This window comes from Variovorax beijingensis, assembly GCF_003951285.1.
Lineage (GTDB): Bacteria > Pseudomonadota > Gammaproteobacteria > Burkholderiales > Burkholderiaceae_C > Variovorax > Variovorax beijingensis.
Genome location: NZ_RXFQ01000001.1, coordinates 334113 through 391338, shown reverse-complemented (window position 1 = coordinate 391338; position 57226 = coordinate 334113). Strand labels below are relative to the sequence as shown.

Here is a 57226-nt window from a genome sequence, read left to right as displayed (position 1 = left end):
GTCGAACACCAGGCACTTGAACATGCTGTTGCCGAACACGAGCTTCAGGCCGCCCGGCTGCTTGTTGCCCAGCGGTGCGGCCTGGTAGAGCCGCGAGAGTTCGTCCCAGTCGAGGCCTTCGAGCGAATCGCGCCATTCGAGTGTCATGAGCCTGCCTTGTCGTTGCCGTGAATGTGCCCGCTACCCTGCGGCGTTCAACCGAAGGATGGCCTCCGCCACCGCGTCGATGCCTGCGTCCGTCAGGTCGGGCGCCGCCACCTGCTGGCGCAGCGGCCATTTCTCGAAATGGCGCGCCTGCGAGCGTTCGTAGTGCGGATCGTAGTGAAGCGCCATCAGTTCGGCAAAGAGCTGCGGCAGGTTGCCCGCGAGCGCCCATTCCTGCCAGCGCTGCACCACCGCCTTGCCCTGCATTTCCTTGAGCCTGTCGAGCTGGCCCGCCAGCGCGGCGCGGTCGTCGCCCAGGTAGGCGTAGTCGCGCAGAAGGTAGTCGAGCCGCGCGGGCGCATCGGCCTGCACCTCGATGCAGTCGGCGCCGCGCATGTGCGCGACCAGCGGAATGGGCACCGAGAGCCGGCCGATGCGCGCGCTTTCGCCTTCCACGTAGAGCGTGCGCGACGTATCGAGCGCATCGAAGCAAGTGGCAATGCGCGTCTCGAACTGCTTTTGCGAGGGCTGCGGCACGCCGGGCAGCGCGCCCAGCAGCGAACCCTTGTGGCTGGCGCAATGCTCCAGGTCGAGCACCTGTTCGCCACGCGCGGCCAGCGCCTGCAGGATGCGCGTCTTGGCGCTGCCGGTGGCGCCGCAGATCACCTTGAGCCGGAGCTTGGGCACGGTGGCCTCGATCTGCGCCAGCACGTGGTGGCGAAAACTCTTGTAGCCGCCGGCAAGCTGCTGCGCGTCCCAGCCGACCAGGCGCAGCCAGGTCACCATCGAGCCGCTGCGCAAGCCCCCGCGCCAGCAATACACGAGCGGGCGCCAGCTGGCGGGCTGCTCGGCAAAGCGTTCGCGCAGGTGCCGCGCGAGGTTGGCCGCCACCATGGCGCCGCCCACGCGCCGCGCCTCGAAGGCGCCGGTCTGCTTGTAGATGGTGCCGACGATGCGGCGCTCCTCGTCGTCGAGCACCGGACAGTTGATGGCGCCGGGAATATGGTCGAGCGCGAACTCGGAGGGCGAGCGCGCGTCGATCACGGTGTCGAAGCGGTGCAGGTCGGCCACGCGCGTGGGCTGGTGGCGCGGGTTGTCGTGTTCACGCATGGGCCTGCCCCTGGTGGCGCCGCAGCCGGCCGCTTGCCGGGCCGGCACCGGCCGCCAGGGCGAACATTGCAATCGATACGGTCATGGCCTGGTGCGGTTGGAGGAAGGAGCGGACAACCGTCGATTGTAGAAACCCGGCCAGAATGCAGGGCAGGGGAGACACTGTCGTCTTCGGCTGCCAACGGCGGAGGTCGCATGATGCGCACATCGGTTCTGTTCATTCCGGTTTTCTTCCTCGGCGCGGCCGCCGCGGCCGTGGGCGCGCAGGCGGCCGAAGTGGTGCGCTGCATCGATGCGAGCGGAGGCATCTCCTACACCGACGGCCCTTGCCCCGCCGGCAGCCGGCTCTCGCGCCAGGTGCCCATCACCGAACCGCTGACGGTGACCCCGCCCGCTTCGCCCGAAGAAGCGCGCCGGCCGGCATATACGCCGCCGCCCCCGATCAGCACCGCGCCGCAGGGCCCGGCCATCATTCCGCGCCACGTCGACGAGCCGCAGCGCCCCGCGCCCGAATCGCCGCCGGTCTATACCTGGGGGCCGGACCCGTACTACGACGCCGGCCGCCCGATGGTTCGTCCCCCACGGCCTCCCCGCCCGCAGGATCCGGGACCGCCTCCGGGCCAGCGGCCCTGCCAGAATCTTGCGGGCATCAAGCGCAGCAACTGCTGAATCGACGGAGCCGATGCAACTTCGCCCCTGGACCGTGTATTGCGATGGCAGCGCGATGCCGAACCCCGGCCGCATGGGCGCCGGCGCGGTCATCACCGAGCCCGACGGCACCCGCCACACCCTGTCGCTGGCCGGCCATGCCATTGGCTGCAACAACGAAGCCGAGCTGAGGGCGCTCACCCTCGCGCTCGAGGAACTGAAGGCCAGGGGCGCGACCGCGGTGCGGGCCTATACCGACAACAGCATCCTCGTCGAGCAGCTCGCCACGCCCGGCGCCAGGCCGATCGCGCGCATGGCCGGGTTGTTCGACGATGCCCGCGCACTGCTCGGCTCGTTCGAGGAGGCGAGCCTGCGCTGGGTGCCACGGCACCGCAACCACGAGGCCGATGCGCTCGCGCGCGCCTCGCTGGGCTTTGGGCCGAAGCCGGCGGCCCGGACGGCGAAGAAGAAGCGGCGCTAGGACGTGCGCCGGCCGGGGCTTTGGAGAGAGGCCATATCATCCGCGTCATGACCGAAGCCAATCCTCTGCCTCCTCTTCCCCCTCTTCCCGACCACCTGTCCACCGACCCGCGCAGCCCCCACCACGTGGCGGCTGTCTTCGAGCACGACATCGGCATCCGCTTCAACGACAAGGAACGCCTCGACGTGGAGGAATATTGCATCAGCGAAGGCTGGATCAAGGTGCCCGCGGGCAAGACGGTGGACCGCAAGGGCAAGCCGCTGCTGATCAAGCTGAAGGGCAGGGTCGAGGCGTTCTACCGCTAGGAAAAGCGTGACCACGAGGCTCGCGCATCCATCGTCCGTCCTGGCGCTGGCGTTTCTCGCGGTCATCGGCATCGGCACGGGGCTGCTGATGCTGCCCATGTCCCATGCGGCGGGCGAGGGCGCGCCCTGGCTGGCGGCGCTCTTCACCGCCACCTCGGCCGTGTGCGTGACCGGGCTCGTCGTGGTCGATACCGGAACCTACTGGTCCGGCTTCGGGCAGGCCGTCATCTTGGGCCTGTTCCAGCTCGGGGGCTTCGGCATGATGACCTCCGCCACGCTGCTCGGGCTGCTCGTCAATCGGCAGATGCGCCTGCGGTCGAAATTGCTGCTGCAGGCGGAAACCCACTCGCTCGGGATGGGCGACGTCAGGAGCGTCGCGAAACTGGTCCTGATCGTGACCTTCGCGGTGGAAGCGGTTGCCGCGCTGCTGCTCGGTGCCCGGTTCGCCTTCGGCTACGGCATGGACTGGGGGGAAGCGCTGTGGCAGGGCGTCTTCCACGCCGTGTCGGCTTTCAACAATGCCGGGTTTTCGACCTGGAGCGACAGCGTGGTGCGGTTCGTGCACGACGCCTGGGTGCTGGGGCCGCTGATGCTGGCCATCGTCATCGGCGGGCTCGGCTTTCCGGTGCTGCACGAGCTCATCGGCCTGCGCCGGCGCCGGCAGGTCCAATCGATACACACGGTGCTCACCGTATGGGGCACGATCTTCCTGATCATCGCAGGCACGTTCACGCTGCTGCTGGCCGAGTCCGGCAACAGGGCAACCCTCGGCGCGCTGGACTGGCCCACGCGCGTGCTTGCGGCGGCCTTCACCTCGATCTCGGCGCGCACGGCCGGTTTCAATGCCGTCGACATCGGCGCGCTCTCCGTGGAATCGCTCAACCTGCACTACCTGCTGATGTTCATCGGCGGTGGCAGCGCCGGGACCGCGGGCGGCGTCAAGGTGACGACCTTCTTCGTGCTGCTGCTGGTGGTCTGGAACGAGATCCGCGGGCACCAGGACGTCGAGTTCCAGGGGCGGCGTATTTCCACCACCGTTCAGCGCCAGGCGCTGGCCATCCTGGTGCTCAGCGCGGGTGCCATCGTGCTGGCCACCTTGACCCTGGTGCCCATGACATCGCTGCCTTACGAGAAGGTGTTGTTCGAGGTCATTTCCGCCTTTGCCACCGTCGGGCTGTCGACCGGCATCACCGCCGAATTGCCGCCGGCGGGGCAGTTCGTCCTGGTCCTGCTGATGTTCGCAGGGCGCGTCGGCGTCGTCACCCTGGCCGCCGCCATGGCCGTGAACCACACGCGGCGCGGCTACCGTTTTCCTGAGGAGAAGCCAATTGTTGGGTAGTAGAAACAATGCAGACAGCGTGGTCGTGATCGGCCTGGGCAGGTTCGGCTCCGGCGTGGCGCGCGCGCTGGCGGAACTGGGGCACGACGTGCTGGCCATCGACACCGACGCCGAGGCGGTGCAGGCACATGCCGGCGTGCTCGGCCACGTGGTGCAGGCCGATGCCACGGACCTGGAGTCGCTCAAGCAGCTCGGCGTGAACGAATTCCAGCATGCGGTGGTCAGCATCGGCCAGAACCTCGAAGCCAGCGTGCTGACCATCCTGAACCTGAGCCAGATGGGCAACAAGGACATCTGGGCCAAGGCCAACAGCCAGCAGCACGGACGCATCGCCGAGCGGGTGGGTGCCCATCATGTGGTGTACCCGGAGGCAGACATGGGGCGGCGCGTCGCGCACCTGGTGACGGGCAAGATGATCGATTTCATCGAGTTCGAAGACGGCTTTGCCATTGCCAAGACGCGGGCACCGAGCGAGACCCATGGCAAGCCGCTGTCCGGATCGGCGGTGCGCACGCGGCACGGCGTCACGGTGGTGGGCATCAAGCGCCGCCACGAGGATTTCATCTATGCCAAGGAAGACACCGTCGTCAAACCCGGCGACCTCCTGATCGTGGCCGGGCCGACGGAGGCTGTGGAGCGGTTTGCCGCGCGGGTCTGAGCGGCCAGTGCGCGGCCGGGCCATACACCCGGCCGTACAAACGATCGAGCCCTGCGTCAAGAAGGAGCAGCCCCAGGCGATCACGGTCGCGAGCTTCGTCGCCAACATGGGCAAGCTGATTGCATTCACCGCGCCGGTCGTCTAATCTGCCCTGAACAGGCCCTGGATCATGCAGAAAGCGCTTCGTGCCATTCGCGGCGACATCACCACGCTGCAGGTCGATGCCATCGTCAATGCGGCCAATTCGTCGCTGCTCGGCGGCGGCGGTGTCGATGGCGCCATCCACCGCGCCGCGGGGCCCGAGCTCCTGCATGAATGCCGCCTGCTGTCGGGCTGCAAGACCGGCGACGCCAAGCTGACCCGGGGCTACCGGCTGCCGGCGCGCTTCGTCATCCACACCGTCGGGCCGGTCTGGCGCGGCGGTGCGAGCGGCGAGCCGGAACTGCTGGCCTCGTGCTACCGGAAGTCGATGGAAATCGCCGGGCAGCATGGCGTTCGCAGCATCGCGTTCCCCTCGATCAGCACGGGCATCTACGGTTACCCGGTCGACCTCGCGGCGCCCATCGCGGTGGCCACGGTCCGCGCGGCGCTGGCTGCGAGTGCCAGCGTGCAGGAGGCGACGTTCTGCTGCTTCTCGGACGCGGACCTCGCGGTGTACGAAGCGGCGCTTGCAGCGGCGGGGCCCGCATAGGGCAGGCCCCGCCCGCGCCTTACTTCGCCGCCTCCACCTTCACGCGCGCATTCGGCGTCTCGCCGAACATCTCGGGCGCGTACATCGCCTCGACGCGGCTCGGCGGCAGCGCGAAGTCGCCCACGTTGTTGAGGCGCACGGTGTATTCGATCTTCACGACGCCCTTGGGGAGGTACTCGTAGTAGCTGCGGAAGGCCTCGAAGCTGCGCTCCTCGAAGGCCAGCCAGCCGGCGCCCGACTTGCGCTCGCCCTGCGTGGCGATCTGCGAGTCGCGGCCAAGACCCGTGCCCAGGATGGTGGCGCCGCCCGGGATCGGGTCGCTCACCACGACCCAGGTCATGTCGGTGCTGGCGTTCACCTCGACGGTCACGCGCAGCACGTCGCCGCGCGTGTACTTGCCCGCGGTGGCCTGCTCGACCGGCGTGATGGTCTTCTTGATGGCATAGCCGGCGGCGAACGGCGCCTTCAATTGCACCGCGGCAATCGACTGCATCGTGAGCCAGGGCTTGCCGCTGCCCTGCTGCGTGACCAGCAGCGTGTCGCGCACCGGCGCGCCGGCAGGCGAGGCGGCCCAGGGCAGGAACATGGTGTTGTTCTTCAGGTTGCCCGGCGACGCGGGCGCGCCGAAGAAGGTGCTCTGGTTGGGCGCGCCGGCCGCGTCGGTGGTCTTCACGCGCTCGACGCTGCGCCAGTCGACCTGCGCCTTCACGGCGCCGAGCGTGGCGGCCGTGACGCCGGCCACCGGCGTGCTTTCGAACACCTTCGAGAACTTCTCGAGCGCGAGCCCGCCCCACAGGTTGGCGGTGGTGGTGTGCCAGGCGCCGTTCTGCTGGCGGCCGATGAAGCCGTTGGCGAGTTTGCCGATGTCGTCCTTCCAGGCCGGGTCGTCCATCACGCTGAGCAGGAGGCGCGCGGTGTTGACGTCGCCGTTGGTCATGAGCCACCACCAGTAGTCGTCCTGCTCGGTGCTGAAGACCAGCTTGGTGCCCTGGTAGGACAGGCGCGCCTTGAGCACGTTGTTGGCTTCATCGAGCCGCTGCTGGCGCTGCGGCACGTCCTGCACGCGTTTCAGGATGTTGAGCCAGTCGATCACGGCGCTGGTGGGCCACTGGTTCGGCGCGATGGTGATGCTGCCGAGCATGCTGCCCTTGGCCGCGCCGTAGCGCGACAGGGCCTCGAGCGCGGCGAGCTTGCGCACGTCCAGGTCCTTGCGCGGGCTCCAGAACTCGCGCTGGATGCGGCCTTCGACAAAGGCGATGAGGCCCGACTCCATCGGCGCGCGCGCCGCGTCGGGCAGCGCAAAGGCGGGGTTCAGCGCCGCCGCCTCGTGCGTGGCTGCCAAGAGGTACGAGGTAAGGATGTCGCTGCCTCGGTTGGACTCGCCGTCGCGCGGCGGAAAGTAACTGGCCAGGCCATCGCTGTCGAGGTAGGTCGGCAACTGGGCCAGCACGCCTTGCCACATCTTCGCGTCGCGCAGGCCGACCGACTTGCTGGTCTTCTGCTCGAGGCAGATGAACGGATAGTTGGCGAACCAGTCGCGCACGCCCGGCAGGCCTTCGGCCAGCCTGGGCTGCAGCGCGAGCTTCAGCCCGCCGCGGCCGGGCAGGGCATCGGCGGGCGGTGCCACGTCGATGGTGAAGGGGCCGTCGAGCTGCACCAGCGTGGCCTGCTGCACCGTGAGCGGCACCGAGGGCACGATGCGCTGGCGCACCTTGAGCGCATCGCGTGCGCCGCCAAGGGTGTCCTTGGCCTCGATCTCCCAGAGGATGGCTTCGGCGCGCGTCTGCGCGAGCTGCGCGGGCGCGGTCACGGTCCATGCGACTTCGCGCGCTTCGCCGGCCGGGATGTCCACCGTCTGCGGCTCGAGCGTGAGCAGCGTGGCGCGCGGCGCAGCCTCCACCTTCATCGGCTTTTGCGTGGTGTTGCGCAGCGTGATCTGGGCGCGGAACTGGTCGTCCTCGCGCACCAGCGGCGGCAGGCCGCTGATGATCTGCAGGTCCTGCGTGGCCTGGATGCTGGCCTGGCCGGTGCCGAACAGGCTGGTGCCCGAATCGGCCACGGCCACGATCCTGAAGGTGGTGAGCGCATCGTTGAGCGGCACCGTCACCACGGCCTGGCCGTTGGCGTCGAGCACCACCTTCGGGTTCCACAGCAGGAGGGTGTCGAGCAGCTCGCGCGTCTGGCCCTTGCCGCCGCCGCCGCCCGCGGGAACGGCCTTGCGCCCGTAGTGGCGCCGGCCGACGATTTCCATCTGCGCGGTGGAGGTGGAAACACCCCAGTTGCGCCGCTGCAGCATCGCGTTGAGCAGGTTCCAGCTGTCGTTGGGCATCAGCTCCAGCAGCGCCTGGTCGACCGCGGCCAGGGCCACTTCGGCGCCGGCCGCGGGCTTGCCGTCGGGCAGCTTGGCGGAGATGGTGATCTGCGCCTTGCTGCGCACCGGGTAGCTGGGCTTGTCGCTGGTGACGGTCACGTCGATCTGGTGCGCGCGCGTGCCGACGCGGATCTCGGCCATGCCCAGTCGGTACGCGGGCTTGCTGAGGTCGACCATCGCGGTGGGCGCGACGTATTCCTTGCCTTCGTACCAGAAGGCGGTCCACCACTCGCGCGGCGCCTTGAAGCCCCAGGTGAAGAAGCTGTACCACGGCACCTCGCGCAGGCGACCGCGCAGCGCAAGCACGCTCACGTAGGCGTTCGGCCCCCATTCGGGCCTGACCTGCAGGCTCACGGTCGGGTCCTTGCCGTCGAGCTGCACCACGTGGGTCTCGATGATGCCTTCGCGTTCCACCGACACCAGCGCGGTGGCAAAGCGGAAGGGGCTGCGCACCTGGAACTTGGCGACTTCGCCGGGCTGGTAGCTCTTTTTCTCGGGCAGCACGTCGATGCGGTCGTTGTCCTCGCCGCCGAACCAGAGTTCGCCCTGCTTGGTCACGTACACCGAGCTGGCGGCGCGGCTGTCGCGGCCTTCGCTGTCGGTGGCGCTGGCCACCAGCTCGACCTCGCCGGCTTCCTTGAGCTCGGACTCGCACAGCAGCAGGCCGCGCGCATCGCTCTTGCCGCTGCAGACGGTGCCGATGTCCTTCGTCTCGGTCTTGTTGTCGTAGGTGTAGAAGCCGCCCACCATGCGCTTGCGGCTGGTGGTGGTGATGCGCGCCACGGCGCGCACGTTGAGCGTGACGCCGGCCTGCGGCTTGCCCGAGAGGTCGAGCGCGAGCGCCTGGTACTTGAGCTTCTGGCTGGTCGAGACCCAGCCCTCGGTCTTGATGCCGGCAATCACCGAGGCCGGCCACAGCGTCTGCGTGCTGCGGATGGTCTGCACCTCGCCGTTCGGATCGGCATAGGTGGCTTCGAGCAACAGCTCGCGCGCGGCCTTGACCTTGGGCACCTTGTCGATCGTGACCTTGCCGGCGCCGTCCTTGTTGAGCGTGAGCGGCAGCTTGTCGGCGATCACGCGGGTGTCGCTGGCGCTGTTGATGTCTTCCTCGCCGCCCGCGGCGTCGGCGGCCGGCGCGGCGGGCGCCTGCGAACCTTCGGCCTGTACGCGCGGCGGGTTGAAGCTGAAGGCCTCGTGGTCGGCAAAGCTCAGGCTCTTGCCGCGCACCATGGCCGACACGCGCACCGGCAGGTTGGCGGCGCCGCCGCCGGCCACGTAGTTGATCTGCACCTCGGCCGGCACCGAGGCCACGCTCACCAGCGGCTTCTTGTCGGTGGGCGCGATGCGGCCTTCGAGCACGGGCAGGCGGAATTCCTCGACACGGAACTGGCCGGTGGAGAAGCTGCGGTTATAGCCGTCGCCGCTTTCGCCTTCTTCTTCGGAGCCGCCGCCGTTCGCGTCCTTGCCCTTGCCGCTGCGCAGCATCACTTCGTACAGGCCGAGCTTGGCGGCCGGCGGAATGGCGAAGCTGTTCTCCGCACTCAGGCCGCCGGTCGGCGTCTTGCGCCAGGCCAGCGGCTGCGTGAAGCGCTGGCCGCTGCCGGTGTGGGTGACGACCAGCGTGTCGGGCCGGTTCTCGGGCAGGCCGAAGCCCTTGCTGGTCTGGGTGCGGATCAGGTGCTTCATCGACACCGTTTCGCCGGCGCGCAGCAGGGTGCGGTCGAAAATGGTGTGGGCCACGCGGTCGGGCTCGGCCTGCAGGCTGGTGGGCACGTTGAAGCGCCAGGGCTCGATGCCGCGCTGCCAGTCGCTCCAGGTGAAGGCCAGGTCCTCCACGCCCTTGTCGTCCTTGGCGCGGGCGCTGACGAACCAGGCACCCGTGTTGTATTCGTCCGGGCCGTTGCAGTTGGGCGCGTCGGGCGCGACGCCCGTGAGGTGGGCGATGCCGTTGGCGTCGGTGGTGCCCGATGCAACGGCAACGCCGCGGCAGTCGGAGACGCGCACCTCGGCGTTCGGCACCACCTTGCCCTTGTCGAGCGTGGTGACCCAGGCCATCGAGTTCTCGCGCCCGAGCTTGAAGTGCACCGCCAGGTTGGTGGCCAGCGCGGTGGTGCGCACGTACATCGTGCGGCTGGCGCCGTAGCGCTCGTCGAGCAGCGCGTCGCCGAGCTTTTGCGACGCGATCTCGAGCACGTGGAAGCCCGGCGTCAGCGGAATGCCGATGACCTCGAAGGGCCGCGGATCGCCGCTCTCGGCCTTGGGCATGTCGAGCGCCTTCACGCCCGGCTGGCCCGCCAGAAGCGACAGCATGCGGCTTTGCACGCGGCTGCGCTCGCTGTTTTCGACGACGGCGGGCAGCGCGCCCTTGATGTCCTTGCGCGCCTGTTCGCGGCTCACGGTGTATTCGTCGTAGCGGCGCACCTTGCGGAACCACGCGATGATCTCGGCGTCGGTCTTCGGGTTCATGTCACTGACCTTGCCGGGCGTCAGCGCCTGCACCATCAGCGCGGGTTCGACGCGCCGCACGGTCACCGGCATCATCGCCGGCGTGCCGGGTTCGGCCAGCCGCTCGACCACGCCGAAGGGCGAGGCGGCGAACTTGGCCAGCGGCGGCATCGCGCCGGTGGCCACCTTCAGTGGAAAGCTGCCCGGCGAGGCCAGCGGCCGGCCCGAGGCGTCCTCGAACTTGGCGGGCAGTTCGATGGTGAACTGGGTGTCTTCGGCGAACGGCGGGCCGAAGCTCGCGGCGCTGACGACGTCGTCTTCGCTCGGCGTGCCGCCGTCGTTCTCGAGCGTGGCGGCGATCGACTTGCCGCCGCCCTTGAGCTGGATCTGCGAAGCCATCTTGCGCGTGACCGGCGCGTTGAACTGCAGTTGCATCGGCCGCAGCGGCAGGCAGGCGGCCTGGGCGTTCTCGCGCTCGCAGCTGAAAGACACCGCGAAAGGTTCGCGCACCTGGAAGCTCAGGCGGCGCTCCACGTTGTTGGCCACGCCCGACGGCGTGGCCACGCCCTTGCCGTAGACGACCTGCACCTTGCTGCCCGGCGTGAGCGTGCGGTTGCATTGCAGTGCAATGAAGCGCAGCGGGTCCTTGGCGGCTTCCTTCTCGCGGCCGAAGGCCTTCAGGAGCCCGGCGCGCTGCTCGCCTTCGAGCAGCCGCACGGGAATGCGCTCGCCGATGCCGTCGGCCGCGCACCAGACGTTCTGGCGCACGCTCTCCACGGTGGCCGCGCCGTTGAGCTCGAGCACGAACATCTGCTGCTCGTCGATCCGGCCATAGCTGCCCGGCATGTAGTTGCGCACGAACGGTCCGCCGCTATTGAATTGATAGCGCTCCGGCCCGGTCAGCTCCCCACCCGAGGCGGGCTTGAAGCCGGCAATCCGCGTCACGGTGCAGCGCACGCCGGGCGGCAGGTCGTTCTCGAAGTCCCAGACCCAGGCCTTCGCATCGGTCCAGCGGCCGGTGCCCTTGGCGGCCTGCGCGTCGGTGCAGCTCACGGCGAGCGGCGCGGGCGCCTTCGGGTTGCCGAAGTTGACGGCCGGCTGGTCGAACTTGGCGACCACCTGGCGAACGCGCGCCACTTCGCCCTGCGGCGTCAGGCTGGTGATCTGGAGGGCAAGGGCCGGGCCGGCGAGCAAGGCGCTGCCGGCCAGAAGCAGCGCTGGAATGATTCTTTTCAATTTTTTCTCCACCTGGAAGCAGCGCGCAGCGTAGCCGATTTGAATGGCGCTCCGGCAGTGCCAGGAGTCATATGCCTCGGCCGCTCTTCATACAATCGGCACTGTCGTGCGTGCGCCGCGCAGACCGCCACCAAGACCTCGCCGCCGACCGATGAAACGCTACTGGGAAATAGACGCCTTGCGCGGGCTGATGCTCGTGCTGATGACCGTCACCCATCTGCCGACCCGCCTGACCGATCCGCTGGGCCAGCCCTTCGGCTTCGTCTCGGCCGCCGAGGGCTTCGTGCTGCTGTCGGCCTTCGTGGCCGGGCTGGTCTACAGCCGCATCGGCTACGTACGCGGCGTCGACCCGATGCGCCAGGCCTTCTGGCGGCGCGTGCTCAAGGTGTACCTGTGCCAGGCGGCGATCCTGCTGTTCCTGTTCACCGTGATTGCCGCGCTCGGGCTGCACATCGACCAGCCCGCGGTGAAGAACCTGATGTCCTACTACCTGGCCGAGCCGCGCGACGGGTTTCTCTTCGGGCTGCTGCTGATCTACGAGCCCGCGCTGCTCGACATCCTGCCGATGTACATCTTCTTCATGCTGATGAGCCCCTGGGTGCTGGCCTTTGCCATGCGCCACGGCTGGACGCTGGTGATGGCCGCCAGCGTCGCCTTGTGGGCGCTCGCGCAGTTCGGCCTCAGCGAATGGATCTACGGGCTGGCGGTGCACTACCTCGGCCTGCCGGTTCCGTTCCACGAAATGGGCGCCTTCAACAGCTACGCCTGGCAGTTCCTGTGGTTTGCGGGCCTGTGCCTCGGCGCCGGCCGCAACCTGCCCGATGCGCGGCCGCTGCGCTTTCCGGCCTGGCTGTGGATGCCCGCGCTGGCCATTGCGCTCTACGGCTTCTGGTGGCGCCACCACGGCATCAACGGACAGGCGCCGTTCGGCGGCGACGTGGAACTGAACCTGCTGTTCGACAAGTGGCAGCTCGGGCCGCTGCGCCTCGTGAATCTGGTGGCGCTGGGCATCCTGGCGGTGCGCTTCGGGCCCGGGCTCATGCGCAGGATTCCGCGACTGCACTGGCTCGAGGCCATGGGCGCAGCCTCGCTGCCGGTGTTCTGCGCGCACCTGGTGGCGGTGCTGCTGGTGCTGGCCTTCTACGGCGACAGCCAGACCGCCCGGCCCTGGTGGGGCGACGGCCTGCTGCTGCTCACGGTGTTCGCGGGCATGTACGCGGTGGCGCGCTTCACGCGCGGGGCCGACCTGCCGCCGCCGGCGGAAGACGTGCCGACGGAGACCGCGCGGGCCTGAGCCAGGCCAGGAGCGCCGCTCAGGGCAGGGCAGACGCCGGCGCCGCGACCGGCACGGGTGCCGGCGCGGCGCCTGGCAGGTAGCCCGCGATGATCGACTGCCAGAGCCGATAGCCCTCGTCGGTCATGTGCAGCCGGTCGCTCCTGAACAGCTCCGGCCGCGGCCGGCCGTCGGCGCCGAGCATCGGCGTGAAGATGTCGATGTATTCGCTGGCGGGCAGCCGGTTGAGGTAGGCCGAGATCACGTTGTTGGTTTCGCGGATCTGCGGCATCAGGTGCTCGCGCGAGGGGCTCGGCTTGATCGAGATGAAGCTGATGCGCGTGTTCGGCAGCTCGGCGCGCACCGCATTGGCAAAGCGCGCAAAGCTCTCGAGCACCTGCAGCGGCGTGCGGCCCTCGGCCAGGTCGTTGTCGCCGGCGTACACCAGCACCTGCCGCGGCCTGTAGCGCACCACCAGGTCGCGCGCGAACAGGCTGCAATCGCCCAGGGTCGAGCCGCCGAAGCCGCGGTTGACGATGCCGGGCACCTGGCGGAAATCCTGCGCGAGGCTTTTCCACATGCGCACGGTGGAACTGCCCACGAACACCACGCCGCCGGGCGCCGGGAACTGCTGCTGGTCGGCCCGGAAGAAGGCGGCCAGCTCGTTGTGCCAGCGCGCCTTGGCCGCGAGGTATTCGGAGGAGGAGGCGGCGGCATCGGCCGCCGTGCTGTCCAGCGACTCGTAGGGCAGGACGGCGTTGTGGTTCTGGGCCTGCGAGGCGAGTGCGGTTGTCAGCAGCAGCGCGGCGGCCAGCGCGGTTTTCATCGAAGGCATCGGAAAGGCGGAACGCTGATCGGATCGTATCCGCGGATTGTGGGGCATGAAGCGTTGGGCCCTGATGCGGCAGTGCCACGCTATCCAGCCCCGCCCGAAGCCCCCCTCAAGAAACATTCCGCAACGTATACTGCCCCGCAAAATCGGAGCGGGGCGCACAGGCGTGCGGGCGGGGAAATGAAGCAAATAGCGATCGTCGTCGCGCTCTGCGTGGGCGCGTGGTACTTTTTCATCGGCGGGCGCAAGCTCGACGAAACCATGGTGCGCAAGTACTACGAGAAAGAGGCGCACGCCATCTACTCGCGCGATGCCGAGCAACTGTGCAAGCAGCTCAGCAAGAAGGCCGTGATCCAGAGCAAGACGATCATGATGGGCCGCACGCAGGAGAGCACCAGCGACCGCGAGCAGGCCTGCGACGGCATCCGCAAGTCTTTCAAGATGTTCGAGTCGGTGGGCGAGCGCATGGGCGGCATCCTCACCATCGAATACGAGTACCACATCGACAGCATCGAAGTGGCGAGCGACCGCAAGAGCGCCACCGTCGAAGGCACCAGCGTGCTGAAGATGGGCGAGGCGGCCATGCAGTTCAAGAGCAGCTTCACCCAGCGGCTGGAGCGCGAACTGGGCCAGATGCGGCTCGTGCGCGGCGACGACGTCACGGTGGTGCGCCTGGGCGGGCGCGGCGCCATGAGCCAGAGCGACTTCTTCAAGTAAGCAGGCACCGCCATCATGCTCGCCAACGACTCGCTCCCCCCTCCGCCGCCTTTCTGGCACCGCCTCAACAGCTTCTTCGCGTTTCCGTTCCAGCTGCGGCCGTTCATGTACGGCCTGGTGCTCGCGTTCTGCAGCCTGCTGTTCGAGGCCATTCCTTTTCTGCATCCCGGCTTGTCGCTGATCGTGATCGAACTGGGCATCGTGCTGGCGGCCAGCCGCTACGGCTTCAAGGTCACGGCGCTCGGTTCGCGCGGCATCTGGCGCTCGGCCGATTTTCCGCGCGAGCTGAATGAAGACTGGGTCAACCTGCCCTGGAAGCTGTTTGCCATCTCGGTGGTGCAGGGCGCCCTGATCGGCTGGCTCGCCTGGTACGAACCGGTGCTGGGCACCGTCGGGGTGTTCGTGGTGTCGTTCACCTTTCCGGCCGCGGTGATCGTGCTGGTGCAGTCGGGCAGCTTCTTCCAGGCCATGAACCCCGGCCACGTGATGGATGCGATGCGCATCATCGGGTGGCCCTATGCGCTGCTGTGCTTCTTCCTGTTCCTGCTGAGCGCGGGCGCGCAGATTGCCATCGGCATGCTGCTGCCGATGATCGACGGCCTGATCGTGCTGCCGATCGCCAATTTCGCGTTCATCTACTTCGGCTGGGTCATGGCGAGCCTGCTGGGCTACGTGATGTACCAGCACCACGACGCCTTCGGCATCGACCTGCTGCCCGGCGGCGGCGTGGACGACGGCGCGCCCGTGGATCGCCGCACGCCCGAGCAGATCGCCGCGCAGCGCACCGACGCCGAGGTGGCGCAACTGGTGACCGAGGGCGACGTGGCCGGCGCACTTGGCGTCGCCTACGAGGCGCAGCGCGTGGCGGCGGCCGACGACCTGGCGGCGCAGCGCCGCTACCACCGCGTGCTGCTGCTCGCCCCCGAGAAGGCGTCCACGCTGCTCGACCATGCGCGCCGCTTCATTCCGCTGCTGCTGCGGCGCGACCTGGCATCCGAGGCGCTCAAGGTCTTCAAGGCCTGCCGCGAAAAAGACAAGACCTTCGCGCTCGATGACGCCCCCACGGTCATGACGCTGGCCAAGGCCGAATGGCGCAACGGCGATGCGCATGCGGCGCTCGCGCTGCTGTCGGGTTTCGACCGGCGCTTTCGCGGCCATGCGGCCATTCCGCAAGCCTACGAACTGGCGGCCCGGGTGCTGGTGCAGGGGCTCGGCCGCGCCGACATGGCGCAGCCGATCCTGACGACGCTCGAATCGCGCTTTCCGGACAGCGAGCAGACGCAGGAAGTGCGCTGGCTGCTGCGGCCCACGGCCTGATTTTCAGCCGCGCTCAGGCGCGCTCGAGGGCGCGCGTCACCATGTCGTTGGGCGCGATCCGCAGCAGGTGCGGCAGCCAGCCGACGGCCATGTCGCGCTCGCCGGCATGCAGCAGGCCGTTGGCGCAGACCGACAGCGTGTCGGCCAGCTCCGGATGGTCGGGCGCGGTCTTCAGCAGCACGCGGCACAGCTTGTCGGCATCCTGGAACTGGCGCACGCGCGTGAAGCGGCGCGCCAGGCGGGCCATGTCGTCGGGCTTCAGGCGCGCGCCGGGCTTGGCCTGGTCGAGGTAGGTGATGTAGCTGGCGTGCTGCAGGGCCAGCGTGTCGGGGTCGGTGGCGGGCAGGCGGAAGATGCGGCGCGCGGCCTGGTGGAAGTCTTCGCCCGCGGGCTGCAGCCGGGCGGTGTTGAACCAGGCGCGCAGCGTGTCGGCGTCGCCGGGGCGCAATGCGGCGGCGGCGCGCCACTCGGCCGTGGCCGCTTCGAACTTCATGGCGGCGCCCAGCCGGCGTGCCGCGGCCACATGGCGGTCGAACTCTTCGTTGCCGTTCGATTGTTCCGACGCCACGGCATCCGGCGTCTTCACGCGGTTCAGCGCCATGGCGCAGGCCATCAGCGCCGCGCCCGTCAAGAGGCCGCCCAGGTGCGCCATGTAGGCAATGCCCTGGCCGCCCACCGCGTGCTGGAGCAATTCGTTGGCAATCCACGCCGGCAGCAGCAGCAGGGCCGGCGCCGTGACGTAGTTGAAATAGAAGAACAGCTGATAGAAGAACCGGATGCGCCGCAGCCGGTACATCACCGCGTACATGCCCATCAGCGCCGACACCGCGCCCGAGGCGCCCAGCCCGTAGCTGCCCTTGCCCGCGTAGGCCCAGTCGGCCAGCAGCGAAGCGCCCACCGCACCCAGGATGTAGAAGCTCAGGTACGTGCCGCGGCCCAGCGCCAGCTCGACCGAAAAGCCGAACAGGAAGAGGAACAGCATGTTGCCCAGCAGGTGCCCCGTGCTGCCGTGCAGGAAGGCGGCGGTGACCCAGGTCCAGGGCTTGGACTCCGCGTCCTTGGTGTAGTCCTGCGCCCAGCGTTCGGTGAACGGCGCGGGCTGCATCGATTCGTACTGCTGGCGGTCGCGCTTCCACTCGGCATACCGCGGGTTGGAGGGCGTGACCACGCCGTCTGCCCGCAGCTTTTGCAGGAACGTCTTTTCCTGCTGCATGCCGTCGAGCAGCGGCCCCGTCTGCTTGCGGGCCAGCAGCCGCTGGGCGGCCTTGGCGCGCGGCGATCGCGTTTCCTCGAGCCAGGCCACGAAGGGCGGCAGCTCCAGTTCGGGCAGCACGCTTTGCGCGTAATAGTGGGCCGCGCGTTCGTCGGCCTTTTCTTCACTGCGCTGCGGCCCCCAGAACACGATCATGTTCACGAGGATCAGCAGCACCGTCATCCACGGTGGATTGCGCCAGCTCGGCTTGTTCTCGAGCGGGATGGCGTAGAACAAGTGTTCCTCGGATCGGGTTGTCAGCCGATTCGAACGGCCGCGGAGCAGGCCATGCCGGTGCACCCGCGGAACCGGCTTTGCCGGGCTGCAGGGTGCGCCCCCCAGTGGGGGGCGGCGCCGCAGGCGCTTCGGGGGGTCATCCCAATCTTGCTCGGTGGCGCGCGATCTGCGCCTTCACTTGCGCCGGCGCGGTGCCGCCGAGGATGTTGCGCGCGTTGAGCGAGCCGCGCAGGCTCAGCACGTCGTACACGTCCTTCTCGATCTTCGGGTTGAACTGCTGCAGTACGGCCAGCGGCAGCTCCGCGAGGTCGACCTTGTGCGAGGTGGCGGCCTTCACCGCGTGGGCCACGGTTTCGTGCGCGTCGCGGAAGGGCAGGCCCTTCTTCACGAGGTAGTCGGCCAGGTCGGTGGCGGTGGCGTAGCCGCGCAGGGCGGCGGCTTCCATGGCCTCGGGCTTCACGGTGATGCCGCCGATCATCTCGGCAAAGATGCGCAGCGTGTCCTTGAGCGTGTCGACGGTGTCGAACAGCGGCTCCTTGTCTTCCTGGTTGTCCTTGTTGTAGGCCAGCGGCTGGCCCTTCATCAAGGTGATGAGCGCCATCAGGTGGCCGACCACGCGGCCGGTCTTGCCGCGCGCCAGCTCGGGCACGTCGGGGTTTTTCTTTTGCGGCATGATCGAAGAGCCGGTCGTGAAGCGGTCGGCAATCTGGATGAAGCCGAAGTTCTGGCTCATCCACAGGATCAGCTCCTCGCTCATGCGGCTGATGTGCACCATGCACAGGCTGGCGGCGGCGGTGAACTCGATGGCAAAGTCGCGGTCGCTCACGGCGTCCAGGCTGTTCTGGCACACACCGTCCATCTTCAGCGTTCTGGCGACGAGCTCGCGGTCGAGCGGGTAGCTGGTGCCGGCCAGCGCGGCGGCGCCCAGCGGCAGGCGGTTGACGCGCTTGCGCACGTCCTGCAGGCGCTCGGCGTCGCGGCTGAACATTTCCACGTAGGCCAGCATGTGGTGGCCAAAGCTCACCGGCTGCGCCACCTGCAGGTGCGTGAAGCCGGGCAGGATGACCTCGACGTTCTTCTCGGCGATGTCCACCAGAGACAGCTGCAGCGCCACCAGCAGCTCGGCGATCAGGTCGATCTCGCCGCGCAGCCACAGGCGCACGTCGGTTGCGACCTGGTCGTTGCGGCTGCGGCCGGTGTGCAGGCGCTTGCCGGCGTCGCCCACGAGCTGGGTCAGCCGGGCCTCGATGTTCAGGTGCACGTCTTCCAGGTCGAGCTTCCACTCGAAGGCGCCCGATTCGATTTCAGCGCGGATCTGCGCCATCCCACGCTCGATCTCGGCATGGTCCTGCTTGCCGATGATTCCCTGGGCGGCCAACATGCCGGCATGCGCCAGGGAGCCTTCGATGTCGGCCTGCCACAGGCGCTTGTCGAAGAAGACGCTCGCGGTGTAGCGCTTCACGAGGTCGCTCATGGGTTCGGAGAACAGGGCCGACCAGGCTTCGGATTTCTTGTCGAGTTGGTTTTGAGTCATGGGAGCCGTGGTAGAGGCAATAATGGGTCGGTTACCCGATGTATCTGTGATGCGCAATCCGGCGATTTTATCGGCCACCTCCACCCCCACGCCTGCGGCCCCGCCGGAAAGAGGGCGTTTGCCCGCGCGCGGCAGCCCCGGGCTGTTCGACGCCTGCCAGATCGGGGTGGTGCTGCGCGCGGTGCTCTTCGTGGAGGCGCTGGTGGCGACTGCCACGCTGTTCGTGTCGTCCTCCCCCGGCGAATGGCTGGTGCAGACCGCCACCGTCACGGGCGGCGCGCTGCCTGCCACGCTGCTGTGGCTGGTGGCGGCCTGCGGGCTCAAGAAGCCGCTCGGGCGGCTGCCGCGCCAGGCGCAGTACGCGGCCGGTGCCGCGCTGGGTGCCGTTTCCTCGCTCTATGGCTGCGGCCTCTTGCGGCTGACCGGCGTGCTGGGCACGGCGCCGTGGCTCGCCAGCGCCGTGGCGGGTGCCTTCATCGCAGGCATGGTGATGGCGGCGATGGTGCTGCGCGCGCGCGGCCAGACGCCGGCCGCCATGACGGCGCGGCTGGAAGAGCTGCAGTCGCGCATCCGCCCCCACTTTTTGTTCAACACGCTCAACAGCGCCATCGCGCTGGTGCGGGAGGAGCCCGCCAAGGCCGAGACCATGCTCGAAGACCTGGCCGAGCTGTTCCGCCAGGCGCTGGCCGATCCGGGGGAATCGGGCACGCTGGCCGACGAGATTGCGCTGGCCGAGCGCTACCTGGCCATCGAGCAGGTGCGCTTCGGCGACCGGTTGCGTATCCGCTGGGACCTCGATGCCGCGGCCAGCAGCGCGCGGCTGCCGCCATTGCTGCTGCAGCCGCTGGTCGAAAATGCCATCAAGCACGGCGTGGAGCCCAGTCCCGAGGGCGCCAAGCTGCGCATCCGCACCGAGCGCCGCGGCAGCGTGGTGGTGATCGAGGTGGTCAACAGCCTGCCGCCCTTGCGCTGGGCCGACGAGCCCCTGCCGCGCGGCCATGGCATTGCATTGGCCAACGTGCGGGACCGGCTGCGGCTCCTGCACGACATGCAGATGCAGTTCAGCGCCGGCATGGACCAGAAGAACTACCGCGTGCGCATTGCCATTCCCGCCGAATCATGACTCTGAAGACCCTGATCGTTGACGACGAAGCCCTGGCCCGCTCGCGCCTGCGCACGCTGCTGCGCGACTGCCGCTCGCCTGCCGCCGAAGTGGTGGCCGAGGCCGCCCAGGGCGCCGAGGCGCAGCGGCACCTGGAGAGCATGGCGCTCGACCTGGTGCTGCTCGACGTCCACATGCCCGGCGTCGACGGCATCGAGGTGGCGCGCGCCCTGCGGGGGCGGGCCGATGCGCCGGCCGTGGTGTTCGTCACCGCCCATGCGGCGCATGCCGTGACCGCCTTCGACCTCGACGCGGTCGACTACCTGACCAAGCCGGTGCGCGCCGAGCGCCTTCAGCAGGCGCTGCAGAAGGCCGAGCGCTTCCTGAAGGAGCGGCGCGCGCTGCAGGCCGACGCGCTGCAGGAAAGCGTGCTCATCCAGGACCGCGGCCGCGCCGAGCGGGTGCCGCTGTCGGAGGTGCTCTACCTGAAGTCCGAGTACAAGTACCTCACGGTGCGCACCGCCACGCGCAGCCACATCCTGGACGGTTCGCTGAACGAATTCGAGGAGCGCTATCCCACGCGCTTCCTGCGCGTGCACCGCAATGCGCTGGTGGCGCGCTCGGCCATCCGCGCACTCGAGAAATACGACGACGGGGAAGACGCCGAAGGCTGGGCCCTGCGGCTCGACGCGATTCCCGAACCGGTTGCGGTGTCGCGGCGACAATTGGCTGCAGTGCGCGAAGTGCTGAAGGAGGCGCGATGACCGATGACCACAAACCGGCCGGCGATGCCCCGGCCGCGCAGCCGCCCCCGGAGCCGCCGCCATCGCCGGCGGAGCCCCCCGCCGAGGTGCCGCCGGAACCCGTGCTGGCGTCCCCGCCCGAAGCCGTGCCGCCCGAGCTGCGGCCGGAACCGGAACGCCTGCTGCTGAACATGCCGGTCGACGTGCGCAGCGCCTCGCTGGTGGTGCTCGCCGTGCTGGCTGGTGTCTTCGCACTGCGATGGGGCCAGGCCGTGTTCATTCCGCTGATGCTGAGCCTGCTCCTGACCTACGCGCTGTCGCCGCTGGTCGAGCGGCTGCACCGCTTGCGGCTGCCGCGCTGGATCGGCGCGGCGCTGATCCTCGTCGGCCTGTTCGGCGGCCTGGGCTGGACCGGCTACTCGCTCTCGGGCAGCGCCACGCAACTGGTCGAATCGCTGCCCGTCGCGGCCCAGAAACTGGGGCAGGCCGTGCGCAGGAGCAAGAGCGCCAGCGCCACGCCGCTCGAAAACGTGCAGCAGGCGGCCGCGCAGCTTGAAAAGGCGGCCGAGGAAAACTCCGCGCGCGTCGCGGCCCGCAAGGGTGTCGCACGCGTGGTCATCGAGCGGCCGTCCTTCAATGTGCGCGACTACCTGCTGAGCGGCACCGTCGGCCTGCTCGAGGCGATCGGGCAGCTCACGCTGGTCGCCTTCCTGACCTACTTCGCGCTGTGCTCGGGCGACACCTTCCGGCGCAAGCTGATCAAGATCACCGGGCCGAGCCTGCAGAAGAAGAAGGTCACGGTGCATGTGCTCGACGACATCACCCGCAACATCGAGCGCTACCTGCTGGTGCAGATCCTGATCAGCGCGCTGGTGGGCGTGACGACCGGCCTTGCCTTCTGGGCCATCGGGGTCGAGAACGCCGCCGTGTGGGGAATCATCGCGGGCGTGACCAACCTCATTCCCTACGTCGGCTCGGTGATCGTGATGGTGGCCGCTGGGCTGGTGGCCTTCCTGCAGTTCAACAGCCTGGAGATGGGCATCCTGGTGGGTGGCGTGTCGCTCGCCATCCATACGCTGGTCGGCAACCTGCTGATGCCCTGGCTCACCAGCCGCACCAGCCGCATGAACCCGGTGGCCGTGTTCGTGGGGGTGATCTTCTGGGGCTGGCTCTGGGGCGTGTGGGGGCTGCTGCTGGGCATTCCGATCACCATGGTGATCAAGTCGATCTGCGACCGGGTCGAAGACCTGCAGCCGATCGGGGAGCTGCTCGGGGAGTAGGCTGGCGGAGCGGCGAAGCTCACCGCGCACGCCGGCCGCGCTCCAGCCGGCCGAAGCGCACGATCATCCACGGTCCCAGCAGCGCGCCAAACCCGACCGAGCTCCATGCCGCCACCCAGCTGCAAGTGCTGCCGAGGCCGAAGCGCGTCTGTCCCCAGTCCAGCGCCAGGCCGAACACCCAGGGGCTGAGCGCGCCCGCGCCGAAGCCCATCACCGAGCGCACCGAGTACGCCACGCCCAGCCGGTGCGGCGCCACCACGTCGGCCAGCGCAGTCGAATAGACCGAAGAGTCCGCGATTGCCAGCAGGTTGTAGATGGCGGCCATCGCGGCCAGCAACCACAGCGGCCAGGTCCACATCCAGCCGAACGCGAAGGACATGCACAGGCTCGTGAGCGTGGCGGCCATCATGATGCGTGCGCGGCCGAAGCGGTCGGACGCCGCGCCGCCCCCGATGCTGCCGAACACGCTCACCAGGTGCGCGAACGCCGCCAGCGCAATGCCCGCGCCCTGCCACGGCGCGGTGCCGCCGGCCGAGGCGACCAGGTAGGCCGGCAGCCAGGCCCACAGGGCCATCAGCTCCCAGCAGTGAAAGGCATAGGCCCAGTTGCCGGCCATGGCCGGCTTGTCGCGCACCGTCTCGGCCAGCGCGTGCCAGGTGCCTTCGCGCGGCGTTCCCGTGCCGGCGGGCGGCGTGGGCGGCCGCATGCGCCGCAGCGCCGGCACCGTCAGCAGCGCACCCGCGAAGGTGCAGCCCGCCGCCGCCAGCAGGCCGAGCCTCCAGTGCTGGGCATGGCTGAAGGCCGCCACCACCGCCAGCGACAAGGCGTAGCCCATCGACGCCGCGCCAAGGAAGAGACCCATCGCCCGGCCGCGCACGGCAGGCTCGGCGTTGCGCGCGAGCAGCTGCAGGCCCGGCGTGTACGAGGCGCCCGCGCACAGCCCGGCCAGGCCGTAGAGCAGCAGCGCCGAAAGATGGTCATGCGCGAGGGCGGCAAAGGCCAGTGCCGAGCATGCGCTGATCGCGCTGCCGATGAAGAAGACGCGGTGCGGGCCGTAGCGGTCGGCCAAGAGGCCCACGGCGAACAGCGAGCTCATGTAGCCGACGTGCCATGCACTCTGGATCGAGCCGGCCTGCGCGGCCGTCATGTGCCAGTCGGCCATCATGAAAGGCAGCACGCCGGAATAGGCGGTGACCACCATGGCCTGCAGCAGCCGGCTCGCGCACAGCAGCGCGAGCCATCCGCGCGCGGGGGCCGGGTCAGCGCAGTGCACGTTGCATGAGCACGGTGTCGACCCACTGGCCGAACTTGAAGCCGACGTTGCGCAGCACGCCCACCGTCTCGAAGCCCAGGCCCTGGTGCACGCGCTGCGAGCCGGCATTGGCGCTGTTGCCGATCACCGCCACCATCTGCGTGAAGCCGCTGCCGGTGCAGCGCCGGATCAGCTCCTGCAGCAGCGCGCGGCCGATGCCATGGCCCTGCAGGCCTTCTGCGACGTAGATCGAATCTTCGACCGTGTGGCGGTAGGCGGAGCGGCTGCGGTAGGGGCCCGCATAGGCGTAGCCGGCCACCTCGCCGTCCTTCACCGCCACGAGATAGGGGAGGCCGCGCGCGAGCACGTCGGCGCGGCGCGCCTGCATCTCGTCGACGCTGGGCGCTTCTTCCTCGAAGGAACACAGGTCATGCAGCACGTAGCGGCTGTAGATGGCCTGTACCGAGGGCATGTGGTGCGCCTCGGCGTCGAGAATTTCGATGGAGGCGAGAGCTTGAGCTTGAGCTTGGGTTGGCGAAGGCATGGTCCGGATCTTGACGCTGCCGGTTTGATAAGTGAAGCTTCGCCAACTGATGCAAGACATAAGAAATACTTTGGAAAAGACACTGAACCTCGACCAGCTCCGGTCTTTCGGGCTGGTGATCGAAACCGGCAGCTTCTCGGCCGCGGCCGACCGGCTCGGCCTCACGCAGCCCGCAGTGAGCCTGCAGGTCCGCCAGCTGGAGCGCAGGCTCGCGGTACGCCTGGTCGAACGTGTCGGCAAGCGCGCCAAGGCCACGCCGGCCGGCGCCGAACTGCTGCGGCACAGCCACCAGATCGAAACCGCGGTGGAGAACGCCATCGAGGCGCTGGCGGACCACGCGAGCGGCATCACGGGCCGCGTGCGGCTGGGCACCGGCGCCACCGCCTGCCTGTATTTCCTGCCGGCCGTGCTGCGCAGCCTGCGCGAGCAGTTTCCGGCGCTCGGCATCGTGGTGAGCACCGGCAACACCGACGACCACGTCCGCAAGGTGGAAGAGAACAGCAGCGACCTTGCGCTGGTGACGCTGCCGGCCGCAGGCCGCTCGCTGAGCGTGATGCCGGTGCTCGACGACGAGTTCGTCGCCATCGGCCGCAGCGACCTTGCGCCACTGAAGGCGCGCGTGGCGCCCGCCGACCTGGCCGTGCTGCCGCTGGTGCTGTTCGAGCCCGCGGCCAACACGCGCAAGCTGGTCGACCGCTGGTTCGCGGCCGAAGGCCTGCAGCCGCAGCCCGTCATGGAGCTGGGCAGCGTCGAGGCGATGAAGGAAATGGTGGCCGCGGGGCTGGGCTACGGCATCGTGCCGCGCATGGCGATGACGGGCCGCGGCGCGCACCCGGGCCTGAAGATCAGCCGGCTGGCCCCCCGCATGCACCGCACGCTGGCCTTGGTGATCCGGCGCGACAAGCCGGTCAACAAGGCCCTGCGCGTGGTGCTCGATGCGATTCTTGCGGCGGGCGCACAGGCCGGCCGCGTTGCTACTCGGCCGAAGAAGTAGCCAGCGCGGCGCCGCCGCGCGCCCGGCCCAGCGTGCCGACGATCAGCGCCGCAACCAGCACCAGCACGCCGCTGAGCACCATGGCGCTGGAGATGCCGTGGTTGTCGACCGTCACGCCGCCGATCAGCGCGCCCGAGGCGATCGCCACCTGGAAGCCGCTCACGAGCAGGGCCTGGCCGGCTTCGGGTGCGTCGGGCACGGCCTCCATCATCCAGCCCGTGAGCGCGACCGGGATCAGGCCGAAGGCCACGCCCCAGATCACGACCACCACCGCGCCGGGCACGAAGCCGGAGCCGATCACCGTCGAAAGCAAGAGCGCCGTGGCGAGCATCAGCGCCGCCAGCAGGGTGGTGCCGCGCACGCTGCGCGCCACCAGGCTGCCGCCGAGGAAGGTGCCGACAAAGCCCACCGCGCCATACACCAGCAGCAGCGTCGAGACCGAGTTGGGCGCGAGGCCGAACACCTGCTGAAGCAGCGGCTTCAGGTAGGTGTAGGCCGCGAAGTGGCCGGCAATGAAGAACAGCACCGCGAGCAGGCCGACCTGCGCCATGCGGCGCGTGAGCGGCGTGAGCAGGTCGCGCGCACCGATGGCGCGCACCGGAGGTATCGCGGGCAGCAGCCACAGCTGCACCAGCAGCACCGCGGCCGCGAGCGCACCGGTTACCGCGAACGAGGCGCGCCAGCCGAACAGCGTGCCCAGGAACGAACCGGCGGGCACGCCGAGCACGGTGGCGGCCGACACGCCCGCCAGCACCAGCGACATGGCCCGCGCCTTGGAGGCGTCAGGCACCAGCTGCGTGGCGGCGGCCGGCGCAAAGGTCCAGAAGCCGCCCACGCACAGGCCGAGCATCAGCCGCGCGACCAGCATGGTGGCGAAGTTGGGCGCAAAGGCGGCCAGCAGGTTCGAGGCGATCAGCAAGGTGGTGAGCGCGATCAGCACGGTGCGCCGGTCGAGCCGGCCCGAAGCGACGATCAGCGCGGGGCCGGCAAAGGCCGCCAGCACGCCGGGCATGGTGATCATCAGGCCGGCTGTGCCGTCGGATACGTTCAGGCCGCGGGCGATGTCGGTCAGCAGGCCGATGGGCATGAACTCGGTCGAGACCATGGCAAAGGTGCCGACGGCGATCGAGCCGACCGCAAGCCAGGCGGAGCGGCCGGTCTTGGCAGGTTCGGGCGCAAGATCGTCGATGCAGGGGTTGCTGCTGGGTGAATTCGTCATGGGAAGGGTCCTGGACCGCGTCGGCAAGCGCGCATACCGACACGTTGTTGCGAAAGGCTGCCCAGTGTCGGAGCGGACAGGTCCGCCACCAAGGGGCCTGCCGGCAGTAGTCAGTTTCCCTGCGGCGAACAATCGGCCCTTTGGCCGTTCGCCACTTTCTAGATGACCGCCGGGCGAAGCTCCAGCACCCGCCCATCGGCGATGAAGGAGTCGCCCACCAGCACGCGAAAGGCCGCACCGGCGGGAAACCGCGCCGCTGCGCTCTCCGGCGACAGCAGCTCGATGTCGAGCGCATGCGCCGTGCCCCGCGCGAGCACTTCCCCTTGCGACACGAACCAGCGCGCGGAGAAGCCTTCGTTGTCGACCACCAGCGCGCAGCGGTATTCGCCCGGGGCCAGCGGCACGTCGTGCGAAGGCAGCGCCGGCGGGCGCAGCGTGAGCTCGGCCAGGAAGTGGGGCGTGAACGCGCGCGCCGCATCGAAGGTGGCCGGCTCGGCCGGCGGCGCGCGCCGCGGCAGCTTGCCGATGAGCCAGGCAACGACGTTGCCGATGATCGGCACCCACAGCACCATCAGCAGCGTGCCGATGTCGCGCGTGGTCGTGCCGCGCTCCGCGTAGTGCCGCACGAGCGCCCCCCCGACCGCCAGGCACAGCAGGATGACGACGATGAGCTTGCGGCGGGACTGGATGGTGGTCATGGACAGGCAGGTGGAATCGGCCTGCGACCTTAACGCATGCGCAGCACCGCATCCGCCGGCAGCGCCTGCCAGTCGATCCATTCGCCGATGGCCGCGTGGTGCGTGGGCGTTGCGGCGGCATGGGGCGCTCCCCATTGCAGCGTCAGGCGCCGCTGCCCGAGCCGCAGCGCAATCTCGAAGCCCGGCCAGTGCGCGGGCACGCGCGGCGTCAGCGAGAGCATGCGGCCCTTCACGCGCAGGCCCAGCAGCGTTTCGACCGCGGCGCGGTGCAGCCATGCAGCCGAGCCGGTGTACCAGCTCCAGCCGCCGCGCCCGGCATACGGCGCGGCGCTGTAGATGTCGCCGGCCATCACGTAGGGCTCCAGTTCGTAGGCGGGCCCGCGCTCGGGATGTATCGCGCGGTGCGCCGGGCTCAGGCCCTCGAAGCTCTGCCATGCCGCTTCGTGGTCGCCCTGCAGCGCCTGCGCCATCAGCGCCCACACGGCGCCGTGCGAATACTGCCCGCCGTTCTCGCGCACGCCCGGCGGGTAGGCCTGGATGTAGCCGGGATGGTTGGCCGAGTGGGCAAAGGGCGGCGCCAGCAGGCGCAGCAGGCCGGCCGGCTCGTCGTGCAGGTGCTTCATGGCGGCGGCCATCGCCGGGCCGGTGTGGGCGTCGTCCGATGCGCCCGAGAGCACCGACCACGCCTGCGCGATCAGGTCGATGCGGCATTCTTCGTTGGCTGACGAACCGAGCGGCGCGCCGTTGTCGAAGAAGGCGCGGCGGAACCAGGCGCCGTCCCAGCCGGCATCGTGCAGCGCGGCGATCCAGCCGCGCCGCGCCTCGTTCCAGCGCGCGACCCGGCCGTGCTCGCCGCGCGCCTGCGCAATCGGCGCGAAGTGCTCGACCACGCTGCACAGGAACCATGCAAGCCAGACCGATTCGCCGCGGCCTTCGTGGCCGACGCGGTTCATGCCGTCGTTCCAGTCGCCGGTGCCCATCAGCGGCAGGCCGTGCATGCCGGTTGCCAGGCTGCGGTCGATGGCCAGCGCGCCGTGCTCGAACACGGTGGCCGTGCGGCCGCTGTGCTGCGGCGCGTAGTAGGCGTCTTCGGCGCCCTCGGGAATCGCGGGGCCTTCGATGAACGGGGCCGCGTGGTCGAGCAGCGCTGCATCGCCGGTCACCTCGACGTAGTGGGCCGTCGCAAAGGGCAGCCACAGCAGGTCGTCCGAAAAATGCGTGCGCACACCGGCGCCGCCAGGCATGTGCCACCAGTGCTGCACGTCGCCTTCGGGAAACTGCCGCGCCGCATTGGTCAGGATCTGTTCGCGCAGCCGCGATGGATCGGTGAGCGCAAAGGCCATCGCGTCCTGCAGCTGGTCGCGAAAGCCGAAGGCGCCCCCGGCCTGGTAGAAGCCGGCCTTCGACCAGAGCCGGCAGGCCAGCGTCTGGTAGATGAGCCAGCGGTTGACCATGGCGTCGAACAGCGGATCGGGCGTGCGCACCTCGAGGCGGCCCAGCATCTCGTCCCAGAAGCCGCGCGCCTGCGCCAGGGCTTCGGGCACGTCGCGCTGGCGCCAGCGGCGGGCGAGAGCGAGCGCCGCATCGGCGTCGTCGGCATGGCCCAGCACGAAGCTGAAGCTGGCGCTTTCGCCGGCACCGACGACCAGTTCGCCGCCGATGGCCGCGCAGGCGTCGAGCCCGCCGCCTGCGCGCCGCGCCAGCGTGTCCGGCACTTCGACGATGCCGCGCCCGGCGAAGAATTCGTTGCGGTCGCAGGTCCACTGCGTGGCGCCCGGCAAACCCGCAAGCAGCAGGAAAGCCGTGCTGCCGCCGAAGCCCGCGCTCGACTCGCGCTGCTGGCCGAACACCGCGGGCTGGTCTTCGGGCTTCCAGCAATGAACGGTCCGCCGTTCGCCGCGCGCGGCGCCGAGCTGCCACTCGACCATGCCGAGCGCGCGCAGGCGCCGCGGGCCGGAGCCCTGGTTGTGCACGCGCACGTGCACCAGCTTGACGGCATCGTCCCGGTCCGCGAAGAAGGTGGTCTCGAGTGCGAGTTCCTGTTGCCGGCATTCGAAGACCGTGTAGCCCTGGCCATGCCGCACGCGGTGGCGCACCTCGTCGCCATCCCCCGCACCCTGGCCCGCCGGCGTGAGCGGCAGCAGCGCGCCCGAGGCGAGATCCTGCAGCAGGTAGTGTTCGAAGGCCGGGTCCTGCACCGGGTCGTTCGACCACGGCGTGAGCTGGTGCATGCGGCTGTTGCCGGCCCAGGTGAAGCCGGTGCCCCATTCGGACACCTGGAAGCCGAAGCCGGCGTTGGCGATCACGTTGATCCAGGGGCGCGGCGTGCGGTGGCCGGCGCCGACCTCGAAGCGGAACTCGCCGCTCTCGGCATCGAAGCTTCCCACGGGCGCTTCCGCGGAAGGCGCCGCCGCGGGCCGTGGCAGCAGGGCGGCACGCGACGATGCGGCCGGGGTCTCGGCGTCCGCGCCGGTGTCGACCCGCGCCTCGTGCAGTGCAGCCACCTGCGTTTCGAGCGAGCGGCCATCGGCGGTGAACACCACGCGTGCCAGCTTCGAAAGCGCGGCCTTCTCCGAGGGTGCCACGTCGTGGTCGCGCAGCAGGTAAAAGCCCGCCGTGTCGTTGCGCGGAAAGCTGTTCTGGGTCTGGTGCGCAACGCGCAGGCACAGGGTTTCGATCTCGCGCTGCAGCGGCATCAGGTAGGAGTTCGGCTCGCTGTTGAGCAGCACCAGGTCGCAGGCGACGCCGCCAAAGCCCCACCACGGCTGCGCGCGCAGCAATGCGTTGACAAGCCCCATGCCGTCCATCGAATGGATCGCGACCAGCACGATGGGCTTGTCGCCCGAGATGCCGAAGCGCCAGATCTGCCGCCGGTCGACGAGGCCGCGGTCCTTCATCCCGCGCGGCGTGGTGTAGGTGAGGATGGTGGTCAGGTCCTGCAGCGCGAAGGTCTGGGCCGGTGCGATGCTCAGGTCGCGCAGCCGCACCTGCGCCAGCGTGGCGGCCATGCGCGTGGCGCGCTCCACATGCATCGGCTCCAGGTAGCGGTCGATCCTGGGCATCAGCGCCTCGATGCTTTCGTCGGCGGCGGTCGCGAAGCACAGCCGCGCAGTGGCGCCCGGTGCGATCGACAGGCGCACGCGCAGGCAGGCGATGGGATCGAGCCCGTTCACCGGCGTGCCGTCGGCGGCCAGCGGCTGCGCATCGAGCGCGGGGCTCGCGAGCGAGCGGTTGCGGCCGATGAAGGCGCGCCGGTCGGTCATGCAGTCGATGGAAAGCACATGGGCATCGACCGAGGCGAGGAAGTGCGCGGCGGCCACCATCGGGTCGCCATGCAGGCGCGGCTTGCGCGTCAGCAGCAGCGCGCGCCACGCGGGCTCCCAGCGCGATGCGACGAACAGGTTGGCGAAAGCCGGATGCGCCTCGTCGGCCTTGGGATACGACAGCACCGGCTCGAAGTAGGAGATGAGCTCGAGCGTGCGGGTCTGCGTGCCGGCGTTGTGCAGCGTGATGTTGCGCAGCTCGGTGTCGTCCTCGGGGCTGATCAGCACCGTGGTGCGCACTTGCAAGTCGTCGCCGGCCGCATCGAACTGCACCTGCTCGGCGAGAAAGCGGGTGCGGTAGGTCCAGCCGGCGCCGGGCGCGGGCAGGGCGGTGAGCGAGACGAGTTCGTGCTTTTCTCCATCCTTTTCGATATTGCGCAGGTAGAAGAAGGTGCCGTGGCCGTCGCGCAGCGGATCGTCGCGCCAGCGGGTCACGTTGAACGCGTGCCAGCGGCTCACGCCCGCGCCGTTGGCGCGCAGGGCCACCGTGTAGCGCCCGTTCGACAGCAGGTGCGTAGGCTGGAAGCCGGACACCGTCGGGTCCACCGAGCGGGGCTGGAACAGCGGCGCCAGTTCGGCCAGGCTGGGCTCGGGCGGCGTGCGCGGGTCGGCGCTGCCGATGATCTGCCGCGGCGTGCGTTCGTGCAGCAGCGACTCGTGTGCCTGAACCAGCGCGGCGCTGCCGAACCAGCGGCGCGGTGCCTCGGCGCGCAGCACATGGCACAGCGCCACCAGCGACATGCCCTGGTGGTGCGCCATGAAGTTGCGCACCACGGTGAAGCGCTGGCCATCGGCCTGGCGCGAGGTGGTGAAATCCACCGCGTCGTGAAAGCCGAACTCGCCGCGCGCGCCGAGCGATTCGAGCAGTTCCAGGTTGGCCACCGCCGCGGCCGGTGCCAGCACGGCGGCCATGGCGCTCGCATAGGGCGACACCACGCGGTCGGTGGGCGGCGTGCGGCGCAGCGCGAGGCGCGGCACGCCGAAGGGCGAGTACTGGTAGGCCAGCGAATGGTCCTGCGCGAAGTAGGCCGACTCCGAAACACCCCACGGCATGTCCAGCGAACGGCCGAAGGCCTGCTGCTCGGCGATGGCCGCGCTGTTGGCCACCTGCAGCAGGCCGTCGGCGGGTTCGGGCATCACGAGCGCGGGCATCAGGTACTCGAACATCGAGCCGGACCACGACTTGAGCCCGGGCTGGAAACCCACCAGCAGGAACGGCCGGCCCAGCGCCATCCAGTGGCGGCGGGGTACATCCCCCTTCGCAATCGCCAGGAAGCTCAAGAGGCGCGACTCGGAGGCCAGCAGGTCGTAGTAGCTCGCGTCGAGCACGTTCTCCTCGACGCGCAGGCCGATGTGGAACAGGTGCCGCTTGGGGTCGTAGAGGCCGCGGAAATCCATGCCGGCATGCAGCGCATCGCAGCGCCGTGCCAGCGCTTCCAGCGCGGGTTCCTCGTGGCTCTGGCAGCCTTCCGCAGCAAAGGCGCGGCAGGCCTGCGCCACGGCCACCAGGTGGCCCGCCAAGTTACCGCTGTCCACGCTGGACACATAGGCCGGCGGCAGCAGCTGCAGCGTTTGCGTGTGGTACCAGTTGAAGAGATGGCCCTCGTGCTTCTGCATGCGCTCCACGGTGTCGAGCGTGGCCGTGATGCGCGCGAGCAGCACCGCGGTGTCGATCCAGCCGAACTCGCGCGCGCAGCAGGTGGCCAGCAGGTACAGGCCGATGTTGGTCGGCGAGGTGCGGTGGGCGATGGTCGGCTGCGGCTCGAGCTGCAGGTTGTCGGGAGGCAGGTGGTTGTCTTCCGGGCCGACCACGTGCTCGAAGAAGCGCCAGGTGTCGTGCGCGAGTTTCTCGAGGTAGCTGCGTTGTTCGGCGCGCAGCGGATCGGGCACCTGCGGATCGACGCGGCTGCTCCACCAGGCCGCGAACGGCGCCAGCGCCCAGGCCAGGAACAGCAGCGGCCCGGCCACCGGATAGGCGCTCCAGCGCGCCGCCGCCACAGCCAGCGCCAGGCACAGCACGCTGCTGAGGGCGGCATTGCGCAGGAAAGGCGGCAGCCGCTGGCTGGACTGGGCTTGGGCCTGCGCCGTGGTGGTCCATTGGAGCAGGTGCCTGCGGCTGACGGTGAGCCGCCATGTCGCCAGGAACATCGCATCGAGCAGCAGGCGCGTCTGCGCCGCCAGCTGCACGAACTGCCAGGCCGCGCCCGCCATGGCCCGCAGCAGCTCGACCGCGCCGACGTCGAGGAAGTGGCGCAGCTCGATGGCGCGGCGTGTCGGCACCAGCCCGGCCAGGGCGCCGAGCAGAGGGCCGAGCGTGAGCGCCGAGGCGACCGCGGCCAGCGCCCATCCGAGCGGCATGGCCTGCGTGAAGACCACGAGCACCAGCAGCGCGAAGGAGGCGGGCACCACCAGCGAGCGGCGCAGGTTGTCGCCCATTTTCCAGAGCCCGAGCGCGTCGATGCCGAAGTGCCTGGCGCGCCACAGCAGCGGCAGCAGCTGCCAGTCGCCGCGCACCCAGCGGTGCACGCGCGATGCGGCCACGCCCGAGTGGTGCGGGTGGTCCTCGATCAGCACCACGTCGCTCACCATCGCGCAGCGCGCGACCGTGCCTTCGAGCAGATCATGGCTCAGCACCGCGCCTTCGGGCAGGCGCCTGTCGAGCGCGGCATGCACCGCGCGCACGTTGAGCAGGCCCTTGCCGGTGAAGGAGCCGCTGCCGAACACGTCCTGGTAGATGTCGGACGCGCCGCTGCCGTAGGGGTCGAGCCCGCACTGCCCGGCAAACATCCAGTGGAAGAACGAGCGCTCGCTGCGCATCGGGAACGGCGTCACGATGCGCGGCTGGAGGATGCCGAAGCCCGCCACCATGCGCCGGCTCTTCGCATCGATTTCGGGCGCATTGAGCGGGTGGGCGGCAATCGACACCAGCTCGCGCAGCGCGCCCGGCGGCAGGCCCGTGTCGCTGTCGAGGGTCAGTACATAGGGCGTTCGTCCCGGCGCCAGCTGCTGGCCCGGCGCGAGCGGCAGAAAGCCGCTGGCGTCGCCGGTTGCCAAGAGGCGCAGCAGCATTTCGAGCTTGCCGCGCTTGCGCTCCCAGCCCATCCAGCGTTCCTCGGTACCGCTCCAGCTGCGCGGCCGGTGCAGCAGCAGGAAGCGCGAGGCCGCGCCGGCGGGCGCCGGATACTTCGCATTGAGCGCGGCAATGTGCGCAATGGCATCGTCGAGCAGCGCTGCGTCTTCCGGCAGCGAGGCTTGGGGCGCGTCGGCCCAGTCGGTCAGCAGCGCGAACTGGGCGTGCGCCTCGCGATTGGCGAGCCAGTGCAGTTCGAGCCGATGAGCGAGCTGCGCATTGTTCGCGGGCGAGTTCAGCAGCGTGGGAATGACGACCAGCGTGCGGTGCCGCTCGGGAATGCCGGCCGCGAAGTCGAGGCGCGGCAGCGCCTGCACCCGCACCGACTCGGCCATGATGCGCTGCGCCAGCGCGATCAACGCCTCCGAGAGCGGCCATGCGAGCAGCGCCATCGCCGCGAGGGTGGTCCAGCCGCGAGGCTGCGGCAGGCCATGCGCCACGGCCGCCAGCAGCCACGCGGTGCCCAGGACGATGAAGAGCACATAGGCCGGCAAGCGCCAGCCGCGGCGGCTGCGCCGCGGCCGCACCCCTGCCGGGCCGCCGGCACGGCCCACCGCCGCGTCGGAATGCAGTGCCGCGACCAGCGCGCCACGCCCCTGGCCGAACAGGTAGCAGCCGGCGGTGCCGTCGGCGCGATCCCTGCCGGCGCTTGCGTCGTCAGCCAGCGCAGCGGATGCGAGCCGCACCACGGCCTGCGCCACCTCGCGCTCGGAGCGGCCGCTGTCGCGCGCGACCCGCTCCATCGCATGCGTGATCTGCTGGCGCGTGAGCTCGCTTTCGCCTGCGAAGCTCGGCAGTTCGCGCAGCACGCGCAGCGAACGGCTCACGGGTTCGATCAGGTCGCTCCACTCGACCTGGCCGATCATGCGCAGCGTGGTGATGATGTTGCCGACCGTGAGGTTGGCGGCGGCCTGCGCGTTCTGCGCCTCACTGATCAGCGCCGCTCCGTTGGGGCAGTGCTGTTCGGTCCAGCGCACCAGCGCCGGCACGTTCTCGCCATGCTCCACCGGCAGGCGCTGCCAGAGCTGCGTGAGGTAGGCGTCCTGAAGGTTGTGGCTTTGCAATGCGCGGTACAGCGTGTCGAGGTCTTGCGTCGACAGGTGCGGCGCTGCGTCCCACACCGCGTGCGCTATTTCGCGTGCCACCTTGTTCTCCGCAATGCTCTCGGCCAGGCGGCGCAGGTTTTCGAGCAGCACCACGCGCAGGGTGGTGGGCAGCGCCCACAGCTCGCCGAGCGTGAGCTCGTCGATGTCCTGGTAGGCGTTGAGAAAGGCGGTGAACAGCGTCTTGTTGAGCACGCTGTCGGTGTGGGCCACGTAGGCCCACGCCATGCCGTAGACGCGCGGCAGGCCCGCGAGCGGCGGCGTGGCGAGCTTGGGCAGGCGCGCGTAGTAGCTGCGCGGCACGCCGTCGTGAATCTGCTGGAGCTGCGCTTCCACCAGATGGAAGTTGTCGAGCAGCCATTCGGCCGCGGGAGACACATAGCGCCCGCTCTGCGAGATCAGCGCGATGTAGTCGAAGGCGTTGCGCAGCGATTCGAGGTTCTCGTCCACGCGCGGAAAAAAGGGCGCTCCCTCGCGTGCGCGGTGCGGGTCGAGTTCGACCACCTGGGCGCGGGCCAGGCTGTGGCCGTGCTGCTCGAAGCGCTGGGCGCCGAAGAGTTCGGCGCGGATCGGCGGTGCCACCGGCTCATGGGGAGCGAGGAGCAGCGTGCGCGCGTAGCTGCTGAGATCTGCGAGCCGGCCAACGACAAAGGCGGCGCTCATTGCGCCGCCTTTGTCCGGAACTCGAAGGGGGGGGCCACCTGTTCGCCCCTGTCGGGGAAAATTGCAGCCCGGGTCGGTTCAGGCGCGGCCACCCTCAAGCGAGGGCGAACAGCCCCATACCAACGAAGGCAACCGCAACGCAAGCCATCGTGACGATCCGGCCTGCAAGGAGTGCGCGTACCCGCTGCATGTGGCTTCGCACCGGGAACCATCGTCCGTGGGCACGTGCGCAATGGCGCATGTGGGAGGCCAGGGCTTCGAAATCGTTGTTGACGAAATCGATCTGTGAATGGGTCAGCGACTGTGGGGTGGACATGGCGACGGGCTCCTGAATACGACTCGAGCTGCCGCGCAATTGCGAGAGATAGCGAGAAACTTTGAACGTCCCCCGACCCTACTCTCTTAATTGACCTTACAGATTGCTATTACGCGATTCCTTGCGTAGGAAAGGGCGCACAAGGGCGCCCTTTCCTGGTTCTTTCGATCGATCCGGAACCGCTCAGCCGGTATTGCGCAAACCGGCCGCCACCCCGTTGATCGAGATGTGGATGCCGCGCTGCAGCCGTTCGCCGCCTTCGCCCGCGCGGAAGCGGCGCATCAGCTCGACCTGCAGGTGGTGCAGCGGATCGATGTACGGAAAGCGGTGGCGCACCGAGCGCTGCATCTCGGCGTTGCCTTCGAGCCTTTGCTTGGCGCCCGTGATGAGGGTGAGCGCGTCGGAGGTGCGGTGCCACTCGGTGTCGATCATCGCGAACACCTTCTGGCGCAGCTTGCGGTCGGTCACGAGCTCGGCGTAGCGCGAAGCCAGCGCGAGGTCGCTCTTGGCCAGCACCATGTCCATGTTGGAGAGCAGGGTGCGAAAGAACGGCCACTGCGCATACATGCGGCGCAGCAGCGCGACGCGCTCCTTGCGCGCGGCCGGCGTTGCGGCCGACGCCAGGAACTGCTCCACGCCCGAGCCGAAGCCGAACCAGCCGGGAATGGTGAGCCGGCACTGGCCCCAGCTGAAGCTCCATGGCACGGCGCGCAGGTCGTCGATCTTGTGGCTCGGGTTGCGCGAGGCGGGACGCGAGCCGATGTTGAGCTCGGCAATCTCGCGGATCGGCGTGGAGCCGAAAAAGTAGTCGCCGAAGCCCGGTGTTTCATAGACCAGCTTGCGGTAGGCCGACATGCTCGCGGCCGACAGCTCTGCCGCCGCCGAAAGGAATGTGGCGGGCGCCGACTTGGCCTGCGGCAGCAGCGTGGCTTCGAGGGTGGCGGCCACCAGCGTCTCGAGGTTGCGCCGGCCGATCTCGCGGTTGGCATATTTCGAACCGATGACCTCGCCCTGTTCGGTGAGGCGGATCTGGCCGCGCACCGTGCCGGGCGGTTGCGCGAGGATCGCCTGGTAGCTCGGGCCGCCGCCGCGCCCCACCGTGCCGCCGCGGCCATGGAACATGCGCAGGCGAATCGGGTTGGCCTTCTTCTTGTTGAGCTCGTCGAACAGCGCGACCAGCGCAATGCCCGCGCGGTAGAGCTCCCAGTTGCTCGTGAAGATGCCGCCGTCCTTGTTGCTGTCGCTGTAGCCGAGCATCACGTCCTGCTCGGCACCCGAGCGCTCGATGAGCGCCTGGATGTTTGGCAGCGCATAGAAGGCGCGCACGATGGGCGCGGCATTGCGCAGGTCCTCGATGGTTTCGAACAGCGGCACCACGATCAGGTCGCAGGTGGCCTTGCCGTTCATCGCGCCACGCAAGAGGCCCACTTCCTTTTGCAGCAGCAGGGCCTCGAGCAGGTCGCTCACCGTCTCGGTGTGGCTGATGATGTAGTGGCGGATGGCCGCCGCGCCGTAGCGCGCTCGCGCGGTGCGCGCGGCCGCGAAGATTGCGAGTTCGCTTTGCGCCAGTGGTGAGTATTCGGCATCGGGCACGCGCAGCGGACGCGCGTCGTCGAGCAGCTTGAGCAGCAGCGTCTGCTTGGCATCTTCCGCCAGCGAGGCGTAGGCGGGTTCGATGCGCGCGGTGGCCAGCAGTTCGGCGATCACGGCCTCGTGCTTGTCCGAGCTCTGGCGCAGGTCGACCGTGGCCAGGTGGAAGCCGAACACCTCGACCGCACGGATCAGCGGCCGCAGGCGCGGCGCCGCCAGCACGCTGCCGTGCTTCTCGACGAGCGACTCTTCCACCGTGTGCAGGTCGGCCAGGAATTCCTCGGCCTTCGCGTAGGGGTTCTGCGGCGGCACGGCGTGGCGCGCGGCCTCGCCGCCGGTGAGCTCGCGCAGCGTGGCGGCCAGGCGCGCATACACGCCGGTGAGCGCGCGGCGGTAGGGCTCGTCCTTGCGGTGCTCGCTGGTGTCGGGCGAGCGCTCGGCCAGCGCCTGCATCTCGACCGAGACGTCCACCAGCGTGGCGGACAGCGAGAGCTCGCCGCCGAGGTAGTGCACTTCGGTGAGGTAGTGGCGCAGCGCCAGCTCGGCCTGGCGGCGCAAGGCGTATTCGAGCGTTTCGGCCGTCACGTTGGGATTGCCGTCGCGGTCGCCGCCGATCCACTGGCCCATGCGCAGGAACGACGCCACCGAAGGCACCACGCCGCCCTGGCCCAGCGCCTTTTCGAGGTCGGCATAGACGCGTGGAATCTCGCGCAGGAAGGTGGCTTCGTAGTAGCTCAGCGCATTCTCGATCTCGTCGGCCACGGTGAGCTTGGAAAAGCGCAGCAGCCGCGTCTGCCATATCTGCGTGACGCGGATGCGCATCTGCGTTTCGTTCTCGGCAAACTCGATCGGCGTGAGCGCGTCCTTGGCACCGGCGTAGGCGCTCTGGCGCAGCTTGATCTCGTCGCGCGTGGTGAGCAGCTGCGCAATGGCGCGCTCGGCATCGAGGATGCTCTTGCGCTGCACTTCGGTCGGGTGCGCCGTGAGCACCGGCGAGACATAGCTGCGTGCCAGCGAGGCCACCACCTCGTCGGGCTTGACGCCGGCCTTGCGGATGCGCGCAAGAGCGGTCTGCAGGTCGCCGTCGGCGCTTTCGCCGGCGCGCTCGGCCTCGGTGCGGCGGCGGATCAGGTGCCGGTCTTCGGCCAGGTTGGCCAGGTGGCTGAAATAGGTGAAGGCGCGGATCACGCGCACCGTCTCGGCCGCGCTCAGGCCCTTGAGCAGGTTCTTGAGCGCGCGGTCGGCCGCCTGGTCGGCGTCGCGGCGGAAAGCCACCGACAGCGTGCGGATCTTCTCGACCAGTGCATAACTTTCCTCGCCCTCCTGTTCGCGGATCACGTCGCCGAGGATGCGGCCCAGGAGCCGGATGTCGTCGATCAGCGGCTGGTCTTCGGCTTGCCGGCGCTTGGGCGGCGCAGGAGTCTTGCTGGCTTTCATTTCGATGTTTTTCCTGGTCTAGAAAGAATGCGCCGTCTGCGTTGTTGCGGCGCAACATGCTAGCATTCCGGAGGTCTTCAACATGTACTTTTTGGGAGCGGCCTTGAGCAATATCGTGATCGCCACGCGCGAAAGCCGGCTCGCCCTGTGGCAGGCCGAGCACGTGCAGGCGCTGCTGCAGGAACGAGGCCACGCGGTCAGCCTGCTGGGCATGACGACGCGGGGCGACCAGATCCTGGACAAGTCGCTCAGCAAGGTGGGCGGCAAGGGCCTCTTCGTGAAGGAGCTCGAACTCGCGCTCGAGGAAGGCCGCGCCGACATTGCGGTGCATTCGCTGAAAGACGTGCCGATGGACCTGCCCGAGGGCTTCGTGCTGGCCTGCGTGCTGGAGCGCGAAGACCCGCGCGATGCGCTGGTGTCGCCGCGCCATGCCTCGCTCGACGAACTGCCGCGGGGCGCCGTCGTCGGCACCTCCAGCCTGCGGCGCGTGGTGCTGCTGCGCGCCCTGCGGCCCGACCTGCGCATCGAGCCGCTGCGCGGCAACCTCGACACCCGCCTGCGCAAGCTCGACGAAGGCCAGTACGACGCCATCGTGCTCGCGGCGGCCGGGCTCAAGCGGCTGGGCCTCGAGCACCGCATCCGGGTCGCCTTCGATCCCGACACCATGCTGCCGGCCGCGGGGCAGGGCGCACTCGGCATCGAGGTGCGGGCCGACCGCACGGACCTGATCGCGCTGCTGGCCACGCTGTCGCATCCGCGCGATTGGCTGGCCACCGCCGCCGAGCGTGCAGTGAGCCGGTCGATGGGCGGCAGCTGTTCCATGCCGCTGGCAGCCCATGCGCGCTGGCAGGCCGACGGTGCGCTTCGCATCGATGCGGCATGGGGCGACCCCGAGGGCCACGCCGCGCTGGTGCGGATTCATGCGCAAGCCCCGGCTGCCGACTTTGCGCAGGCCGGCGCGCTCGGCGAACGCGCCGCCGCGCTGCTGCGCGACGCCGGCGCGCACTGAAGAGCTTCCAAAGAACGATGGCTGCCAAGCCCGTCATCGTCACGCGGCCGGCGCGCGAGGCCGCGCAATGGGCGCATGAGTTCCGGGCCGCCGGGCTGGATGCCGCGGTGCTGCCGCTGATCGCCATCGAGCCCGCCATCGAGGCGGAGCCGTTGCGCGCTGCGTGGAAGCGGCTTGCGGACTACGCGGCGCTGATGTTCGTGAGCGCCACCGCCGTCGAGCATTTCTTCATGCACGCGGAAAAGGGACAACGCGCGGCCGGCCCGCGCTTCTGGGCCACGGGGCCGGGCACGGCGCGCGCGCTCTTGCGTGCCGGCGTGCCGCAAGGCGCCATCGACGCACCACCTTCCGACGCCGCCCGCTTCGACTCCGAGGCCCTGTGGGAGCGCGTGAAAGGGCAGGTCGGCCAGGGCGTGCGCGTGCTGATCGTGCGCGGCGGCGATGCGGCCGGCCGGCCGAGCGGACGCGACTGGCTCGCCAACGAGATCGACGCCGCCCAGGGGCTGCGCGACACCGTGGTCGCCTACCGGCGCCTGCCGCCATCCTTCGACGACGCGGCGCGTGCACTGGCACTCGACGGCGCCGCGGGGCGTGCGGTCTGGCTGTTCAGCAGCTCGGAGGCCATTGCCAACCTGTGCGATGCCATGCCGGGTACCAACTGGCATGCGGCAAGCGCGGTGGCGACCCATGCGCGCATCGGCGAAGCCGCGCGGGCCGCGGGATTCGGTTCGGTGCGCGTGTGCTCGCCTCTGCGGGAGGCCTTGGTCGCGTCGATAGAATCCTTCGCATGAGTGCCGCGTCCCCGTCCGACGACTTCTCCCCCCCATCTGCCGCCGCGCCGGTGCCCGCCACGCTGGCGACGGCGCAGTCGCCCGAATCGCAGGCGGCCGCCGCAACGATGCTCTCGCGCATCGGCTTCGGCCTGCTGGCCATCGTGGCAATGGCGGCCCTGGTGATGGCCATCTCGCTGTGGCAGAAGGTCGGCGGCATGCAGGAGCAGCTGGCGCGCCAGAGCGCCGATGCGCTGGCCCAATCGCTCGAGGCGCGCACGCTGGCCCGCCAGGCCATCGACACGGTGCGGGACACCGCGGCACGCGCCGCGCTCACCGAAACCCGCGTTGCCGAGGTCGCGCTTCAGCGTTCGCAGCTCGAAGAACTGATGCAAAGCCTCTCGCGCTCGCGCGACGAGAACCTGGTGGTCGACATCGAATCGGCCCTGCGCCTGGCTCTGCAGCAGGCGCAGGTCACGGGCAGCGTGGAGCCCTTGCTGGCGGCCCTCAAGTCCGGCGACCTGCGCATCGCGCGCGCCGCGCAGCCCAGGCTGGCGCCGCTGCAGCGCGCCATGCAGCGCGACGCCGACCGCCTGCGCAGCAGCGCGAGCGCCGACAGCGGCGAGGCGCTGCAAAAACTCGACGAGCTGATGCGCAGCGTGGACGACCTGCCGCCGCTCAACGCCGTGGCCACGCGCGGCTCGGGCCTCAATGCCTGGCAGCCCGAGCCCATTCCCGCCGACGCCGTCTGGTGGGAGAGGGTGCTGCTGACGGTGCGCGCCGAGGCGCGGTCGCTGGTGCGGGTCGGGCGCATCGAGCGTCCAGAAGCGGTGCTGCTGGCACCTGACCAGACCTATTTCCTGCGCGAGAACCTCAAGCTCAAGCTGCTCAATGCGCGGCTCTCGCTGCTGTCGCGGCAGGTGGACGCCGCGCGCAGCGAACTCGCCACGGTGGCCGCATCGCTGAACCGCTATTTCGATCCCGCATCGCGGCGCACGCAGGCCGCCGCCACGCAGTTGCAGCAGCTGCAGGCGCTGGTGAAAACAGCCGAACCCCCGCGCATCGACGACACGCTGTCCGCGCTGGCCACGGCGGCGGCGGGGCGCTGACGTGAGAGCCGCGCTCTGGCTCCTCGCGCTGTTCGCCGTCGCGGCGGCGGTGGCGCTGTTCGCGGGCAACAACCAGGGCACGATCACCGTGTTCTGGCCGCCCTGGCGCGTCGACCTGTCGCTGAACCTGGTGCTGGTCATCCTGCTGGCCGCGTTCGCGCTGCTCCATCTTGCATTGCGCGGCCTGGCGGCGTTGTTCTCGCTTCCGACCCAGGCGCGCCAATGGCGGCTGCAGCAAAAGGAACGCATGCTGCACTCGGCCCTGCTGGACGCCATGGTGCAGCTGCTGTCGGGCCGCTTCTCGCGCGCGCGCAAGGCCGCGCAAGCCGCGCTGGTGCAGGAAAAAACGCTGGCTGCGCTCGGCGCGAGCCTGCCGCAGGCCCAGCAGGTTCGCGTGCTGTCGCACCTGCTGGCCGCCGAGAGCGCGCAGGCCCTGCAGGACCGGCCCGCGCGCGATGCGCATCTGCAACAGGCGCTCAACGAAAGCGTCGACCGCAACGTGCTGGCCAGTCCCGAAACGCGCGAGGGCGTGCAGCTGCGCGCTGCGCGATGGGCACTCGAAGACCGCGATCCCGCGGGGGCCCTGGCCCGGCTCGAGGAGCTTCCCCAAGGCGTGCAGCGGCGAACGCTCGCGCTGCGCATCCGCCTGAAGGCGGCCCGCCAGGACGGGCGCACGCTCGAAGCGCTGGAAACGGCGCGCCTGCTCGCCAAGCACCGGGCGTTTTCCGATGCCGCGGCGCAGAGCATCGTGCGCGGCCTTGCCACCGAACTGCTGTCGGGCGCGCATGACCCGGCGCAACTGCTTCGCGCCTGGGCCGAGCTCGACGCCGCCGAGCGCGAAATGCCCGAGGTCGCGATTCACGCCGCCCAACGCATGGTGGCGCTGCGCGGCGACCTGTCGCTGGCGCGCGGCTGGCTGCTGCCGGCCTGGGAGCGCATGGTGTCGCAGCCCCGGGGCCTGGGCGATACGCTGCGCGTCAAGATGGCGCGCGCGCTCGAGGCGGGGCTCGACTCGGTGGATGCCGATTGGCTGGCCCGCATCGAAACGGCGCAGCGCAACAACCCGCGCGATCCCAACCTGCAGTACCTCGCGGGCATGGCCTGCATGAAGCGCCAGCTCTGGGGCAAGGCCCAGCAGCTGCTGATGCAGGCCGGCCTGGGCCTGCAGGACACGGAGCTGTACCGGCGCGCCTGGCTGGCACTGGCCGAACTGGCCGAAACGCGCGGCGACGAAGAGCAGGCCGCAGCGGCCTGGAAGCGCGCGGCGCAGACCGAAAAGGCCTGACCGGCATCGGCCCCGCGCTGCGGCGTTTGCCGCTCTTGCATTCCCCATAAAAAAACGGCGCCGATGTGGCGCCGTTCTTCATTGCTCCCGGGCCCTCGGCCCGGGCTGCTTCAGTTCACGCCTTGCGCATCGGACGGCGCCTTTTCGAACGGCAGCGTCATCGCGCCGAGTTCGCGGCGAGTTTCAACCAGCACCAGCGGACCGTCGTCGAGCACGATCGCAGGCGGGCGCTCGCGCGGCACATGCACCGGCTTCGGCTCGGCCGCGATCGCTGCGCGGGCCTGTGCAATGCGCTCGGCATCCGAGTTCACCCATTGCAGGCCCGAGCTCTCGGCGATCTGCGCGAGTTCGGTCAGCGGCAACTCGAAGGGTTGCACCTTCGGCAGTGCACGGCCGTTGGCCGCAGCCGCGGGCTTGCTGCTGCTCTCGACGGCGACAGGTGCCGCCGCGACTGCAGCAACCGTGGCTGCGGGAGCTGCGGGAGCGGCAGGAACTGCTGCAGCCGGCCGATCGAAGTAGCTCCGCGGTGCCGGTTCGCGTGCTTCTTCTTCGGGCACCGCGGCGCGTTCGGCCATGGCCAGCGGCTGGGGCTGCTGGCGTGCCGGTGCTTCGCCGGCGTCGGCGTTGTCGGCCGATGCGCCGGCCACGCTGGCTTCGCTGTCATCGCGCGGACCGCGTTCGCGGCGGTCGCGGCCGTAGCGGTCGCGCGAACGGCCGCGGCGCTCTTCGCCTTCGCGGCGCGGTGCCTGCTGCTCGCCGGTGCCGGCTTCGCCTTCACTGGCCGGTGCCATCTCGGCTGCCTCGGCGATGCGGATGTCTGCTTCGTCGAGATTGGCCGGCGCCTCGCCGTTGGCAAAACGCGGCTGGCCTTCGCTGCGGCGCTCGCGGCGGCCGTCGTTGCGCTCGCCTCGCGGCGCGCGTTCTTCGCGGCCGCCACGCGGCGCACGTTCGGCCTGTGCGCCGTCCTGCGGGGCGACGTTGTCGCCGCCGGATGCGTCACGCGGTGCTTCGGTGCCATTGCGCTCGCCGCGCTCGGCCCGCTCGCTACGTTCACCGCGTTCCCGACGTTCGCCGCGGGCGCGCGGCGCGCGTTCTGCCGGCGCATTGCCTTCCTCGCCGGCCGGTGCGCCCGATGCCAGTTGCTGGGCTTCGAGGTTGCCGTCGATCAGCTCGGCCGGTGCCGGCCGTGCTTCGCGGCCTTCGCCTTCGCGGCGCTCGCCGCGGCCACCGCGGCGCTGTTCGCCGTCGCGCGGGCCGCGTGCTTCACGGGGCTCGCGCGGTTCGCGGAGCTCGCGGGGTTCGCGGGGTTCGCGTTGTTCGCGCGGCTGGGCGGCTTCGCTGCGGGTCTCGCTGCCGCGTCCTTCGCGGCGCTCGCCACCGCGGCCGCCGCGGCGTTCGCCGTCGCGGCCACCGGAGCGGCTGCCGTTTTCACCGCGGCCTTCGCCGCCGCGGCCACCGCGGCGCTGTTCGCCATCGCGGGCGCCGCGTGCTTCGCCGTCGCGGCCCGGGCGGCCGCCATCACGGCGCGTGGGCTTCGGGGGCTCGACGGGGATCACGGCCGGTGCGGGTGCCGGTGCCGGCGTGCCGCCGAACCAGCTCTTGATGCGGGCGAAGAAGCCGGTCTCGGCCGGTGCCGGTGCGCTCGCGACGGGCGGCGCGACCGGTGCCGGGGCCACGGCGGCCGGCGTGCGCACCGGTTCGGGCCGGGGCGGCACCACGGGTGCGGGCGCATCGGGCAGCACGCCCTTGATGACCGGCGTCTGCTTGTTGGTGGGCTCCTGCGAGCGGCGCGTGACCGAGGTGGGGTCCTCGATCTCGTCGGCCATCTTGTAGCTGGCTTCGATGTGGTCCAGGCGCGGATCGTCGTGCTTCAGGCGCTCGAGCTTGTAGTTCGGCGTTTCGAGCGTCTTGTTGGGCACCATCAGCACGGTGACGCGCTGCTTGAGCTCGATCTTGGCGATCTCGGGGCGCTTTTCGTTCAGCAGGAACGAGGCCACCTCGACCGGTACCTGCACGTGCACGGCGGCCGTGTTGTCCTTCAGGCACTCTTCCTGAATGATGCGCAGGATCTGCAGCGCGCTCGATTCGGTGTCGCGGATGTGGCCCGAGCCGCCGCAGCGCGGGCAGGGGATCGACGAGCCTTCGCTGAGCGCCGGCTTCAGGCGCTGGCGGCTCATCTCCATCAGGCCGAACTTGCTGATCGAGCCGAACTGCACGCGGGCGCGGTCTTGCCGCAGTGCGTCGCGCAGGCGGCTTTCGACTTCGCGGCGGTTCTTCGACTCGTCCATGTCGATGAAGTCGATGACGATCAGGCCGCCCAGGTCGCGCAGGCGCATCTGGCGCGCCACTTCGTCGGCGGCTTCGAGGTTGGTGCGCGTGGCGGTTTCCTCGATGTCGCCGCCCTTGATGGCGCGGGCCGAGTTCACGTCGACCGAGACCAGCGCCTCGGTGTGGTCGATCACGATGGCGCCGCCCGAGGGCAGCTGCACGGTGCGGGCGTAGGCCGATTCGATCTGGTGCTCGATCTGGAAGCGGCTGAACAGCGCCGCGTCGTCGCGGTAGCGCTTCACGCGGGCGGCATGCTCGGGCATGACGTGCGCCATGAACTGCTGCGCCTGCTCGTAGATGTCGTCGGTGTCGATCAGGATGTCGCCGATGTCGTGATTGAAGTAGTCACGAATCGCGCGGATGACGAGCGACGATTCCTGGTAGATCAGGAAGGCACCCTTGCCGCCCTTGGCGGCGCCGTCGATGGCGGTCCACAGCTTGAGCAGGTAGTTCAGGTCCCATTGGAGTTCAGGGGCCGAGCGGCCGATGCCGGCGGTGCGCGCGATGATGCTCATGCCCTTGGGGTACTCGAGCTGGTCCATCGCCTCCTTGAGTTCGGCGCGGTCGTCGCCCTCGATGCGCCGGCTCACGCCGCCGCCGCGCGGGTTGTTGGGCATCAGCACCACATAGCGGCCGGCCAGCGAGATGAAGGTGGTGAGGGCCGCACCCTTGTTGCCGCGTTCTTCCTTCTCGACCTGGACGACCAGTTCCTGGCCTTCCTTGATGACGTCCTGGATGCGCGCCTGGTTGGCGGAAACGCCTTCGGCGAAGTATTGCTTGGAGATTTCCTTGAACGGCAGGAAGCCGTGGCGGTCTTCGCCGTAGTCGACGAAACAGGCTTCGAGCGAGGGCTCGACGCGCGTCACGACGGCCTTGTAGATGTTGCCCTTGCGCTGTTCGCGCCCTTCGATCTCGATTTCGTAGTCGAGGAGCTTTTGCCCGTCGACGATGGCCAGGCGGCGTTCTTCGGCCTGCGTGGCATTGATCAGCATCCGCTTCATGATGCGTTGTCCTTATATGTATCGTTCTACAGGCCCATGACGGGCCAACGATGCACGGACGACGCCCGCGAAACGAGGGGAATTGCCGCTTGGCCCCGGATGTTGTCGCTGCCGCGTCGAGCGCGAACAGGCCTCTTGAGCGTCAGCTCAAGAAGACAGCCGGGGTGGGGGCGCGTGGATGGGCGCGAGCCAGATTCGGTGTTGAGCAGCTATCTTATTGATAGCCGGTTGCGCAGTGGTGGCGCGCGGTGCGGATGATTCAATGCCTGAGGCCGCTGGCAGAAGCCAGGTGGGCCAGCGCAGGCACATTTGAATCAGCAGCATCAACACAAGGGACTCGCTTCGATCCGCCGGCAGCTTGGAAGCTGCCGGCTGGGTATTCCGTATCGGTGTTTCGTGGGTGTCGGCTTGACTTGGGCGCCACGCCTGCCACTTTGCGCAATTGCGCGGGGTTTGCAGGTTCGGCGCCAAAGCGGCATCGACCTCACAGCATGGTCCTGGGTGTTTGACTGCAGTGATCTAAACTTCTGTCTAATCAAGCACTTACACGACCGCGCTGGTGAAAAACATTATAGGTGCGAAGCGAAGCCCCGCGGCCGCTCCAAATCCCGCAGTTCCAGATCCCGCAGTTCAAAAGGCAGCGGCGGAGGCCGGCGCGCCGCATGCGGCCATCAAGTTCATCACCGTCGATGCGGAATCTGCGGGCCAGCGGCTCGACAACTTCCTGTTCCGCCATCTGAAGGGCGTGCCCAAGACGCATGTCTACCGGATCATCCGGTCGGGCGAGGTGCGCATCAACAAGGGGCGGGCGCAGGCCGAAACCCGCATCGAGGCCGGCGACGTGCTGCGGCTGCCTCCCATACGGATATCGCCGCGCGCCGAAGAGGGCGCCACGCCGCCCGCGCCGGCGCGCGAATTCCCGGTGCTGCTGGAGGACGACGCCGTGCTGGCCATCGACAAGCCCGCCGGCGTGGCCGTGCACGGCGGCAGCGGCGTGAGCTTTGGCGTGATCGAACAGCTGCGGACGGCGCGCCCGGGCGCCAGGTTCCTGGAGCTGGTGCACCGGCTCGACCGCGAGACCTCGGGCATCCTGCTGGTGGCCAAGAAGCGCAGCGCGCTCGTGGCGCTGCAGGACCAGTTCCGCGAACGCGAGACTGGCAAGACCTACCTTGCGCTGGTCGAGGGCGCCTGGCCCGCCAACAAGAAGGTGCTCGATGCGCCGCTCGCCAAGTACCTGCTGCCGGGCGACGGCGCGGGTGCCGGCGAGCGCCGCGTGCGGGTGGTCGCCAAGGACCATCCCGACGCCATGCGGGCCGTGACGCTGGTGCGCGTGCTGGCGCGGCTCACGCTGCCGGGCGACGCCGCGCCGCTGTCGCTGCTGGCGGTCACCATCAAGACCGGACGCACCCACCAGATCCGCGTGCACCTTGCATCGGCCGGCCATGCGATTGCGGGCGATGACAAGTACGGCGACTTCGAGCGCCAGCGCGTGTTGCAAAAACTCGGCCTCAAGCGCATGTTCCTGCATGCATGGCGACTGCAGTTCAACCACCCCGCCACGGGCGAGCGCGTGGCGCTGCAAGCCGGCCTGCCACCCGAACTGCACGCGTTGATGCCACCCCAGGCGATCGAAGCGCTCGCCCAACATCCCACTCCCACGGCCAATGACTGATTCCTCCAGACCCCTGCGCTTCGACCTGATCGCCTTCGATTGGGACGGCACGCTCTACGACTCCACGCGGCTCATCGTGCGCTGCATCCAGGCAGCGGTGATCGACGTCGGCGGCGCCAAGCCGAGCGAGAACGACGCCGCATGGGTGATCGGCCTGGGCCTGGCCGAGGCCCTGGCGCGCGCCGCGCCCGATGTGCCGAAGGAAAAATACGCCGAGCTCGGCGCCCGTTACCGTTACCACTATCTGCAGCACCAGGACGACCTCGTGCTGTTCGACGGCGTGCTGCAGATGATCGATGCCCTGCGCGCGCGCGGCCACAAGCTCGCCGTGGCCACGGGCAAGTCGCGCCGCGGCTTGAACGAGGCGCTGAAGTCGGTCGCGCTGCGCGACCGTTTCGACGCCTCGCGCACCGCCGACGAGACCTTCGGCAAGCCGCACCCGCGCATGCTGCTGGAACTCATGGAAGAGCTCGAGGTGCCGCCCGAACGCACCCTGATGATCGGCGACACCACGCACGATCTGCAGCTGGCGCTCAATGCCGGCTGCGCGAGCGTGGGCGTGAGCTACGGCGCGCACGAGCCCGAGAGCTTCGACGAACTGAAGCCGCTGTTCGTCGCCCACACGGTGGCCAGCCTGGAGGCATGGCTTCTGGACAACGCCTGAAAATCGTGCGATGAGCGACGAACAGAGCATTCCCCTGTGCAATGCCGTGGACCTGGTCGAAGGCAGCCGGGCCGTGCCCTTCGACGTGGTCTATGGCGGCGAAACCTGCCGCGCCTTCGCGGTGCGCTTCGAAGGGCAGCCGCATGCCTACCTCAACCGATGCAGCCACGTGGCAATGGAGCTGGATTTCCAGCCCGACCGCTTCTTCGACGACAGCGGCCAGTGGCTGCTCTGTGCCACCCATGGCGCGGTCTATCGGCCGGACACCGGCGAATGCGCCGGCGGCCCGTGCCGCGGCGGGCTCGTGAAGATCGCCCTCAGCGAACGTGACGGCGTGGTGCACTGGCATACTGCCTGGAACCTCCATCCCCTGAGCTTTTGACAATGACCGACCCGAACCGTACGGAACCCGAAGGTTTTGATCCTTTTGAGCCGGCCACCCCCATTGCGTCCTCGCAGGGCGCGCCGAGAAACATGGCCAAAGACCCCACGCAGCGTCCCGGATGGGAGCGCGCAACGCTCGAGAAACTCGCCTTCGCTTCGCTGAACGAGCAGAAGGCGGCGCGCCGCTGGAAGACCTTCACGCGTCTGTCGTGGCTCGCCTTCTTCATCTTCCTGGTCTGGCTGGCGATGTCGCGCAGCACGCCGAGCACCGCCAAGACCACGGCCCACACGGCGGTGGTCGAGATCAAGGGCGAGATCGCCAATGGCGGCGACGCGAGCGCGGAATTCGTGATCGCAGCCATGAAGACCGCCTTCGAGGACGAGGGCGCCAAGGGCATCGTGCTGCTGATCAATTCGCCGGGCGGAAGCCCCGTGCAGGCGGGCATCATCAGCGACGAGATCAAGCGCCTGAAGGCCAAGCACAAGAAGCCCATCTACGCGGTGGTCGAGGAAACCTGCGCCTCGGCCGCGTACTACATCGCCGCCGCCACCGACAAGATCTTCGTCGACAAGGCCAGCATCGTCGGCAGCATCGGCGTGCTGATGGACGGCTTCGGCTTCACCGGCGTGATGGAAAAGGTCGGCGTCGAGCGCCGACTGCTGACGGCCGGCGAGAACAAGGGCTTCCTCGACCCGTTCAGCCCGATGAGCGATGCACAGCGCGCCCATGCCCAGGCCATGCTGAACCAGATTCACACGCAGTTCATCAACGTGGTGAAGAACGGTCGCGGCGACCGGCTCAAGCTCGACACCCCGGGGCTTTTCAGCGGCCTCTTCTGGAGCGGCGAGCAGGCCGTCGAGTTCGGTCTGGCCGACCAGCTGGGCAATGTCGACTTCGTGGCGCGTGAAGTCATCAAGGCCGAAGAGGTCACCGACTACACCCGGCGCGACAACGTGGCCGAGAAGCTCGCAAAGAAATTCGGCGCGGCCATGGGCGCCGCCACCGTGCGCTCGCTGCAGTCCGCCACGCCGGTGCTGCGCTGAGGCCGGCGGCAGGGGCGCCTCTCAGTCCCGGCTGCCGTCGTCGCCCGTGAAGCGGGCCGAGGCCGCCAGCGCGGCGGCGAAGACCACGACCACATAGAGCGCGGCCGTCAGCGAACTGGCCCGTGCGAGCAGGCCGATCACCGCCGGGCCGGCCATGAAACCCAGGTAGGCCACTGCCGAGACAGCGGCAATGCCGATGGCAGGTTCGACGCCGGGCACGCGCGCCGAGGCGCCGAACAGGATCGGCACCACGTTCGCAAAGCCGATGCCGACGCCTGCAAACCCGACCAGGGCGAGCCAGGGCAGGTCGGTCAGCAGCACCAGCGTCATGGCCGCCGCCGCAAGAATGCCGCTGCCGCGCAGCAGCGCAGTCGGCGAAAAGCGCGCGCGCATGGCGTCGCCGCCGAAGCGCGCGGCTGCCATGGCGGCGGAGAAGCTCGCGTAGGCCAGCGCGGCCTGCTTTTGCGGGCTGCCGAGTTCCTGCTGCATGTAGAGCACGCTCCAGTCGTAGATGGCGCCCTCCGCAATCAGGCCCAGCGCGGCGAGCACGCCCAGCACCGCCAGTGCGCCGCGGGGCAGCCGGAAGCGATGGTCGGCCAGAGCCGCATCGCTTGCGATGGGCGGCTTGGGCAGCATGTGCATCGAGGAGAAGGCGACGACCAGCACCATCGCCGCAGCAATCCACAGCAGATGCGCCTGCGCCCCGAGCCCGGCGGCCAGTGCCGCGCTGCCGCTCGCGGCTCCGGCCATCCCGCCCAGGCTGAACATGCCGTGCATGCCGCTCATCAGGGGCTTGCCGCCGCGCAGTTCGAGCTGCGCCGCCTCGGTGTTGATGGCCACGTCGAACACGCTGGTCACAAGGCCGAAGACCGCCAGCAGTGCCAAAAGGAAAAGATAGCCCGGCATCGCGATCAAGCCGGCAAGCAGCAAGGCGTAGACACAGCCGCAGAGCGCGGCCATGCGCCGGGCGCCATGGCGGCCGATCCAGCGGCCGGCGCTGGTCAGCCCGAACATCGCGCCGGCGCCGGCTGCGAGCAGGGCCAGCCCGAGCTGCGCTTCGTCGATGCCGTAGTGCGCCTTGACGGTTGGAACATGGACGCCCCAGGTCGCAAAGATGAAGCCGGACGAAAAGAACTGCGCGCGCGAAGCCCAGCGCGTGCCGGCGGTCACCCCCATCGTCAACGCCCGATCGCGAACACGGCAGGAAGGCGTTCGTCCGAAGTGCCCGGCTGCGCCTTGGTGCGCCAGGATTTCACGGTTTCGCTGCGCACGTGGGCGCTGGCGAGCGTGAGGCCGCGCGCCACCGCGAGCCGGGTGTTGTGCTGCAGCGTCTGCACCAGTGCCTGCAGCAGCGCCGTGTTGCGGTAGGGCGTTTCGATGAACAGCTGCGTCTGGCCGGTCTTGAGCGCCAGCGCCTCGAGCTCGCGGATTCGCACCTGGCGCTCGCCGGCATCCTGCGGCAGGTAACCGACGAAGGCGAAGTTCTGGCCATTGAGGCCGCTTGCCGCCAGTGCCAGCAGCAGCGAGACGGGGCCGGTGAGCGGCACCACGGGAATGCCCAGGTCGTGCGCGGCGCGCGCCACCGAGGAGCCGGGATCGGCCACCGCCGGCATGCCCGCTTCGCTCAGCAGGCCGATGTCGTGGCCTTCGAGCGCGGCGGCCAGCAACGGCCGGGCATCGAACTGGCCGGCGTGGTCGCCCTTCTTGTGCACCTCGCGCGGCAGTTCGCGGATGTCCTGCGCCTGCAGCGGCGCCGCCAGTGGCGCGACGGCATCGATCCGCTTCAGATAGGCGCGGGCCGACTTGGCGTTCTCGCAGATCCAGTGGGTGATTCCGGCGGCGGCCTGGATCGTGCCCAGGGGCAGCGCGTCCTGCAGCGGCGCCTGGGTGTCGCAGCCGAAGTCGAGCGGCGCGGGGACGAGGTAGAGCTTGCCGTGCGTCACAGGAGTTCGACCCCCGCGGCGCGCAGCATCCGGCAGGTGCGGATCAAGGGCAGGCCGACGAGAGCCGTCGGGTCGTCGCTGTCGATCGCGTTCAGCAAGGCGATCCCGAGGCCCTCGCTCTTGGCGCTGCCCGCGCAGTCGTAGGGCTGTTCGGCCTGCAGGTACTGCTCGATGGCCGCGTCGCTGAGTTCGCGGAACACCACCCGGACCGGCGCCAGGTCGCGCTGGACGAAGCCGGTGGCCTCGCAGACGACGGCCACCGCGGTCTGAAACACCAGGGTCTGGCCGCGCATCCGGCGCAGCTGGGCCGTGGCGCGCGCGTGGTCGCCGGGCTTGCCGAGCGCTTCGCCCGCAAGCTCGGCCACCTGGTCCGAGCCGATGACCACGGCTTCGGGAAAGCGGGCGGCCACGGCGCGGGCCTTTTCGAGCGCCAGCCGCTCGGCCAACTCGCGCGGCGTTTCGCCGTCCAGGGCTGTTTCGTCGACTTCAGGCGGCTGTACATCGAAGGGCAGGTGCAGGCGGTTCAGCAGTTCACGCCGGTAGCGCGAGGTCGAGGCGAGGATCAAGGGGCGTTGCATGGGCCAGATTGTGCGGGAGCCGCGCAAAACCCTCAGGCATGCCTGTGAGGGGCAGTGATGCGGCCGGCGCGCTAGACTGGTGTGGATGAAGAGAGAATTTGCCCCCCAACGGCTCGACGTGGCCGGCTTTGCCGCCGCTGCCGCCGTCCTCGGCGCCACCGACCCGGTGCCCAACTATGCGCGCCTTGCCGCCGAACTGGCGGCCCCGGCGCTCGACGCCGTGGTCCGCTGGACGGCGACGGGCCAGGAGCGCCCGGGCGCCGATGGCAAGGCCGTGCCCTGGCTCCATCTGGAAGCCGAAGCGACCGTGCCGCTGACCTGCCAGCGCTGCCTGACGCCTGTCGAGACGCCGCTGGTGGTAGACCGCTGGTTCCGTTTCGTCGCCGACGAGGCAACGGCGGAAGCCGAAGACGAGGAATCCGAAGAAGACCTGCTCGTCGTGAGCCGGGACTTCGATCTCCCCACCCTGATCGAGGACGAACTCCTGATGGAGATTCCCGTCATGCCCGTGCACGAGGTCTGCCCGGTCCCGGTGCGGCTCTCGTCCAGCGACGACGACTTCCAGGCGGCCGAAGAGGCCAAGCCGAACCCTTTCGCGGTGCTCGGGGCGTTGCGTTCGCGCAAGCCGGAAGAGGGCAAGTAGCCCTTTTTTGCCGCCTGGGCTATAATCATGGGCTTCGCGCGCGCCGCCGTGAGCAGCAAGACAGACAAGGGCATTCCATGCATGCCCCTGGATTGCCACCGCAAGAGAGCGCATCCAATCACTCACCTAACAGTCCAGGAGCCATCATGGCCGTCCAGCAAAACAAGAAGTCGCCTTCCAAGCGCGGCATGCACCGTTCCCACAATGCGCTGGTCGTGCCCGGCATTGCCGTTGAGCCGACCACTGGCGAAACGCACCTGCGCCATCACATCAGCCCCAACGGTTTCTACCGTGGCCGCCAGGTGCTCAAGAACAAGTCCGAAGCCTGATCTCGCATCCCAAGGCCGAGGCCCGAAGCTACTTTTGCCGTAGCGTCGGGCCTTTGTTTTGATGGCTACGCCTTCTTCCCCCGAATCCACTGCTGCGCCTTCCGCAATCACGCTTGCCGTGGATTGCATGGGGGGCGACCATGGGCCGCGCGTCACGCTTGCGGCCTGCCGCGCGTTCCTTGAGCGGCACAGCGAAGCCTCGTTGCTGCTGGTCGGTGCCCCGGCGGCGCTGGCGGGTTTTGCCGCGCACCCGCGTGCCCGCATCGTCGCTGCCAGCGAAGTGGTGGGCATGGACGACCCGGTGGAAGTCGCCTTGCGCAAGAAGAAGGATTCTTCGATGCGCATCGCGATCCAGCAGGTCAAGGATGGAGCCGCCCAGGCGGCCATCTCCGCGGGCAACACGGGCGCCCTGATGGCCATTGCCCGCTACCTGCTCAAGACGCTCGATGGCATCGACCGTCCCGCCATTGCGCCCCAGCTTCCCAACGCCAAGGGCGGCGCCACCACGGTGCTCGACCTGGGCGCCAACGTCGACTGCGATGCGGAAGACCTGCTCCAGTTCGCCGTGCTCGGCTCCGCGCTCGTCTCGGCGCTCACGGGCAACGAAGCGCCCTCGGTCGGCCTGCTCAATATCGGCGAGGAAGCCATCAAGGGCAGCGAAACGATCAAAAAAGCCAGTCAACTGCTGCGTACGGCCGCCAACTCCAAGGACCTGAACTTCTACGGCAACGTGGAAGGTAACGATATTTTCAAGGGCACGACAGATATCGTCGTCTGTGACGGTTTTGTCGGAAACGTGGCGCTGAAGGCCAGCGAAGGCGTTGCCTCGATGATCGGCGAGTTCATTCGCGTCGAATTCTCGCGGAGCATTTTCACGAAAGCGGCGGCAATTGTTGCTTATCCGGTTCTAAAAGCGTTTAAAAGCAGACTTGATCATCGTCGATACAATGGAGCGGCGCTGCTGGGCTTGCGCGGCCTGGTTTTCAAGAGCCATGGCTCAGCTGACGAAGTGGCTTTCGGGCATGCGCTGGATCGCGCTTATGATGCCGCTCGCAACAACCTGCTCGATCGCGTGCGGGCCCGCATCGCTCACGCCGCGCCATTGCTCGCGCGGCAGGAGCCCGCGGTGCCAGCCGACGCGACGGCCCTTCACGTTTGATGAGCCCATATTCACGCATCACCGGCACCGGCAGCTATCTGCCGCCGCGCCGGGTGACCAATGACGACCTTGCCAAGGAATTGGCAACGCGCGGCATCGAAACCTCGAACCAATGGATCGTCGAGCGCACCGGCATCCATGCGCGGCACTTCGCGGCGCCCGAGGTCACGAGCAGCGATCTCGGCCTCGAGGCCGCCAGGCACGCACTCGAAGCCGCGGGCCGCAAGGCGGAAGACATCGATCTGATCATCGTCGCGACCTCGACGCCGGACATGGTGTTTCCATCGTCGGCGGCCATTCTCCAGAACAAGCTCGGCGTGGCCGGCTGTCCGGCCTTCGACGTCCAGGCGGTCTGCAGCGGCTTCGTCTATGCGTTGACCGTGGCAGACGCCATGATCCGCACCGGTACCGCGCGCTGCGCGCTGGTCGTCGGCGCCGAAGTGTTCTCGCGCATCCTCGATTTCAACGACCGCACCACCTGCGTGCTGTTCGGCGACGGCGCCGGCGCCGTGGTGCTCGAGGCCAGCGAGGAGCCGGGCATCCTGGCGAGCGACCTGCACGCAGACGGCAAGCACGTCGGCATTCTTTGCGTGCCAGGCCACGTCTCCGGCGGCAATGTGCTTGGCACGCCGCTGCTGCACATGGATGGCCAGGCCGTGTTCAAGCTGGCGGTGCGCGTGCTCGAGGATGCTGCCCGCGCCACGCTTGCGAAGGCGGGCAAGACCGAGGCCGACATCGACTGGCTCATTCCGCACCAGGCCAACATCCGCATCATGGAAGGCACGGCCAGGAAGCTGAAGCTTCCGCGCGAGAAGCTCATCGTCACCGTCAATGAGCATGGCAACACCTCGGCTGCCTCCATTCCGCTGGCGCTCGACGAGGCCGTGCGGTCCGGCAAGGTGAAGAAGGGCGAAACCGTCATGCTGGAAGGCGTGGGCGGCGGCTTCACCTGGGGCGCGGTGCTATTGAATCTGTAGCGCATTACCGTGCCCTTCCGGGCTGCGATGCGACACGACGCTTTTAATAAAAATGAAATCCTTTGCTTTTGTCTTCCCGGGTCAAGGCTCCCAGGCCGTCGGCATGCTCGACGCCTGGGGTGATCACCCGGCCGTGGCGGAAACCCTGCGCGAGGCCTCCGAAGCCCTGGGCGAAGACGTCGCCGGGCTGATCAAGAACGGCCCGAAGGAAGAACTGGCGTTGACCACCAACACCCAGCCGGTGATGCTGGTGGCCGGCGTTGCCGCCTGGCGCGCCTGGCTGGCCGAAGGCGGGGCCACCCCTTCGGTGGTGGCGGGGCACTCGCTGGGCGAGTATTCGGCGCTGGTTGCGTCCGGCGTGCTGACGCTCGCGCAGGCCGCGCCGCTGGTGCGCTTTCGGGCGCGGGCCATGCAGCAGGCCGTGCCGGTCGGCGTCGGCGCCATGGCGGCGGTGCTGGGAATGGACTCCGGCAAGGTGGTGGCGGGCTGCGCGGAAGCCACGGCATCCTTCGGTGCGGGCAGCACCGAGATCGTCGAGGCGGTGAATTTCAACGATCCGATGCAGACCGTGATCGCGGGCAGCAAGGCGGCCGTCGACAAGGCCTGCGAACTGCTCAAGGCCGGCGGTGCCAAGCGCGCGCTGCTGTTGCCGGTGTCGGCGCCGTTCCATTCGAGCCTGATGAAGCCTGCCGCCGAGGCGCTGCGCGAAAAGCTCGCCACCCTCACGCTCGCTGCGCCGCAGATTCCGGTGCTGAACAACATCGACGTGGCTGTCGAGACCGATCCCGCGCGCATCCGCGACGCCCTGGTGCGCCAGGCCGCCGGTCCGGTTCGCTGGGTCGAAAGTGTGCAGGCCTTGAAACTGCGCGGCGTAGCCTCCATCATCGAGTGCGGGCCGGGCAAGGTGCTGGCCGGCATGGTCAAGCGCATCGCCCCCGAGCTGGAAGCCGCGTCGGTGTACGACCCGGCGACGCTCGCGGACACCCGACAATCGCTCGCCGGCTGAACGGCGCAGGCCCCGGACACTTCTTTTATGAGCATTCCCAAATTCGAAGGGCAAGTCGCCCTGGTCACCGGCGCATCGCGCGGCATCGGCGCAGCGATTGCGCTCGAGTTGGCACAGCGCGGCCTCAAGGTGGTCGGCACCGGCACCACCGAGGACAGTGCCGCGAAGATCACTTCGGCGCTCAGTGCCTTCGACGGCCGCGGCCGTGCGCTCGACGTGAACGACGCCGTCGCGGTCGAGGCGCTGATCGACGAGATCGTGAAGGCCTACGGCGCGATCCACGTGCTGGTCAACAACGCAGGCATCACGCGCGACACGCTCGCCATGCGAATGAAGGACGACGACTGGGATGCGGTGCTCGACACCAATCTCAAGGCCGTGTTCCGCCTCTCGCGCGCGGTGATCCGCCCGATGATGAAGCAGCGCTATGGCCGCATCATCAGCATCACCAGCGTGGTGGGAGCCTCCGGCAATGCCGGCCAGGCCAACTACGCGGCGGCCAAGGCCGGCGTGGCGGGCATGACCCGCGCACTGGCGCGCGAACTGGGCAGCCGCAACATCACGGTCAACTGCGTGGCACCGGGTTTCATCGAAACCGACATGACGGCCAGCCTGCCCGAGGCACAGCAGCAGGCGCTGCTGCAGCAGATTCCGCTGGGCCACCTGGGCAAGCCGGGCGACATCGCACATGCAGTGGCCTACCTCGCGTCGCCCCAGGCGTCCTACGTGACGGGGCAGGAACTGCACGTCAACGGCGGCATGCACATGTAGCCGCAAGGCGCAATCTTTTCCCGTACCGGGCGCACGGCAAATGCCACAATGCGCCCGGCTAAAATCCACTGTTACCTACAACCCTCAGAGGGAACCAAATGAGCGATATCGAAGCACGTGTCAAGAAAATCATCGCCGAGCAACTCGGCGTGGAAGAGTCCCAAGTAACCAACGAGAAGGCCTTCGTGGCCGACCTCGGTGCAGACTCGCTCGACACGGTCGAATTGGTGATGGCACTCGAAGACGAGTTCGGCATCGAGATTCCCGACGAAGACGCCGAGAAGATCACCACGGTGCAAAACGCCGTCGACTACGCCACCAAGAATCAAAAGGCCTGATCGGGCCAAGCTGGAACTGTCTCGGCCGGCGGCGCTTTTTTTCTTCAGCCCCGTACGCGCCGACCGCAGTCTTCAGCGCTTCCAGAAAGGTTTGCCGGCATGACCAAACGCCGCGTCGTCGTGACCGGACTCGGTTGCATCGCTCCTGTCGGAAACACGGTGGCCGAATCCTGGACCAACCTGTTGGCCGGCAATTCGGGCATCGACACCATCAAATCGTTCGACGCCAGCG

46 protein-coding genes (2 of these 46 only partly in view) are annotated in these 57226 nt (G+C 69.0%); 29 read left to right on the top strand and 17 right to left on the bottom strand.

Annotated elements, in window-relative coordinates; translation table 11 throughout:
• Positions 1-147, bottom strand: the beginning of a protein-coding gene (locus EJO66_RS01895) for a GNAT family N-acetyltransferase (RefSeq protein WP_124957240.1). It extends 279 nt beyond the left edge of the window; the window shows 147 of its 426 coding nt (coding positions 1-147); its start codon is at positions 145-147; the stop codon falls past the left edge of the window.
• A 33-nt stretch (positions 148-180) separates the two neighbouring features.
• Entirely contained in the window at positions 181-1254 is a 1074-nt protein-coding gene (gene mnmH, locus EJO66_RS01890; protein WP_124957239.1) for a tRNA 2-selenouridine(34) synthase MnmH, read from the bottom strand.
• A gap of 198 nt (positions 1255-1452) precedes the next feature.
• Here mnmH and EJO66_RS01885 point away from each other — a divergent pair, with 198 nt between their 5' ends.
• The 6 genes from EJO66_RS01885 (at position 1453) to EJO66_RS01860 (ending at position 5376) form a co-directional block, all read left to right on the top strand.
• On the top strand, positions 1453-1923 hold the full coding sequence (locus EJO66_RS01885) for a hypothetical protein (RefSeq protein WP_124957238.1): 471 nt from the start codon (positions 1453-1455) through the stop codon (positions 1921-1923).
• A 13-nt stretch (positions 1924-1936) separates the two neighbouring features.
• Positions 1937-2383, top strand: a complete 447-nt coding sequence (locus EJO66_RS01880; protein WP_124957237.1) for a ribonuclease HI family protein — start codon at positions 1937-1939, stop codon at positions 2381-2383.
• Between the two features lie 47 nt (positions 2384-2430).
• Entirely contained in the window at positions 2431-2688 is a 258-nt protein-coding gene (locus tag EJO66_RS01875; RefSeq protein WP_124957236.1) for a DUF3297 family protein, read from the top strand.
• Positions 2689-2695: 7 nt separating this feature from the next.
• Positions 2696-4027 carry a TrkH family potassium uptake protein gene (locus tag EJO66_RS01870; RefSeq protein WP_124957235.1) on the top strand — a complete coding sequence of 444 codons (1332 nt, stop codon included), beginning with the start codon at positions 2696-2698 and terminating at the stop codon, positions 4025-4027.
• On the top strand, positions 4020-4685 hold the full coding sequence (locus tag EJO66_RS01865; RefSeq protein ID WP_240648497.1) for a potassium channel family protein: 666 nt from the start codon (positions 4020-4022) through the stop codon (positions 4683-4685). The genes EJO66_RS01870 and EJO66_RS01865 overlap by 8 nt, the downstream gene beginning before the upstream one ends.
• A gap of 169 nt (positions 4686-4854) precedes the next feature.
• Positions 4855-5376: an O-acetyl-ADP-ribose deacetylase gene (locus EJO66_RS01860; RefSeq protein ID WP_125964534.1), complete on the top strand. Its 522-nt coding sequence runs from the start codon at positions 4855-4857 to the stop codon at positions 5374-5376.
• 19 nt (positions 5377-5395) lie between these two features.
• Here the strand turns inward: EJO66_RS01860 and EJO66_RS01855 are convergent, their stop codons facing one another.
• Entirely contained in the window at positions 5396-11428 is a 6033-nt protein-coding gene (locus tag EJO66_RS01855) for an alpha-2-macroglobulin family protein (protein ID WP_125964533.1), read from the bottom strand.
• A 151-nt stretch (positions 11429-11579) separates the two neighbouring features.
• Here EJO66_RS01855 and opgC point away from each other — a divergent pair, with 151 nt between their 5' ends.
• Entirely contained in the window at positions 11580-12722 is a 1143-nt protein-coding gene (opgC, locus tag EJO66_RS01850) for an OpgC domain-containing protein (protein WP_124957231.1), read from the top strand.
• 19 nt (positions 12723-12741) lie between these two features.
• On the opposite strand, the gene EJO66_RS01845 is transcribed toward opgC, so the two are convergent.
• The gene (locus tag EJO66_RS01845; protein WP_125964598.1) at positions 12742-13527 is read right to left on the bottom strand and encodes an SGNH/GDSL hydrolase family protein; all 786 of its coding nucleotides are present in this window, start codon (positions 13525-13527) and stop codon (positions 12742-12744) included.
• 186 nt (positions 13528-13713) lie between these two features.
• Between EJO66_RS01845 and EJO66_RS01840 the strand changes: the two genes are divergently transcribed.
• Complete coding sequence (locus tag EJO66_RS01840) at positions 13714-14250, top strand: hypothetical protein (protein ID WP_124957230.1); 537 nt, start codon at positions 13714-13716, stop codon at positions 14248-14250.
• 15 nt (positions 14251-14265) lie between these two features.
• The gene (locus tag EJO66_RS01835; RefSeq protein ID WP_124957229.1) at positions 14266-15567 is read left to right on the top strand and encodes a tetratricopeptide repeat protein; all 1302 of its coding nucleotides are present in this window, start codon (positions 14266-14268) and stop codon (positions 15565-15567) included.
• 13 nt (positions 15568-15580) lie between these two features.
• On the opposite strand, the gene EJO66_RS01830 is transcribed toward EJO66_RS01835, so the two are convergent.
• Both EJO66_RS01830 and argH read right to left on the bottom strand, forming a co-directional pair.
• Positions 15581-17056 carry a rhomboid family intramembrane serine protease gene (locus EJO66_RS01830; protein WP_125964532.1) on the bottom strand — a complete coding sequence of 492 codons (1476 nt, stop codon included), beginning with the start codon at positions 17054-17056 and terminating at the stop codon, positions 15581-15583.
• A gap of 136 nt (positions 17057-17192) precedes the next feature.
• Positions 17193-18590 carry an argininosuccinate lyase gene (argH, locus tag EJO66_RS01825; protein WP_124957227.1) on the bottom strand — a complete coding sequence of 466 codons (1398 nt, stop codon included), beginning with the start codon at positions 18588-18590 and terminating at the stop codon, positions 17193-17195.
• A 22-nt stretch (positions 18591-18612) separates the two neighbouring features.
• Between argH and EJO66_RS01820 the strand changes: the two genes are divergently transcribed.
• The 3 genes from EJO66_RS01820 to EJO66_RS01810 are packed head-to-tail and all read left to right on the top strand — an operon-like array spanning position 18613 to position 21715.
• Positions 18613-19713: a sensor histidine kinase gene (locus EJO66_RS01820; protein ID WP_124957226.1), complete on the top strand. Its 1101-nt coding sequence runs from the start codon at positions 18613-18615 to the stop codon at positions 19711-19713.
• Positions 19710-20456 carry a LytR/AlgR family response regulator transcription factor gene (locus EJO66_RS01815; RefSeq protein WP_124957225.1) on the top strand — a complete coding sequence of 249 codons (747 nt, stop codon included), beginning with the start codon at positions 19710-19712 and terminating at the stop codon, positions 20454-20456. The genes EJO66_RS01820 and EJO66_RS01815 overlap by 4 nt, the downstream gene beginning before the upstream one ends.
• Entirely contained in the window at positions 20453-21715 is a 1263-nt protein-coding gene (locus tag EJO66_RS01810; RefSeq protein WP_125964531.1) for an AI-2E family transporter, read from the top strand. The genes EJO66_RS01815 and EJO66_RS01810 overlap by 4 nt, the downstream gene beginning before the upstream one ends.
• 19 nt (positions 21716-21734) lie before the next feature.
• Here the strand turns inward: EJO66_RS01810 and EJO66_RS01805 are convergent, their stop codons facing one another.
• On the bottom strand, positions 21735-22988 hold the full coding sequence (locus tag EJO66_RS01805; protein ID WP_125964530.1) for an MFS transporter: 1254 nt from the start codon (positions 22986-22988) through the stop codon (positions 21735-21737).
• Positions 22975-23511, bottom strand: a complete 537-nt coding sequence (locus EJO66_RS01800; RefSeq protein ID WP_124957222.1) for a GNAT family N-acetyltransferase — start codon at positions 23509-23511, stop codon at positions 22975-22977. The genes EJO66_RS01805 and EJO66_RS01800 overlap by 14 nt, the downstream gene beginning before the upstream one ends.
• Positions 23512-23560: 49 nt before the next feature.
• On the opposite strand from EJO66_RS01800, the gene EJO66_RS01795 reads away from it, so the two are divergent.
• The gene (locus EJO66_RS01795) at positions 23561-24505 is read left to right on the top strand and encodes a LysR family transcriptional regulator (protein WP_125964529.1); all 945 of its coding nucleotides are present in this window, start codon (positions 23561-23563) and stop codon (positions 24503-24505) included.
• On the opposite strand, the gene EJO66_RS01790 is transcribed toward EJO66_RS01795, so the two are convergent.
• From EJO66_RS01790 to ppc, 5 genes are all read right to left on the bottom strand, one after another.
• Complete coding sequence (locus EJO66_RS01790) at positions 24486-25724, bottom strand: MFS transporter (RefSeq protein WP_124957220.1); 1239 nt, start codon at positions 25722-25724, stop codon at positions 24486-24488. The genes EJO66_RS01795 and EJO66_RS01790 overlap by 20 nt on opposite strands.
• A 158-nt stretch (positions 25725-25882) precedes the next feature.
• On the bottom strand, positions 25883-26422 hold the full coding sequence (locus tag EJO66_RS01785; RefSeq protein ID WP_124957219.1) for a hypothetical protein: 540 nt from the start codon (positions 26420-26422) through the stop codon (positions 25883-25885).
• 29 nt (positions 26423-26451) lie between these two features.
• Positions 26452-34641, bottom strand: coding sequence for a glycoside hydrolase family 94 protein (locus EJO66_RS01780; protein ID WP_125964528.1), 8190 nt, complete (start codon positions 34639-34641; stop codon positions 26452-26454).
• Between the two features lie 94 nt (positions 34642-34735).
• Positions 34736-34957, bottom strand: coding sequence for a hypothetical protein (locus tag EJO66_RS01775; protein WP_124957217.1), 222 nt, complete (start codon positions 34955-34957; stop codon positions 34736-34738).
• Positions 34958-35140: 183 nt separating this feature from the next.
• Positions 35141-37984: a phosphoenolpyruvate carboxylase gene (gene ppc, locus EJO66_RS01770; RefSeq protein ID WP_124957216.1), complete on the bottom strand. Its 2844-nt coding sequence runs from the start codon at positions 37982-37984 to the stop codon at positions 35141-35143.
• 82 nt (positions 37985-38066) lie between these two features.
• On the opposite strand from ppc, the gene hemC reads away from it, so the two are divergent.
• From hemC to EJO66_RS01750, 4 genes are read left to right on the top strand one after another with little or no spacing between them, the layout of a single operon-like run.
• Complete coding sequence (hemC, locus tag EJO66_RS01765) at positions 38067-38993, top strand: hydroxymethylbilane synthase (protein ID WP_124957215.1); 927 nt, start codon at positions 38067-38069, stop codon at positions 38991-38993.
• Between the two features lie 17 nt (positions 38994-39010).
• The gene (locus tag EJO66_RS01760) at positions 39011-39784 is read left to right on the top strand and encodes a uroporphyrinogen-III synthase (RefSeq protein WP_124957214.1); all 774 of its coding nucleotides are present in this window, start codon (positions 39011-39013) and stop codon (positions 39782-39784) included.
• Complete coding sequence (locus EJO66_RS01755) at positions 39781-40872, top strand: uroporphyrinogen-III C-methyltransferase (RefSeq protein ID WP_124957213.1); 1092 nt, start codon at positions 39781-39783, stop codon at positions 40870-40872. Before EJO66_RS01760 ends, EJO66_RS01755 begins: the two co-directional genes overlap by 4 nt.
• Position 40873: 1 nt before the next feature.
• Complete coding sequence (locus tag EJO66_RS01750; RefSeq protein WP_124957212.1) at positions 40874-42157, top strand: heme biosynthesis protein HemY; 1284 nt, start codon at positions 40874-40876, stop codon at positions 42155-42157.
• A 110-nt stretch (positions 42158-42267) separates the two neighbouring features.
• Here EJO66_RS01750 and EJO66_RS01745 read toward each other — a convergent pair whose 3' ends face one another.
• The gene (locus EJO66_RS01745) at positions 42268-45486 is read right to left on the bottom strand and encodes an Rne/Rng family ribonuclease (protein ID WP_125964527.1); all 3219 of its coding nucleotides are present in this window, start codon (positions 45484-45486) and stop codon (positions 42268-42270) included.
• A 559-nt stretch (positions 45487-46045) separates the two neighbouring features.
• Here EJO66_RS01745 and EJO66_RS01740 point away from each other — a divergent pair.
• Genes EJO66_RS01740 through EJO66_RS01725 form a run of 4 tightly spaced genes read left to right on the top strand, consistent with a single transcriptional unit; the run spans position 46046 to position 49250 of the window.
• Positions 46046-47158 (top strand): RluA family pseudouridine synthase, encoded by a 1113-nt coding sequence (locus tag EJO66_RS01740; protein WP_124957210.1) that lies wholly within the window; start codon positions 46046-46048, stop codon positions 47156-47158.
• On the top strand, positions 47151-47822 hold the full coding sequence (locus EJO66_RS01735) for an HAD family hydrolase (protein ID WP_124957209.1): 672 nt from the start codon (positions 47151-47153) through the stop codon (positions 47820-47822). The genes EJO66_RS01740 and EJO66_RS01735 overlap by 8 nt, the downstream gene beginning before the upstream one ends.
• A gap of 10 nt (positions 47823-47832) precedes the next feature.
• Positions 47833-48204 (top strand): Rieske (2Fe-2S) protein, encoded by a 372-nt coding sequence (locus EJO66_RS01730; RefSeq protein WP_125964526.1) that lies wholly within the window; start codon positions 47833-47835, stop codon positions 48202-48204.
• Positions 48205-48206: 2 nt separating this feature from the next.
• Positions 48207-49250, top strand: coding sequence for a S49 family peptidase (locus tag EJO66_RS01725; protein ID WP_124957207.1), 1044 nt, complete (start codon positions 48207-48209; stop codon positions 49248-49250).
• Between the two features lie 21 nt (positions 49251-49271).
• On the opposite strand, the gene EJO66_RS01720 is transcribed toward EJO66_RS01725, so the two are convergent.
• From EJO66_RS01720 to EJO66_RS01710, 3 genes are read right to left on the bottom strand one after another with little or no spacing between them, the layout of a single operon-like run.
• Positions 49272-50426 carry an MFS transporter gene (locus EJO66_RS01720; RefSeq protein ID WP_124957206.1) on the bottom strand — a complete coding sequence of 385 codons (1155 nt, stop codon included), beginning with the start codon at positions 50424-50426 and terminating at the stop codon, positions 49272-49274.
• A 2-nt stretch (positions 50427-50428) separates the two neighbouring features.
• Positions 50429-51193 (bottom strand): SAM-dependent methyltransferase, encoded by a 765-nt coding sequence (locus EJO66_RS01715; RefSeq protein ID WP_124957205.1) that lies wholly within the window; start codon positions 51191-51193, stop codon positions 50429-50431.
• A complete protein-coding gene (locus tag EJO66_RS01710) occupies positions 51190-51771 on the bottom strand; it encodes a Maf family protein (protein ID WP_124957204.1) in 582 nt (193 codons plus the stop codon). The genes EJO66_RS01715 and EJO66_RS01710 overlap by 4 nt, the downstream gene beginning before the upstream one ends.
• Before the next feature lie 85 nt (positions 51772-51856).
• Between EJO66_RS01710 and EJO66_RS01705 the strand changes: the two genes are divergently transcribed.
• From EJO66_RS01705 to fabF, 8 genes are all read left to right on the top strand, one after another.
• Entirely contained in the window at positions 51857-52414 is a 558-nt protein-coding gene (locus EJO66_RS01705; RefSeq protein ID WP_125964525.1) for a YceD family protein, read from the top strand.
• A 146-nt stretch (positions 52415-52560) separates the two neighbouring features.
• On the top strand, positions 52561-52743 hold the full coding sequence (gene rpmF, locus EJO66_RS01700; RefSeq protein ID WP_007830466.1) for a 50S ribosomal protein L32: 183 nt from the start codon (positions 52561-52563) through the stop codon (positions 52741-52743).
• Positions 52744-52804: 61 nt separating this feature from the next.
• Positions 52805-53902 (top strand): phosphate acyltransferase PlsX, encoded by a 1098-nt coding sequence (gene plsX, locus EJO66_RS01695; protein WP_124957202.1) that lies wholly within the window; start codon positions 52805-52807, stop codon positions 53900-53902.
• Positions 53902-54879 carry a beta-ketoacyl-ACP synthase III gene (locus EJO66_RS01690; protein ID WP_124957201.1) on the top strand — a complete coding sequence of 326 codons (978 nt, stop codon included), beginning with the start codon at positions 53902-53904 and terminating at the stop codon, positions 54877-54879. The genes plsX and EJO66_RS01690 overlap by 1 nt, the downstream gene beginning before the upstream one ends.
• 52 nt (positions 54880-54931) lie before the next feature.
• The gene (fabD, locus tag EJO66_RS01685; protein ID WP_124957200.1) at positions 54932-55885 is read left to right on the top strand and encodes an ACP S-malonyltransferase; all 954 of its coding nucleotides are present in this window, start codon (positions 54932-54934) and stop codon (positions 55883-55885) included.
• A gap of 27 nt (positions 55886-55912) precedes the next feature.
• On the top strand, positions 55913-56656 hold the full coding sequence (fabG, locus tag EJO66_RS01680; protein ID WP_124957199.1) for a 3-oxoacyl-ACP reductase FabG: 744 nt from the start codon (positions 55913-55915) through the stop codon (positions 56654-56656).
• A gap of 98 nt (positions 56657-56754) precedes the next feature.
• Positions 56755-56994 (top strand): acyl carrier protein, encoded by a 240-nt coding sequence (gene acpP / locus EJO66_RS01675; protein WP_007830471.1) that lies wholly within the window; start codon positions 56755-56757, stop codon positions 56992-56994.
• 99 nt (positions 56995-57093) lie between these two features.
• Positions 57094-57226, top strand: partial view of a beta-ketoacyl-ACP synthase II gene (gene fabF / locus EJO66_RS01670; protein ID WP_124957198.1) — the 5' portion only. It continues 1112 nt past the right edge of the window; the window shows 133 of its 1245 coding nt (coding positions 1-133); it begins with the start codon at positions 57094-57096; its stop codon lies beyond the right edge, outside the window.

What these genes read in the sequence shown, in the direction of transcription:
- mnmH (WP_124957239.1), bottom strand. Translation starts at nt 1,254, where the DNA reads ATGCGTGAACACGACAACCCGCGCCACCAGCCCACGCGCGTGGCCGAC.
- EJO66_RS01885 (WP_124957238.1), top strand. Translation starts at nt 1,453, where the DNA reads ATGCGCACATCGGTTCTGTTCATTCCGGTTTTCTTCCTCGGCGCGGCC.
- EJO66_RS01880 (WP_124957237.1), top strand. Translation starts at nt 1,937, where the DNA reads ATGCAACTTCGCCCCTGGACCGTGTATTGCGATGGCAGCGCGATGCCG.
- EJO66_RS01875 (WP_124957236.1), top strand. Translation starts at nt 2,431, where the DNA reads ATGACCGAAGCCAATCCTCTGCCTCCTCTTCCCCCTCTTCCCGACCAC.
- EJO66_RS01860 (WP_125964534.1), top strand. Translation starts at nt 4,855, where the DNA reads ATGCAGAAAGCGCTTCGTGCCATTCGCGGCGACATCACCACGCTGCAG.
- opgC (WP_124957231.1), top strand. Translation starts at nt 11,580, where the DNA reads ATGAAACGCTACTGGGAAATAGACGCCTTGCGCGGGCTGATGCTCGTG.
- EJO66_RS01845 (WP_125964598.1), bottom strand. Translation starts at nt 13,527, where the DNA reads ATGAAAACCGCGCTGGCCGCCGCGCTGCTGCTGACAACCGCACTCGCC.
- EJO66_RS01840 (WP_124957230.1), top strand. Translation starts at nt 13,714, where the DNA reads ATGAAGCAAATAGCGATCGTCGTCGCGCTCTGCGTGGGCGCGTGGTAC.
- EJO66_RS01835 (WP_124957229.1), top strand. Translation starts at nt 14,266, where the DNA reads ATGCTCGCCAACGACTCGCTCCCCCCTCCGCCGCCTTTCTGGCACCGC.
- argH (WP_124957227.1), bottom strand. Translation starts at nt 18,590, where the DNA reads ATGACTCAAAACCAACTCGACAAGAAATCCGAAGCCTGGTCGGCCCTG.
- EJO66_RS01820 (WP_124957226.1), top strand. Translation starts at nt 18,613, where the DNA reads ATGGGTCGGTTACCCGATGTATCTGTGATGCGCAATCCGGCGATTTTA.
- EJO66_RS01815 (WP_124957225.1), top strand. Translation starts at nt 19,710, where the DNA reads ATGACTCTGAAGACCCTGATCGTTGACGACGAAGCCCTGGCCCGCTCG.
- EJO66_RS01810 (WP_125964531.1), top strand. Translation starts at nt 20,453, where the DNA reads ATGACCGATGACCACAAACCGGCCGGCGATGCCCCGGCCGCGCAGCCG.
- EJO66_RS01800 (WP_124957222.1), bottom strand. Translation starts at nt 23,511, where the DNA reads ATGCCTTCGCCAACCCAAGCTCAAGCTCAAGCTCTCGCCTCCATCGAA.
- EJO66_RS01795 (WP_125964529.1), top strand. Translation starts at nt 23,561, where the DNA reads ATGCAAGACATAAGAAATACTTTGGAAAAGACACTGAACCTCGACCAG.
- EJO66_RS01790 (WP_124957220.1), bottom strand. Translation starts at nt 25,724, where the DNA reads ATGACGAATTCACCCAGCAGCAACCCCTGCATCGACGATCTTGCGCCC.
- EJO66_RS01785 (WP_124957219.1), bottom strand. Translation starts at nt 26,422, where the DNA reads ATGACCACCATCCAGTCCCGCCGCAAGCTCATCGTCGTCATCCTGCTG.
- EJO66_RS01780 (WP_125964528.1), bottom strand. Translation starts at nt 34,641, where the DNA reads ATGAGCGCCGCCTTTGTCGTTGGCCGGCTCGCAGATCTCAGCAGCTAC.
- EJO66_RS01775 (WP_124957217.1), bottom strand. Translation starts at nt 34,957, where the DNA reads ATGTCCACCCCACAGTCGCTGACCCATTCACAGATCGATTTCGTCAAC.
- ppc (WP_124957216.1), bottom strand. Translation starts at nt 37,984, where the DNA reads ATGAAAGCCAGCAAGACTCCTGCGCCGCCCAAGCGCCGGCAAGCCGAA.
- hemC (WP_124957215.1), top strand. Translation starts at nt 38,067, where the DNA reads ATGTACTTTTTGGGAGCGGCCTTGAGCAATATCGTGATCGCCACGCGC.
- EJO66_RS01760 (WP_124957214.1), top strand. Translation starts at nt 39,011, where the DNA reads ATGGCTGCCAAGCCCGTCATCGTCACGCGGCCGGCGCGCGAGGCCGCG.
- EJO66_RS01755 (WP_124957213.1), top strand. Translation starts at nt 39,781, where the DNA reads ATGAGTGCCGCGTCCCCGTCCGACGACTTCTCCCCCCCATCTGCCGCC.
- EJO66_RS01745 (WP_125964527.1), bottom strand. Translation starts at nt 45,486, where the DNA reads ATGAAGCGGATGCTGATCAATGCCACGCAGGCCGAAGAACGCCGCCTG.
- EJO66_RS01735 (WP_124957209.1), top strand. Translation starts at nt 47,151, where the DNA reads ATGACTGATTCCTCCAGACCCCTGCGCTTCGACCTGATCGCCTTCGAT.
- EJO66_RS01730 (WP_125964526.1), top strand. Translation starts at nt 47,833, where the DNA reads ATGAGCGACGAACAGAGCATTCCCCTGTGCAATGCCGTGGACCTGGTC.
- EJO66_RS01725 (WP_124957207.1), top strand. Translation starts at nt 48,207, where the DNA reads ATGACCGACCCGAACCGTACGGAACCCGAAGGTTTTGATCCTTTTGAG.
- EJO66_RS01720 (WP_124957206.1), bottom strand. Translation starts at nt 50,426, where the DNA reads ATGGGGGTGACCGCCGGCACGCGCTGGGCTTCGCGCGCGCAGTTCTTT.
- EJO66_RS01710 (WP_124957204.1), bottom strand. Translation starts at nt 51,771, where the DNA reads ATGCAACGCCCCTTGATCCTCGCCTCGACCTCGCGCTACCGGCGTGAA.
- EJO66_RS01705 (WP_125964525.1), top strand. Translation starts at nt 51,857, where the DNA reads ATGAAGAGAGAATTTGCCCCCCAACGGCTCGACGTGGCCGGCTTTGCC.
- rpmF (WP_007830466.1), top strand. Translation starts at nt 52,561, where the DNA reads ATGGCCGTCCAGCAAAACAAGAAGTCGCCTTCCAAGCGCGGCATGCAC.
- plsX (WP_124957202.1), top strand. Translation starts at nt 52,805, where the DNA reads ATGGCTACGCCTTCTTCCCCCGAATCCACTGCTGCGCCTTCCGCAATC.
- EJO66_RS01690 (WP_124957201.1), top strand. Translation starts at nt 53,902, where the DNA reads ATGAGCCCATATTCACGCATCACCGGCACCGGCAGCTATCTGCCGCCG.
- fabD (WP_124957200.1), top strand. Translation starts at nt 54,932, where the DNA reads ATGAAATCCTTTGCTTTTGTCTTCCCGGGTCAAGGCTCCCAGGCCGTC.
- fabG (WP_124957199.1), top strand. Translation starts at nt 55,913, where the DNA reads ATGAGCATTCCCAAATTCGAAGGGCAAGTCGCCCTGGTCACCGGCGCA.
- acpP (WP_007830471.1), top strand. Translation starts at nt 56,755, where the DNA reads ATGAGCGATATCGAAGCACGTGTCAAGAAAATCATCGCCGAGCAACTC.